At 35.8% G+C, this 48,566-nt stretch carries 44 protein-coding genes and 2 pseudogenes; 30 read left to right on the top strand and 16 right to left on the bottom strand.

The window, feature by feature from the left end; all coding sequences use genetic code 11:
* The first annotated feature begins 268 nt into the window (after positions 1-268).
* Positions 269-1,183: a peptidoglycan-binding domain-containing protein gene (locus LOK41_RS23390; protein ID WP_241818504.1), complete on the top strand. Its 915-nt coding sequence runs from the start codon at positions 269-271 to the stop codon at positions 1,181-1,183.
* A gap of 719 nt (positions 1,184-1,902) precedes the next feature.
* Positions 1,903-3,375: a WD40/YVTN/BNR-like repeat-containing protein gene (locus LOK41_RS23385; RefSeq protein WP_241818503.1), complete on the top strand. Its 1,473-nt coding sequence runs from the start codon at positions 1,903-1,905 to the stop codon at positions 3,373-3,375.
* 210 nt (positions 3,376-3,585) lie between these two features.
* On the opposite strand, the gene LOK41_RS23380 is transcribed toward LOK41_RS23385, so the two are convergent.
* On the bottom strand, positions 3,586-5,031 hold the full coding sequence (locus tag LOK41_RS23380; protein WP_241818502.1) for a L,D-transpeptidase family protein: 1,446 nt from the start codon (positions 5,029-5,031) through the stop codon (positions 3,586-3,588).
* A 196-nt stretch (positions 5,032-5,227) separates the two neighbouring features.
* Here LOK41_RS23380 and LOK41_RS29345 point away from each other — a divergent pair.
* Positions 5,228-5,326, top strand: a pseudogene (locus tag LOK41_RS29345) (DnaD domain-containing protein); the annotation flags it as partial.
* A 224-nt stretch (positions 5,327-5,550) separates the two neighbouring features.
* Positions 5,551-6,288, top strand: a complete 738-nt coding sequence (truA, locus tag LOK41_RS23375; protein WP_241818501.1) for a tRNA pseudouridine(38-40) synthase TruA — start codon at positions 5,551-5,553, stop codon at positions 6,286-6,288.
* Positions 6,289-6,401: 113 nt separating this feature from the next.
* Here the strand turns inward: truA and LOK41_RS23370 are convergent, their stop codons facing one another.
* Positions 6,402-7,808: a sigma-54 interaction domain-containing protein gene (locus tag LOK41_RS23370; RefSeq protein WP_241818500.1), complete on the bottom strand. Its 1,407-nt coding sequence runs from the start codon at positions 7,806-7,808 to the stop codon at positions 6,402-6,404.
* 302 nt (positions 7,809-8,110) lie between these two features.
* Here LOK41_RS23370 and LOK41_RS23365 point away from each other — a divergent pair, with 302 nt between their 5' ends.
* From LOK41_RS23365 to LOK41_RS23340, 6 genes and pseudogenes are all read left to right on the top strand, one after another.
* On the top strand, positions 8,111-8,365 hold the full coding sequence (locus LOK41_RS23365) for a biotin/lipoyl attachment domain-containing protein (protein ID WP_174102935.1): 255 nt from the start codon (positions 8,111-8,113) through the stop codon (positions 8,363-8,365).
* Positions 8,366-8,576: 211 nt separating this feature from the next.
* A complete protein-coding gene (locus tag LOK41_RS23360; RefSeq protein ID WP_241818499.1) occupies positions 8,577-9,998 on the top strand; it encodes an amino acid permease in 1,422 nt (473 codons plus the stop codon).
* A gap of 110 nt (positions 9,999-10,108) precedes the next feature.
* A complete protein-coding gene (locus LOK41_RS23355; RefSeq protein ID WP_241818498.1) occupies positions 10,109-11,383 on the top strand; it encodes an acetylornithine deacetylase in 1,275 nt (424 codons plus the stop codon).
* 161 nt (positions 11,384-11,544) lie between these two features.
* Complete coding sequence (locus LOK41_RS23350; protein ID WP_241818497.1) at positions 11,545-12,459, top strand: tetratricopeptide repeat protein; 915 nt, start codon at positions 11,545-11,547, stop codon at positions 12,457-12,459.
* 1 nt (position 12,460) lies between these two features.
* Positions 12,461-12,613, top strand: a pseudogene (locus LOK41_RS23345) (sporulation membrane protein YtaF); the annotation flags it as partial.
* 115 nt (positions 12,614-12,728) lie between these two features.
* Positions 12,729-12,887 (top strand): hypothetical protein, encoded by a 159-nt coding sequence (locus LOK41_RS23340; protein WP_000532411.1) that lies wholly within the window; start codon positions 12,729-12,731, stop codon positions 12,885-12,887.
* A gap of 21 nt (positions 12,888-12,908) precedes the next feature.
* On the opposite strand, the gene LOK41_RS23335 is transcribed toward LOK41_RS23340, so the two are convergent.
* Positions 12,909-13,250: a DUF3969 family protein gene (locus LOK41_RS23335; RefSeq protein WP_174102938.1), complete on the bottom strand. Its 342-nt coding sequence runs from the start codon at positions 13,248-13,250 to the stop codon at positions 12,909-12,911.
* Between the two features lie 176 nt (positions 13,251-13,426).
* Positions 13,427-14,356 (bottom strand): glutaminase A, encoded by a 930-nt coding sequence (glsA, locus tag LOK41_RS23330; RefSeq protein WP_241818496.1) that lies wholly within the window; start codon positions 14,354-14,356, stop codon positions 13,427-13,429.
* Positions 14,357-14,835: 479 nt separating this feature from the next.
* Here glsA and nagE point away from each other — a divergent pair, with 479 nt between their 5' ends.
* The 6 genes from nagE to LOK41_RS23300 all read left to right on the top strand — a co-directional run bounded on the left by nagE (position 14,836) and on the right by LOK41_RS23300 (position 23,750).
* Positions 14,836-16,329: an N-acetylglucosamine-specific PTS transporter subunit IIBC gene (gene nagE, locus LOK41_RS23325; protein WP_241818495.1), complete on the top strand. Its 1,494-nt coding sequence runs from the start codon at positions 14,836-14,838 to the stop codon at positions 16,327-16,329.
* A 251-nt stretch (positions 16,330-16,580) separates the two neighbouring features.
* The gene (locus LOK41_RS23320) at positions 16,581-17,801 is read left to right on the top strand and encodes a serine hydrolase domain-containing protein (protein WP_241818494.1); all 1,221 of its coding nucleotides are present in this window, start codon (positions 16,581-16,583) and stop codon (positions 17,799-17,801) included.
* Between the two features lie 91 nt (positions 17,802-17,892).
* The gene (locus LOK41_RS23315; protein ID WP_241818493.1) at positions 17,893-18,708 is read left to right on the top strand and encodes a sugar ABC transporter ATP-binding protein; all 816 of its coding nucleotides are present in this window, start codon (positions 17,893-17,895) and stop codon (positions 18,706-18,708) included.
* 415 nt (positions 18,709-19,123) lie between these two features.
* Positions 19,124-21,373 carry a formate C-acetyltransferase gene (gene pflB / locus LOK41_RS23310; protein ID WP_241818492.1) on the top strand — a complete coding sequence of 750 codons (2,250 nt, stop codon included), beginning with the start codon at positions 19,124-19,126 and terminating at the stop codon, positions 21,371-21,373.
* A 66-nt stretch (positions 21,374-21,439) separates the two neighbouring features.
* Positions 21,440-22,171 (top strand): pyruvate formate-lyase-activating protein, encoded by a 732-nt coding sequence (gene pflA, locus LOK41_RS23305; protein ID WP_241818491.1) that lies wholly within the window; start codon positions 21,440-21,442, stop codon positions 22,169-22,171.
* Positions 22,172-22,583: 412 nt separating this feature from the next.
* Positions 22,584-23,750 carry a diglucosyl diacylglycerol synthase gene (locus tag LOK41_RS23300; RefSeq protein ID WP_241818490.1) on the top strand — a complete coding sequence of 389 codons (1,167 nt, stop codon included), beginning with the start codon at positions 22,584-22,586 and terminating at the stop codon, positions 23,748-23,750.
* Positions 23,751-24,076: 326 nt separating this feature from the next.
* Here LOK41_RS23300 and LOK41_RS23295 read toward each other — a convergent pair whose 3' ends face one another.
* The 4 genes from LOK41_RS23295 to LOK41_RS23280 all read right to left on the bottom strand — a co-directional run bounded on the left by LOK41_RS23295 (position 24,077) and on the right by LOK41_RS23280 (position 27,385).
* The gene (locus LOK41_RS23295) at positions 24,077-24,196 is read right to left on the bottom strand and encodes a YfhE family protein (RefSeq protein WP_098491654.1); all 120 of its coding nucleotides are present in this window, start codon (positions 24,194-24,196) and stop codon (positions 24,077-24,079) included.
* 244 nt (positions 24,197-24,440) lie between these two features.
* On the bottom strand, positions 24,441-24,998 hold the full coding sequence (locus LOK41_RS23290; protein ID WP_174102946.1) for a GNAT family N-acetyltransferase: 558 nt from the start codon (positions 24,996-24,998) through the stop codon (positions 24,441-24,443).
* A gap of 241 nt (positions 24,999-25,239) precedes the next feature.
* A complete protein-coding gene (locus LOK41_RS23285; RefSeq protein WP_241818489.1) occupies positions 25,240-26,370 on the bottom strand; it encodes an amidohydrolase in 1,131 nt (376 codons plus the stop codon).
* A 76-nt stretch (positions 26,371-26,446) separates the two neighbouring features.
* A complete protein-coding gene (locus LOK41_RS23280) occupies positions 26,447-27,385 on the bottom strand; it encodes a TIGR01777 family oxidoreductase (protein ID WP_241818488.1) in 939 nt (312 codons plus the stop codon).
* A 52-nt stretch (positions 27,386-27,437) separates the two neighbouring features.
* Between LOK41_RS23280 and recX the strand changes: the two genes are divergently transcribed.
* Together recX and LOK41_RS23270 are read left to right on the top strand one after the other, a co-directional pair.
* Positions 27,438-28,250, top strand: coding sequence for a recombination regulator RecX (recX, locus tag LOK41_RS23275; RefSeq protein ID WP_241818487.1), 813 nt, complete (start codon positions 27,438-27,440; stop codon positions 28,248-28,250).
* A gap of 9 nt (positions 28,251-28,259) precedes the next feature.
* On the top strand, positions 28,260-28,577 hold the full coding sequence (locus tag LOK41_RS23270; RefSeq protein WP_241818506.1) for a YfhH family protein: 318 nt from the start codon (positions 28,260-28,262) through the stop codon (positions 28,575-28,577).
* A 63-nt stretch (positions 28,578-28,640) separates the two neighbouring features.
* On the opposite strand, the gene LOK41_RS23265 is transcribed toward LOK41_RS23270, so the two are convergent.
* Both LOK41_RS23265 and LOK41_RS23260 read right to left on the bottom strand, forming a co-directional pair.
* Positions 28,641-28,793, bottom strand: coding sequence for a YpzG family protein (locus LOK41_RS23265; RefSeq protein WP_000122139.1), 153 nt, complete (start codon positions 28,791-28,793; stop codon positions 28,641-28,643).
* A gap of 58 nt (positions 28,794-28,851) precedes the next feature.
* Positions 28,852-29,010: a small, acid-soluble spore protein K gene (locus tag LOK41_RS23260; RefSeq protein WP_018767248.1), complete on the bottom strand. Its 159-nt coding sequence runs from the start codon at positions 29,008-29,010 to the stop codon at positions 28,852-28,854.
* A gap of 173 nt (positions 29,011-29,183) precedes the next feature.
* Here LOK41_RS23260 and LOK41_RS23255 point away from each other — a divergent pair, with 173 nt between their 5' ends.
* Positions 29,184-29,450, top strand: a complete 267-nt coding sequence (locus LOK41_RS23255; RefSeq protein WP_174102951.1) for a YfhJ family protein — start codon at positions 29,184-29,186, stop codon at positions 29,448-29,450.
* Between the two features lie 27 nt (positions 29,451-29,477).
* Here LOK41_RS23255 and LOK41_RS23250 read toward each other — a convergent pair whose 3' ends face one another.
* Positions 29,478-30,458, bottom strand: a complete 981-nt coding sequence (locus LOK41_RS23250; RefSeq protein WP_241818486.1) for a metal-dependent hydrolase — start codon at positions 30,456-30,458, stop codon at positions 29,478-29,480.
* A 149-nt stretch (positions 30,459-30,607) separates the two neighbouring features.
* Here LOK41_RS23250 and mutY point away from each other — a divergent pair, with 149 nt between their 5' ends.
* Positions 30,608-31,702 carry an A/G-specific adenine glycosylase gene (gene mutY / locus LOK41_RS23245; protein WP_241818485.1) on the top strand — a complete coding sequence of 365 codons (1,095 nt, stop codon included), beginning with the start codon at positions 30,608-30,610 and terminating at the stop codon, positions 31,700-31,702.
* Positions 31,703-31,744: 42 nt separating this feature from the next.
* Here mutY and LOK41_RS23240 read toward each other — a convergent pair whose 3' ends face one another.
* Positions 31,745-31,969, bottom strand: coding sequence for a hypothetical protein (locus LOK41_RS23240; protein WP_241818484.1), 225 nt, complete (start codon positions 31,967-31,969; stop codon positions 31,745-31,747).
* A gap of 123 nt (positions 31,970-32,092) precedes the next feature.
* On the opposite strand from LOK41_RS23240, the gene LOK41_RS23235 reads away from it, so the two are divergent.
* The 4 genes from LOK41_RS23235 to LOK41_RS23220 all read left to right on the top strand — a co-directional run bounded on the left by LOK41_RS23235 (position 32,093) and on the right by LOK41_RS23220 (position 35,591).
* A complete protein-coding gene (locus LOK41_RS23235; protein ID WP_241818483.1) occupies positions 32,093-32,380 on the top strand; it encodes a gamma-type small acid-soluble spore protein in 288 nt (95 codons plus the stop codon).
* A gap of 351 nt (positions 32,381-32,731) precedes the next feature.
* Positions 32,732-32,986, top strand: a complete 255-nt coding sequence (locus LOK41_RS23230; protein ID WP_241818482.1) for a YgaB family protein — start codon at positions 32,732-32,734, stop codon at positions 32,984-32,986.
* Between the two features lie 260 nt (positions 32,987-33,246).
* On the top strand, positions 33,247-33,777 hold the full coding sequence (gene ntdP, locus LOK41_RS23225) for a nucleoside tri-diphosphate phosphatase (protein WP_241818481.1): 531 nt from the start codon (positions 33,247-33,249) through the stop codon (positions 33,775-33,777).
* Positions 33,778-33,830: 53 nt separating this feature from the next.
* Positions 33,831-35,591 (top strand): ABC transporter ATP-binding protein, encoded by a 1,761-nt coding sequence (locus LOK41_RS23220; protein WP_241818480.1) that lies wholly within the window; start codon positions 33,831-33,833, stop codon positions 35,589-35,591.
* Positions 35,592-35,604: 13 nt separating this feature from the next.
* On the opposite strand, the gene LOK41_RS23215 is transcribed toward LOK41_RS23220, so the two are convergent.
* The 3 genes from LOK41_RS23215 to hemL all read right to left on the bottom strand — a co-directional run bounded on the left by LOK41_RS23215 (position 35,605) and on the right by hemL (position 43,147).
* Positions 35,605-36,693: an aromatic acid exporter family protein gene (locus LOK41_RS23215; RefSeq protein WP_241818479.1), complete on the bottom strand. Its 1,089-nt coding sequence runs from the start codon at positions 36,691-36,693 to the stop codon at positions 35,605-35,607.
* Positions 36,694-37,201: 508 nt separating this feature from the next.
* Positions 37,202-41,638, bottom strand: a complete 4,437-nt coding sequence (locus tag LOK41_RS23210) for a glutamate synthase-related protein (protein WP_241818478.1) — start codon at positions 41,636-41,638, stop codon at positions 37,202-37,204.
* A gap of 207 nt (positions 41,639-41,845) precedes the next feature.
* Entirely contained in the window at positions 41,846-43,147 is a 1,302-nt protein-coding gene (gene hemL / locus LOK41_RS23205; RefSeq protein ID WP_241818505.1) for a glutamate-1-semialdehyde-2,1-aminomutase, read from the bottom strand.
* Between the two features lie 122 nt (positions 43,148-43,269).
* Between hemL and LOK41_RS23200 the strand changes: the two genes are divergently transcribed.
* From LOK41_RS23200 to perR, 6 genes are all read left to right on the top strand, one after another.
* Positions 43,270-44,283, top strand: a complete 1,014-nt coding sequence (locus tag LOK41_RS23200) for an ABC transporter ATP-binding protein (RefSeq protein ID WP_174102960.1) — start codon at positions 43,270-43,272, stop codon at positions 44,281-44,283.
* Positions 44,276-45,067, top strand: a complete 792-nt coding sequence (locus LOK41_RS23195) for an ABC transporter permease (RefSeq protein WP_241818477.1) — start codon at positions 44,276-44,278, stop codon at positions 45,065-45,067. The genes LOK41_RS23200 and LOK41_RS23195 overlap by 8 nt, the downstream gene beginning before the upstream one ends.
* A 4-nt stretch (positions 45,068-45,071) precedes the next feature.
* Positions 45,072-45,857, top strand: a complete 786-nt coding sequence (locus tag LOK41_RS23190) for an ABC transporter permease (RefSeq protein WP_241818476.1) — start codon at positions 45,072-45,074, stop codon at positions 45,855-45,857.
* A 76-nt stretch (positions 45,858-45,933) separates the two neighbouring features.
* A complete protein-coding gene (locus tag LOK41_RS23185) occupies positions 45,934-46,338 on the top strand; it encodes a potassium channel family protein (protein ID WP_241818475.1) in 405 nt (134 codons plus the stop codon).
* Positions 46,339-46,656: 318 nt separating this feature from the next.
* Positions 46,657-47,112 (top strand): thioredoxin-dependent thiol peroxidase, encoded by a 456-nt coding sequence (gene bcp / locus LOK41_RS23180; RefSeq protein WP_241818474.1) that lies wholly within the window; start codon positions 46,657-46,659, stop codon positions 47,110-47,112.
* A 318-nt stretch (positions 47,113-47,430) separates the two neighbouring features.
* On the top strand, positions 47,431-47,859 hold the full coding sequence (gene perR / locus LOK41_RS23175) for a peroxide-responsive transcriptional repressor PerR (protein WP_000237833.1): 429 nt from the start codon (positions 47,431-47,433) through the stop codon (positions 47,857-47,859).
* A 62-nt stretch (positions 47,860-47,921) separates the two neighbouring features.
* Here the strand turns inward: perR and LOK41_RS23170 are convergent, their stop codons facing one another.
* Positions 47,922-48,278, bottom strand: coding sequence for a YgzB family protein (locus LOK41_RS23170; protein ID WP_174102966.1), 357 nt, complete (start codon positions 48,276-48,278; stop codon positions 47,922-47,924).
* Between the last annotated feature and the right edge of the window lie 288 nt (positions 48,279-48,566).

Genomic DNA, 48,566 nt, shown 5'->3' with positions numbered 1-48,566 from the left:
TATATATGAGGTTCTCTTTTTTTTATTGAAAACATGTCTGAGAGTAAGAGGGGAAATTTGGTTTGAAATCATCGGAAGTTTCACATAATAAAACAAAAATATTGGGGGAAAGTAATTTTGTCTTAGATTAAAATTTAAATTTAAGGATGGTGTATTGAATGAAAAAGTGGAAATCAAAAATTAGTTCTCGTAAAAAAAGGCTAATATAGGTAGGATTTTAGGAAAGAGTATCGGCACTTTTGTGTTAGCTCTCATACTGTTGATATCAATGTCAACAGTAAGTTTGGCTGTTGGTAAAGGAGGACATGGGCCGGATGTTTATGTGATTCAAGGAATGTTGAAATCACTGGGTAGTTACTCAGGTAATATTAATGGTGACTATGATAGTGCCACAGTCAGAGGAGTTAAATATTTTCAAAAACAACATGGGCTACCTGAAACAGGTTCAGTAGATAGTCGCACGTTACAATCAATCATTTATTCTTATTCAAATCTGAAATCACCTTTGCACCCTGGTGGGAAAGGTCCGGGAGCAGGTGAGGGTCCAGGAGCAGGTAAAGGTCCAGGAGCAGGCAAAGGTCCAGGAGCAGGTGAGGGTCCAGGAGCAGGTAAAGGTCCAGGAGCAGGTGAGGGTCCAGGAGCAGGTAAAGGTCCAGGAGCAGGTGAAGGTCCAGGAGCAGGCAAAGGTCCAGGAGCAGGTGAAGGTCCAGGAGCAGGTGAAGGTCCAGGAGCAGGTAAAGGTCCAGGAGCAGGTGAAGGTCCAGGAGCAGGCAAAGGTCCAGGAGCAGGTGAAGGTCCAGGAGCAGGCAAAGGTCCAGGAGCAGGCAAAGGTCCAGGAGTAGGTGAAGGTCCAGGAGCAGGCAAAGGTCCAGGAGTAGGTGAAGGTCCAGGAGCAGGTGAAGGTCCAGGGGCAGGCAAAGGTCCAGGAGCAGGTAAAGGTCCGGGAGCAGATGAAGGTCCAGGAAAAGCTAAAGAGCCGGTGAAAGAACCAAGCAAAGAGCCAGTGAAAGAACCAAGCAAAGAGCCAGTGAAAGAACCAAGCAAAGAGCCAGTGAAAGAACCAAGCAAAGAGCCAGTGAAAGAACCAAGCAAAGAGCCAGTGAAAGAACCAAGCAAAGAACCAGTGAAAGAACCAAGCAAAGAACCAAACAAAGAACCAAACAAAGAACCATCTGGACAATAACACTTAGATTGTTCTTCATTACTATTTAATACAAATGTAACAGTGAGCAAGAGCCTTCATAGTAGAGAGGCTCTTGCTTATCGACTAGCAATTTATGTTGCAAATAAACTCTATACATACGGAATGTACCTCGCTACTACTATTTTTAAAAGAAGACAACTAACACTTCTTTTAAAACAATGAGGGCCGCTTTTTGCGGTTAAGTAATGAATTTAAAGTGTAAATCGGCTTTAGAAGTGAGCACAATAGGCTGGCATTAATATCGAGGATTCATTCAAAAAACAAAAAGGATTAGATGAGATGTCTAAGCATTGTAACCTTTAAAAAAATATTAGAACGGCGTTAGAAAATCATGGCTATAAAAATTTTTATATTAACGCCAGAACGGCTAGATGGTAGGCACTCTAAAGTACCTCATTTAGATGCGTTACGGAGAACCGCATCATAAGTATAAGTAGCCGATAGTGATTTGATTTTAAAAGCGAATTGTTTATTTTAGGCCTATCGGAATAATTTTAATAAAAATTAGAATTAAGAAATTAGCACTGATCTTTGTGTATGATGGAGTGCTTTTTTATTTTTTTCATTACTATATCAATTCCGATTACTTTAATTTTAATTCGCATGTAATTAAATAATATGCTGATTAAAGGAGTATACAAATATTGGGTGGAACGAAGTATACTCAATATAGATAAAGATAAGCAATTTAATTAGGAGTGATTTTTATATTTAGGAAAAATGCAAAAAGGATACTTATATCATTATTAACAAACCCAATATTAATAATTGGATACTGGATTTTTTGTTATGAGTTAGCTTTATTCTGTATGTACGGAAGAATGAATTATAATATTTATATTTTATTATTATGTATAGTATTTTTTATATCTATCATTACATTTACTACAATGAAAATTATAAAAGATAGAGAATATGAATCTAAAAAATTTACTAATTTAACTACATGGAAATACATTTCTATTATCATTATTGTTGTAATCACATCATTTTATGGGGTACAAATTTATAAAAGTGCAACAAATTATAATGGCAAACTTGCATGGTTCATAGAAAGGTTAAAACATGAAAGATCAATTAAATTTAAACATAATAATATATATGAATATGGAGTAGAAGGTATTTTTGAAGATATAAATAAAAAATATCCTTTGCCAAAGAAATTATATATGGCAACTGATTTTGATCTTACATTTCGTTCAGATGGAACAATCACAGCGTTTGATACATTTGTTTATGGGAAAAATGCTGATGGGAAAGAGGAAACTTATTTAATAGCTTATGATAAGAAGAAGTCAAAAGATATTACTGTAATACAAGATGGGTATGCAAATCCTGATTATGATGATGATAAACTAGTAGAACCTCTAATTAAAACGGTTAAGGCTATTCCAGTTAAGCGAACAGTTAGTAAGTGGAATGAAAGTAAGTATGGATTGATTTATTACGGGAAAAGGGATTGGGGATACAATACAGAGGGAATTATTAATATTAATGAGGATGGTAAGGAGCATAAACTTGAAGAAGCAGTTTCTGAAATCATTGGATATACTGTATCTATATTCGTCCCTGGAAAAGAGAAAGAGTTAGTACCTGCTAGATATAACTTAATAGGTGACCCAAATTGGAGTAAACCAAACAGTAATTCAAATCAAAAGAGCTCCAAAGAGAAGGGTGTAACGAATAACAAGGAACAGTTTTTCCTATCGAAAGAAGTTGGTTATAAACTAAGTATTACAGATAAAGCATTAGGTAGTGCTTTTTACTCGCTAAGCAAGACGATTGATGGAGGTAAAACATGGGAGGTTATAAATACAGACCCATTCATCGGAGGAATTGGTAGTGTATCAGGAATAACTTTTATAAATGATAAACTTGGATTTTTAGGAGCAATCCACACTTCTAGTACTAACGGAGATTTATACCGTACAGATGATGGGGGCATATCTTTTAAAAAGGTAAGTTATACACCTCATGAAGTAAAGTTAGATAGTGGACAGTCTATAAGTCCTTTTGATTCTCCTGGTATGCCTTATGAGAAAGATGGAGTTTTTAATATGTTAGTTGGACAAGGAGCAGATGGAGATTATAATGGCGGTAGTAGCGCACTTTATCAATCGAAAGATAAAGGAGAGACATGGGAATATATATGGGAAGTTAAAAAAAGTTAGAGTTAGTACTAAGGTTAAATAAAATGTTCACCGTTGCAGGTGTAACGGTGAACAATACTATGAGTAAATAGGTTTTAAGTATATAACTGTTTTTCCCCCTGCACAGGAGAAGTACAGAACATAAATAATAAAAACAAAGAAGCAGAAAATTACTTAGGATTTCTTGCTTCTTTATTTTTATAAAGAAAATACTTGAGATACTGCTATTTGTTAGTACACGATAACGGGTTCATAAGTACTGAGATTATCATATACGGTTTTAGCAATGCTAGGAGGGAGATTGACACATCCGCCCGAACCGCCCGTTAGATAGGCATTATTTGCCCAATTTGTCCGCCAGCCGGCATCGTGGAACCCTTGTCCGCTGTTTGTGAACGGAGCCCAGTAATCCACTTTAACGGAATAATCAGGTTTACCTACTGCGCTGCCTTTGAGTGTGTACGGTGATCGTTTATAGAGGATATACCACACACCCGGTGATGTATCTTCACTTGTGCTATGTTTACCAGTTACTACATTCGTTGAGACTGCCAATTTTCCATCTTTGTAAATCCAAATTTGCTGTTCTGCAATCGACACTTCCGCATACGTGTCTCCAATGCCATTATTTGCTGTTGTTTCATAACCGATGCCTTCTTTATTCCAGCCATTTCCGTAAATATTAGAAGCGGAAAGCGATTTTTCCCCTTTTTCGAAGGCTTCTTGGATTCGTTTTACTTCTTTTTCAACATTTATTGCCCAGCCATAGCCTTGTCCTTTTACCGATATGACCGAACCAGAATGGGTTTTAAATGTGAAGTCTTTATTTAATGTTGATTTAGAATTATTAATTTCAGCAATCTTGTTCTTAATGTCGCTCGCGTCGATTGTAACTTTCATATCCTTTGACATAGAGGCATTTTTAATTAGATCTTTAGCTTTTAAAGAGTAAACTTCATTTTGTACCTTATAATCAATGGTTTGTTGAAGAAGATCTTGTAATGCTTTCTCCTCTTTTTTTACAATCGGATTGTTTTCTTTAATAGGCTGTATGTATACAGGGGTTAAATGGATTTCACTTTTATACTTTTTCTTGTCGTAATCCTTTAATAGACTAGCAACATCATACTGTTCTCCGTCAACGCTTTTTGAGATGAAAGCCTTGCCCTGTTCGAGCTTCGCCATAGCATCTTGAGGCGCTTTTAAACCTTTATTCATAGAGATGAGTTTTTCTTCTACAATTTTTTTCATCGTTTCGCTTCGATACTGATTCGCCTTTTCCGGTAGCAGTGAATAATTTTTTTCCTTTGAGGAAGGAAAAAATGTCCACTGGCTTTTTAATAGCTTCTTAATTTGAGGCAAATCTTTTTCCGTAAGTTCCGTTTGCGTATCTTTTTCATCTAAAATTTGTTGTTGGCCGACATAGACCTTGTTTTCTAATCCAGATGTTTTTAATTTCTGCATTACCTGATCAGTAGTTAGACCGCCGACTTTTGTATCATTAATCGTAACCTGTGAATTGAAACGAGTTGCCTGATAATAACTCATTCCCCCAATTAGGAGTGCAAGTATAACGAAGCCACCCGTTGTGACAAACTTCCAATTTTTAAAACGCTTGCTTGAGTTTGCTCGTTTTCTATCAACTTTTTCAACTGATTCATTTATTGTGTTGTTCATAAATATTCCCTCCACATATCTAATATAATCCCGGTATCAACGTCAACCGACTGTAAACTAGTGTTTTGCATCCAAAACCATTGATTAGTTTACCTTATTATTCTTAAATTTTCACTACCTTTTACCAGGTTTTATAGTGTTGAGTCGGTCAAATTTGGATGTTTGTCAATAGAATGAACGTGTTAATAACCAGTAGACCAAGAGGTTTCTAAAGGAGTGCGAAGAGTGGGAGAAAAATGTACAGCATAAAGAAGAGTTGCAGAAGTTCTTGCAGGAACATGGATCGCGTTCGTGAACTAGATTGTACACTATTGATTTAATATGTATAGTCTATGCGCATAATACATTGGCAGAAGTAGACACTAAATGAGCTCTCTTGTGTTACTATGAGAAGAAGATTACGAAAAACATCATAGAGTGCTTAGAATTTTTGTTTTATGTAACGGAAAAAGAAAGGCGGTGAGTCTGTTAATAAAAACATGAATAGGCAAATGTCTATGTTTTTAATAGCAGAAAACAATGAACAACTACAAATTAACAATTCAATATGACGGCGGCCGCTATAAGGGATGGCAGCGCCTTGGGAATAACGATAATACCATTCAAGGAAAAATCGAAAGTGTATTATCAGAAATGATTGGACAAGAAATAGAAATCATTGGTTGCAGTAGAACAGATGCAGGAGTACATGCCCTGAATCAAGTCGCTAACTTTAAGGTTGATGAAAAACTAGCAGAAACGAAAGTGAAAAAGTATTTAAATCAATACGTACCAAACGATATTAGTATCACGGATGTGGAGCAAGTTCCTGAACGTTTCCATGCTCGCTACAACTCAAAAGCGAAAACGTATTTATATAAGATTTGGAATGAGGAACATACGAATCCATTTATGCGTAAATACAGCATGCACGTTTCAAAAAAGTTAAATATTGAAAGTATGCAAAAAGCAGCTCAATATTTAATTGGTTCACATGATTTTACTGCTTTTTCAAACGCTAAATCAAAGAAAAAGTCGATGGTTCGGGAAGTATATATGCTTGATGTCGCAGAAAGTGAAGGTTTTATCCAAATTAGAGTGAGCGGAAATGGATTTCTTCATAATATGGTGAGAAAGATTGTTGGGGCTTTAGTAGAAGTTGGCTTAGGTCAGTTAGATGCAGATGCGATCCCGCAAATTTTAGCAGCGAAACAACGAAATCAAATTAACTGTCTTGCGGATGCGAGTGGATTGTATTTGGAGAAGGTAGATTTTTAGATAATTTGGTAGTTGATATAGATATAAATCAAAAAGGAAGGGGGAACAACCCTTCCTTTTTTTGAGTGTACTTATAGAAATTGTAAAGAAATCAAGATGATATATAGGTCTTCTTAGCTGTTTAAATTATATTTTTTTAATCGATATTGCAGGTTTTGCCTACTGAGCCCTAAAAATTTTGCTGTTTGTGAGATATTACCTTTATTTTCTTTAAGAATTTGATAGATGTATTCTTTTTCTATTTCTTTCATTGTGTATTTTAAAGGTTTAGGCGTATCATCTGTATTCTGATTAGTTAGCGATGGGTGGACTTCAAATTCTCTTTTGGTTAGATCATAAAAGCGTTTAGGTATATGGAACGTTGTAATGAATTCTTCATCTTCTATTAAGTTCATAGAGCCTTCAATCATATGTTCTAACTCCCTTACATTACCAGGCCAATCGTAGTTATAAAAGCAGTCTTGGACGTTTGAATCTATCCCTTTTACTTTTAAGCCAAATTCGATATTATATTTTTCAATAAAATGATGAACAAGCATGGGGACATCTTCTTTTCGCTCTCTTAGAGGTGGTAAAAATAAAGTTACAACGCTTAATCGATAATATAGGTCTCTCCTTAATCGATTGTGAGTTATGGCTTCAACAGGATCCTCATTAATGGTTGCTATGATTCGGACGTCTACTTCTTTTTCTTGTGCTCCTCCGACTCTTCGTATTGTTTTATCTTGTATAGCACGCAATAATTTAGCTTGAAGAGCTGGACTTAATGAGTTAATTTCATCTAGCAATAAAGTCCCGCCATTAGCTTCTTCAAATAAACCAGGTTTATCTATTGCACCTGTAAAAGCGCCTTTGTTCGTTCCGAATAACAGACTTTCCATTAGGGTCTCTGGTATAGCAGCGCAATTTTGTGAGATAAAAGGTTTTGTTGAACGATGACTTTCATTATGAATACTTTGCGCAAATAATTCTTTCCCAGTTCCTGTTTCTCCTACGATAAGTATGGAGGAGGATGTACGTGTGACTTTTTTTGCTTCTGTAATAATCGAGTGAGTTGCTCTAGAATTACCTATTATATGATTAAAGGTAAACTTAGTATTTTGCCTTCGAGTAAGACTTGTTTTCATCATTGACTTTAATTGGGTAATGTCTTTTGAAATTTCAACAGCACCTTTGATTTTTCCATTTTCTATTATAGGGAAGGTATCATTAATTGTTGTAATCTCTTTTCCTTTATTATTAAAATAAGTCTGTTTTACGTTTTTTTTAGTTTTTCCGAGTTTTAGTGCTTCTATAAGAGTGCTAGTTTGATTCTCTTCAAATACAAATACCTCTAAAGGATTTTTGTATAGTATGTCTTTACGATCCATCGATTCGATTTCCATCATTTTCTGATTGTAGACTACCGTTTTACTTTCCTCATTAATAATATGGATCCCAATATCAAGTTCATTGAGTAAATTTTCATATAGCATATTCATCTCAACTAATTTTTTGAAATTGATTTCTTCTGTATGCATGTATCATCTTCTCCTTGTTATACCCTATGAAGACTGACTTTTTATAATTTTATTAAAATTTCATCAAAAGCGCAAAAATTTTTGCGCTTTTTCCGATTAAAAACTTAAAAATGTTAGAAAAAATTTTGCACTTATTAAGTTTTTTTGTAAACATCTCTAATTTTACAAGGGAATTGAAGTTGGTATGCATTTTGCATTCATAGTAAATGAAAGCTCTAAATTAAAAGACTAGGGGTGAATTGAAAGTTTTATAAAGTGTATAACTTTTTAGCAACATTTAATAAGAAAGAGGAGGTTACAAAATGAAGGCAGTTATAGAAAACGTATACAGTCCTTGTTATGGGAAAGTAGAGAAATTATTTGTTACTGAAAGTTCTTATGTATATGAGTGGGAGAAGTTAGCGTTAATTGAAACAATAGATAAAGAGAAAGTAGAAATTAAAGTAGGAATCAGTGGTGATATCGTATTGTTAGAAGTGGAAGAGGGACAAAGTATTACCAATAAAACACGATTAATAGCAGTAAGAGATGACATGTTAATAACAGGTAGTGATTAATACAAGCTATGGGAATTATGTACTAGTTCCTAGCACTCTTCTAAACAATTATTTTCATTTATGAAAATGCCAATTAAATCATAAGAAGGGTTACTAAATGATTATTGTATTACGGTTCATCTCTGGTGTGTAGTAAAAGTGGAGTTATTATTTTTATATTTTAAAGCGTTTACATTAATGCATTCTTGTAAAAACAAAAGGGGGGATTTATATGACAAATCAAAACCAGGAATTAAAACGGGAGTTGAAAAGTCGACATTTATTTATGATTGCACTTGGAGGAGTAATTGGTACCGGGCTTTTTTTAGGATCCGGTTATACCATCCATGAAGCTGGTCCTGGAGGAGCGATTGTAGCTTATCTTGTTGGAGGATTTGTTATGTATTTAACGATGCTCTGTCTTGGAGAGTTGGCGGTTGCTATGCCTGATGCAGGGTCTTATCAAACATATGCTACAAAGCATATTTCACCTGCGGTAGGCTATGTAGTGGGATGGATGTCATGGTTAAACTGGTCCGCTACGATAGGGATTGAGTTGATAGCAGTTAGTATCTTAATGAAACGTTGGTTTCCAGATGTATCATCGTGGATTTGGTGCGTAGTTTTTGCCGTTCTACTTTTTGCTATTAATGCGTTATCTTCAAGAAGTTTTGCAGAGGTCGAGTTTTGGTTTGCAAGTATTAAAGTAATTACAATTGTTGCATTTATTATTTTAGGCGGGGCAGCTATGTTTGGTTTCCTAGATATGAAAGGGAATGAACCGGCGCCAATGTTTTCTAGCTTTACTGATTACGGAGGGCTGTTTCCAAATGGGCTAACAGCTATTTTAATTACAATGATTGCAGTTAATTTTTCCTTTCAGGGAACAGAATTAGTTGGTATCGCGGCTGGAGAGAGTGAGAACCCAGAGAAAACCATTCCAAAAGCTATTAATAATACAGTTTGGCGTATACTCGTTTTCTTTGTACTTTCCATTTTTATACTTGCGGGGCTATTCCCTTGGCAACAAGCAGGAGTGATAGAAAGTCCATTCGTAGTTGTATTTGATAAAATTGGTATCCCTTATGCAGCAGATATTATAAATTTCGTTATTATTACCGCGGTACTATCAGTGGCGAATTCTGGATTATATGCAACTTCTCGTATGCTATGGTCTATGTCTAATCAAGGAATGATTAGTCCGATTTTTGGTAAGTTATCGAAAAAAGGTGTTCCAATTTATGCATTAATTGTAAGTACTATTGTAGGTTGTCTCTCTTTATTATGTGGTATTTATGCAGAGGATACAGTTTATTTATGGCTTCTCTCCATTGCGGGATTCGGTGCAATATTAGTCTGGGCATCTATCGCTTTATCTAATCTTTTGGCTAGAAGAACATACATAAAGCAAGGAGGGGATATTAAGGACTTAAAATTTAAAACCCCATTGTATCCATTTGTCCCACTTCTTGCTTTAGTATTAAACTTAACGGTAATTGTTAGTATGGCATTTATTCCGGAACAACGAATGGCACTGTATTGTGGTATTCCATTTATGATTGTCTGTTTGCTATTTTATCGGATTACAACAAATAAGAAAAAGGCTATGGAACGTATTGAAAAGACGAATACAACAGAAGCGCAAAGTTTGTGATGAGATTCATCTTAAGTTATGGATTATTAGAGACTGTTAAATTGTAAACAGTCTCTTTTTTTGTAAAAATAAAAGCTGAAACATACTATGTATGCAAAGGGGAATTTGTAATGAATGAGGCAGTCTCACAGCTACTAGAACAAATCGATTTAAGGAAAGAGGAACTATTAGAACTTATAAAAACATTAATCCGTTTTGAAACACCAGCACCACCAGCAAGAAATACAAGTGAAGCACAGCAATTTGTCGCTGATTTTTTTATGAAACGTGATTTTATAATTGATAAATGGGATGTCTATCCGAATGATCCGAATGTTGTTGGTGTAAAAAAGGGGACAGCTAGTGATTCGCACAAAAGTTTAATTATTAATGGGCATATGGACGTGGCAGAAATATCAGTGGATGAGAACTGGGAAACGAGCCCTTTTGAACCATTTGTGAAAGATGAATGGCTAGTTGGGCGTGGTGCAGCTGATATGAAAGGTGGATTAGCTGGTGCCTTATTTGCGATCCAGCTTTTACAAGAAGCAGGAATTGAATTGCCTGGGGATTTAATCTTTCAGTCGGTAATTGGAGAAGAAGTCGGAGAAGCAGGAACACTTCAATGTTGTAAGCGAGGTTATAACGCGGATTTTGCAGTCGTTGTGGATACGAGTGATTTACATATGCAAGGTCAAGGTGGCGTTATTACAGGGTGGATTACAGTAAAAAGTCTGCAAACATTTCATGATGCAACGCGTAGACAAATGATTCATGCTGGTGGCCGCCTATTTGGAGCAAGTGCAATTGAAAAAATGATGAAAATTGTGCAAGGTTTGCAAGAGTTAGAAAGGCACTGGGCGGTAATGAAAACGTATGAAGGCTATCCATTTGGAACAACAACGATTAACCCAGCTGTTATTGAAGGTGGTCGTCATGCAGCGTTTGTTGCAGACGAGTGCAGACTCTGGATTACGGTACACTTCTATCCAAATGAAACACATGATCAGATTGCGAAAGAAATTGAAGAGTATATTGGTAGGGTGGCTATGGCTGATCCATGGCTTCGTGAAAATCCACCACAGTTTGAATGGGGCGGAGAATCGATGATTGTTGATCGTGGTGAAATATTTCCTTCATTAGAAGTAGAGAAGGAACATCCGGCAGTACATAAACTGGCTTCGATACATGAGTCTACGTTAAAGCGGAGTTCAGTTCTTGATATGTCCGCGACAGTAACAGATGGTGGATGGTTTAGCGAGTTTAATATTCCAGCTGTTATTTATGGACCTGGTACGTTAGAAGAAGCGCATTCTGTAAATGAAAAAGTTGAAATGAGTCAGTTAGTTGAGTTTACGAAAGTAATCACCGCTTTTATATACGAATGGTGTCATACACAAAAATAAGAGAATTTTAAGGTTTTGTTAATAAATTGCTAAGGTACGTCATGTAACATAAAAGTATCTGTCGTGGAATCGTACGAACGTTAATGTTTGTACGATTTTTTTATTACCCGAAAATATACAGATGTTAAAATAATGTGAAATATACAAAAGGGGAAATGTAAGTGAATTTGAATGAACTGGCAATTGAATTACTTGAGAAAAATGAATATGAAGAGTCGCTAAAATTGTTCAAAAAAGCCGTGCAAGTAGCAAGAAATGTTCAATCGTTAAACAACCTTGCTTGGATTTATATCTATGAAGAACAAGACACTGAAACCGCCTTTGAATTGATGAAAGAAGTTATAGAGATGAAGCCATCCTCGCATTTTTCATATAATCTTCTAGGGGAAATTTATATAAAGAAAAAAATGTGGGGGGATGCTTCTTCTATTTTGCTTCAGTCTATTACAATTCAGCCATCTATGGAAGCATACAAAAATTTAGGGATAGCGAATTATTATCTTAGAGAGTTAAAAGAAGCATCAGAATACTTGCTTATGGGTGCAAGTAACTCGGATTATTATATGTACGGTCATATTAAATGTTTGATTGAAATGGGGAATACAACAGAAGCGAAGCGTAAATTAGATTTGTTTTCAGAAGAAGATGAGAACTTTATAGGAGAAATTGAAGTTGCAGAATTATATATAGAAATGGGGTGTTTTAAAGAAGCAATTGTCTGGTTTGAAAAAGGTCGGAAAGTGTATTCGGATGAACCTCGTTGGATAAGCAGATATGTTTATTGCCTACTAAAAGTGAGTTCTTTAACATCCGCCCAAGAAATCATCGGTAAGGTAATCGAACAGACAAATGAACTCATTCAAGATGTTCTAGATGAGGAGTGTGATAAAGGATGGACAGAAAGTGATAAAGAAGAGCGTGTGAGTGAATTAATTTCTAATAAAGAAGAATATAATCATGTGATAGAGAAGATTATGTCTGGATATGTTCCACAAATAGAATTTGAAATACCAATCGCTACAGATTGTTATCTATTTGGATGTCAACGTCATAAACATCCTGGATATGAAGGATAACTTACTTACTATTATTTCTGGAATATTTAGTTTCGTTTGTATGAGCGGTTTTTCGTATATAGGGAAAAGATTTTTGGCGGAATACTTAGGGAGATGGGCAACAATTATTGCTGGGATTTTATTGATTCTAATCGGAATCGATCAATTGATGTAAAATGAGATTGAAAACAATATTTGAGTATTTCCACGGAAATATAACAAACCACTGCATATATCGACACGCTTAACTTCATACTAACAGTGATTTCTTTTTAGAAAGGGGTATGAATATGGGACGTGGTAAAGCGTTTGATCATAAGAAAAAAGGTCATGATCATCAGCCACCTAAAGGGGCGTTCATTCATAAAGATGTGAATGAGCATACGTTAGAAGAGGAAGAATTACCTGTTAATATTGAAACGTATAAAAATAGCTTAAAGAAACATTAAAGCACCTATATAGGTGCTTTTTTAGCGTATATCTTCAATTAGCTGTTGTGATTCTTCATACATTTCATATTCACCAAGCGCTTGAATACAACGCCATTTTAACTCTTCAATACTTGGTTCAAGTTCTTCGGGGAGGACATGATGAATGTCTTCAAGCCCCATGCCAAAATGAATAAGCTCTAGAACTTGATCATCAATATTTCGATCCATTAATAATTCCAATACTTCTAAATTGAATATGTATCGATAAGCTTCATCGGGGGAAACAACTTTCAGTTTTAAGCTTTCTACAATACTAAGTATAAAAAGAAGAATTGTTTTCTCTAGGACAGGTTGTTCCTCCATTTGAAAAATGAGTTTCATTTCTTTTACACCTCCACCGTATAGCGTTAGGTTGTACTATATTATTCGGGAAGGGGGAGCAAATATGCATAATAAAAAAAGTTATCCTATCGAAGTGGGGGAGGATAACTTTTTTATTTGTTGGAATTTGAAATTCACTTATAAATAATGCCGAAAATTATCATTAGGACCCCTTTTTAAAAAATGCTCCAACCTTCTTGAGCAGAAAGCAATTCTAATATTTTAAATCCAGCAATACTATTTCCATTTGCATCTAGAGCTGGTCCGAAAATACCGATTCCCATTTCTCCTTTTACACAACCGAAAATTCCACCAGCGACACCGCTTTTTGCGGGGATTCCAACACGAATCGCAAATTCTCCAGATTCATTGTACATGCCGCAAGTTACCATAAAGGTTTTACAAATTTTTGTGATATGTTTTGGGATAATTTGTTTTTTCTTATATGGATCGTAGCCATCCATTGCAAAGATTAAACCAATGCGTGCTAGATCAATGCAATTTACTTCAATTGCACATTGGCGTGTGTATAAGTCCATTAATTCTTCGATATTACCATCAATGATGCCGTTTTGCTTCATATAGTAGCAAAGAGATCGATTTAAGTAAGCAGTTTCTAGTTCAGAGATGGCTACTTTGGAAGAGTAGTTAATTGTAGGATTGTCTGTGATATCACGTACAAAGCGAAGAATTCGTTCCATCTTCTCTTCGTTACTATCTCCTGTAAGCATGCTTGTAATAGCTAACGCACCTGCGTTAATCATTGGATTAAGAGGTTTAGAAGGGCTAGTTGTTTCTAGTTTAATAATAGAATTAAATGGGTCACCAGTTGGTTCCATCCCAACTTTAGAGAATACATATTCTTCACCACAATCTAAAAGTGCAAGAGCGAGTGTGATTACCTTTGAAATACTTTGAAGAGTAAAAAGTGTCTGCGAGTTTCCAGCATGGACGTATTCGGTCTCTTTATGGTAGATAGCAATCCCTAAATCGTCTGGATTTGCATTTCCTAGTTCGGGGATATAGGTAGCAAGTTTCCCTTTTTTTGTATAGGGTTTTACTTGTTCTAGCAACTGTTGTAAGTTGTTTGTCTCGATGCACTGCATAATACCAACGCTCCTGTTCCTTTTTCACTAAGTTTACGTTTCCCAATAAACTCGGAAATAAATAATAACATGAAAAAGTGGAATGATAAAATGAAACTTCTGTCTTGAATACAAATTGAAAAATAGATATAAACCCTTTTTTAGGTGGGATAGAGGAGCCGGTTATGCATAGAAGCGGTTAGAGCTGTTCCATGCCAAGTAAAAATAAAGAAAGTAAACGAGTAAAGGCCATTTTTATTCTTTTCATAGCCACGATTTATCTAGGTTCTGTTATCTTATTTTTGATTTTATTTGTTAATAAGAAGGAGAAACTCCCTTTTATATAACAGTTTGAAAATAGAAAAGATATCCATAAAAAGTTCATAAATAAAAACTACACATCTATACAACTATATGTTATTATGATTATGTGATAGAAAGCGTTTTCTAAACGTATTTATAATGGTAACGATTTCATAAATTGAATAGGAGGAATTACAATGTTGCAGTTTTTACAACGTATTGGTAAAGCATTAATGCTTCCAATCGCAGTGCTACCAGCAGCAGGATTATTGCTTCGTTTAGGACAACCAGACGTGTTCGATATTCCTGTTATGGCACAGGCCGGTGCAGCAATCTTTGATAACTTAGCACTTATTTTTGCAATTGGTGTTGCAATCGGTTTGTCTGTTGATGGTAGTGGTGCCGCAGGTCTTGCTGGTGCAATTGGTTATTTAGTTATGAAGAATACAACTGATACATTAAGTAAAGGGTATTCTGCTGCAGAGCTAAATGATAAATTAAAGGGTGTTCAAGACTTATTAGGATCAGTTGATCCAAGTAAGTTAGCGGATACAATGACGAAAGTTTCAAAAGCGGCAGCGTTAACGCCAAAGATAAATATGGCCATACTAGGCGGTATTATCGCTGGGGTTGTTGCTGGATTATTATATAACAAGTTCCATAAAATCAAATTACCAGAATGGTTAGGGTTCTTTGCAGGAAAACGTTTTGTACCAATTATTACTTCTATCGTTATGCTTCTTCTAGGATTAGTATTCGGTCAAATTTGGCCAACAATCCAAAGTGGTATTGATACAGTAGCGCACGGCATTGTAAACTTAGATGCAATCGGTGCAGGGTTATTCGGTTTATTAAACCGTTTATTAATTCCAATTGGTTTACACCATGTAATGAACACATATTTCTGGTTTGTACTTGGTGACTTTACAAATGCAGCCGGCGATGTTGTTCATGGTGATATTGCACGCTTCTTTGCACAAGACCCATCAGCTGGTATGTTTATGACTGGTTTCTTCCCAATTATGATGTTCGGTTTACCAGCAGCATGTTTTGCAATGATTGCAGCAGCTAAACCAGAAAAACGTAAAATGGTTACAGGGATGTTAGGTGGGCTTGCTTTAACATCATTTTTAACTGGTATTACAGAACCAATTGAATTCTCATTCATGTTCTTATCACCAGTATTATACGGTATCCATGCTGTATTAACAGGTATTTCTTTATTTGTAACAACAACACTTGGCATTCACGATGGTTTCTCATTCAGTGCCGGTGCGATTGATTACTTCTTAAACTTCGGTATTGCAACAAAACCGTTATTATTAGCGGGAATTGGTTTAATTTATGCAGCAATTTACTTTGTAGTATTCTATTTCTTAATTAAGAAGTTCAACTTGAAAACTCCAGGTCGTGAAGATGACGATGAGTTAGCTGCAGAGGGAGACGCACCAGTAGCAGGTTCTATCGGTGAAACTTACGTGGCAGCATTAGGCGGAAAAGACAACTTAACAGTTATTGATAACTGTGCAACTCGCTTGCGTTTGCAAGTGAAAGATGCAAACTTAGTAAATGAGCCAGCATTAAAACGTGCCGGTGCAAAAGGTGTTATGAAATTAAGTAATACAAGCGTACAGGTTATCGTAGGTACAAACGTTGAGTCTGTCGCTGATGACATGAAGAAATATGTATAAATAATTAGATAAGAGGATATCCCTAAAGGCTGGATTAGACTAGTCTTTTAGAGGATATTCTCTTTTTTATATAGGGAATCTTACTTTTAAAAAAATTCTTTTCTTTTTTCAAACATATTGGTTGGTTATAATTTCATCACATGATAAAGTAAGAAAGGTATGAAATGGAATTTCCAATAGTTAGGGGAATTTAAAGGTTATATTTTTGTGAAGTGATTAAATTATTTGGTCAGTAAGGGGAAAAAAGAATCATGAATGAAGAAAAGGATAGTGCAAGTATGAAAGCTCGTAGACCGGTTACGTATATAAAAAGAACGAGCATTCTTATTGTATTGTTTTTGCTTGTATATTTCGTATATACAAAAATTATTGCACATACTAAAAAAGAGAATACGTTAAAAGCAACGACAGAAGTAAAGAAAGAAACCGAACAAAAACAATTAGAACAACCTCCAGAACAACCTCCAGAAGGCACGCAGCAAGCAAAGGCAGCGGAAAAACCTGTCGAAGGCCCGCCACAAGAAATTAACGAGAATACTGAGTTAGACAATTATTTAAAAGATAAAAATTTTAGTGGAACAGCAGTTGTTGTGAAAAATGGTAAAGTACTTTTGAATAAGGGTTACGGGATGGCAAATCAAGAGGGAAAAATACCGAATAATTCACAAACAACATTTTATATTGGTTCAATTTCAAAGGCATTTGTAGCTACAGCGATTATGCAGCTAAAAGATCAAAATAAACTTCAAACAGAAGATACAATAGCAAAATATATTCCTGATTTTCCGAGAGGTAACGAAGTAAAGTTAATTCATCTATTGACACACACATCGGGAATTCCTGAATATGAGGCAGGCGAAGGCGATATTTCTCACGAGGAATTGTTGAAGCGAATTGGGCAACAAAAACGTTTGTTTAATCCAGGTGAAAAATGGAAGTATTCGGATTCAAATTACTCAATACTTGGTTACATCGTTGAGAAAGTTAGCGGGCAACCGTTAGAAGAGTATATTAAACAACATATTTTTGATGTTGTAGGGATGAAACAATCAGGTTTCGGAACGGAATTAGAGAAAACAAAGTATCCTTCGACTGGTTACAAGGTTGTAAATAATAATATGACAGTTCCTGCTATTCCAAATATGTCACAATTATATGGAAATGGTGATATATATACGAGTGCAAATGATTTATATTTATTTAATGAAGCACTATTTTCTGGGAAGCTAATATCTAAAGAGAGCTATGATCAAATGTTTACAGCATTTAAAAAAGATTATGGATTTGGTTGGTATGTAAATCCGGGAAGTTACTCTAATCATGGTGTAATGCCTGGATGGAATTGCTTAAATGGATTTAGTAGAAGTGGGAATGTGTATGTTATTTTATTATCTAATATTCAAAATAATATTAAATCATTTGGTACGCTTAATAATGATATTTATACAATGCTACAGCATATTGAAGTGTAAGAGATTATCCTCTGGGGTAGTCTTTTTTTATGAGTTGAGGCAGAATCTATTTATTGAGATAATGAAAAAAATGGAAAGGGAGAAGGAGGTTATGAGTATTCATAAGCATCATGCGCGTAATGCGAGGCGAACTTTACTTTTAGCTATTATTGTATGGATTATTATTATGATTGGATGCGTAGTGGAATATCAAAATGGAACACTTCTTAGTTCGGAAAAGGGGATTCTAGAATTAATAAGTATTATGTTACCAGCGTGTATTCTATTGATTTATAGTTTGGTAGAAAAGAGCAGAGCTAAGAGGATAGAAAAGATTGTTCAAGGGAAAGAAATTTCCTTATTGTTGGAGCAAAGAAGATTTGTCGTTCGTAGGGAAACTAATTTTTTTACGGCAGTTACATACTTTGGGCTAGAGGGAAATACAATGGGGATGCTCGAAGAAAAATATGATTCTAAAATTCAAACGATATGGAAAAGTATCTTATCCTTTTTCTTTAAAGGAATGAATGAGCAACAATTTTATTTATTAAATGAATTAGGTGAAGAGCTGTTAGTAATTAAGAAGAAAAGAGGTGTACGGAATTCATATACATTTTATAGCATAATGGGAGAGAGAATCGGTGAATTCAATCAATTGTTAAGCTTAACAAAATGGGAGTGGAGCTTCCTATCATCTGAAGGAAAAGAAATCGGGAAAGTTACAGGAGATTTATCAGGTACATTACAAAAAGGAAAATGGCAAGATGGAACTTATATTGATGTGAAAGAAGACGGGATTCCGTTAGAAGCGGTTCAATATTTCTCTGCAAGTGGGGGATCACTTGTTACAGTATCTGTAGCGGAACATACAGAGTTACAGCGAGCGGTATATTACGCTGTGGCTGCAATTATAACTTTGAAAAATTAAAAAACATCTAAAACGTTATCCTCGTTATTCTAGATTAAGACTCAATTTAATCAGAAGTTATATCTCATTCATTATGAAAAGAAGTGTACCAAATAGGTACACTTCTTTCTATTCTGTTTTAGAAAAACTATAACAGAATAAGAGATAAGGGTATTACAGTTTAAAATGGGTATGACTCTTTATACCACAGAATAGGATTCGTTTATAAGGATACCAAAAAAATACAATTAAGGAAAGTCTTAATTTTAAAGAGTTAAAATTGAAGTTAATACTACGCGCATAGTAGTTTGCTCAACATTTCACAAATGTGTCACAACTATTCCGTTCGCTTTTTCAAAAAAGTAGTATTCTAAATGTGTAAGCTGTTATATAAAAAATCTTAGTCCTGTACTAATCAAAAATGGAGGAGATTAGGATGACTCAAGTATTAGAAAATGTAAAAAACGCATGGACAAACTTTAAAGGTGAAAAGTGGAAAGCAGAGATTGATGTTCGCGATTTCATTTTAAATAATGTAAACGTTTTCGAAGGGGACGAATCTTTCTTAACGGAAGCAACAGAAGCAACGAAACAACTTTGGGATCAAGTAATGGATTTAACGAAACAAGAACGTGATAATGGTGGCGTCCTTGATATGGATACAAGCATTGTTTCTTCTATTACATCTCATGGTCCTGGATATTTAAATAAAGATACTGAAAAAGTAGTTGGTTTCCAAACAGATAAACCATTTAAACGTTCTTTACAACCATACGGTGGTATTCGTATGGCAGAGCAAGCTTGTGAATCTTATGGATATGAAATGGACAAAGAATTAAGCCGTATTTTCAGAGATTGGCGTAAAACGCATAATCAAGGTGTATTCGATGCTTATACTCCTGAAATGAGAGCAGCTCGTAAATCTGGCGTTATTACGGGTCTTCCAGATGCATATGGCCGTGGACGTATTATTGGTGACTATCGCCGCGTAGCATTATATGGTGTTGATCGCTTAATAGAAGCGAAAAAAGAAGATTTAAATTTAACTGGTGGCGTAATGAGCGAAGATACAATGCGTTTACGCGAAGAGTTATCTGAGCAAATGCGTGCACTTCAAGAGTTAAAACAAATGGCAGCTTCTCATGGTTTTGATATTTCTAAACCAGCAACAAATGCACAAGAAGCATTCCAATGGTTATACTTCGCTTATCTTGCAGCAATTAAAGAACAAAACGGGGCAGCAATGAGCCTTGGACGTACTTCTACATTCTTAGATATCTTCATTGAAAGAGATATTGAAAATGGTACATTAACAGAAGAAGAAGCGCAAGAAATTGTTGATCACTTCATCATGAAATTACGTCTTGTAAAATTCGCAAGAACGCCTGATTACAATGAATTGTTCTCTGGTGATCCAACTTGGGTAACTGAATCTATCGGTGGTATTGCACTTGATGGTCGTCCATTAGTAACGAAAAACTCATTCCGTTTCTTGCACACATTAGATAACTTAGGACCAGCTCCAGAGCCAAACTTAACAGTTCTTTGGTCTAAACAATTACCACAGAACTTTAAAAACTACTGTGCGAAAATGTCTATTAAAACATCTGCAATTCAATATGAAAATGATGACATTATGCGCCCAGAGTATGGCGATGATTACGGTATTGCTTGTTGTGTGTCTGCAATGAGAATTGGTAAGCAAATGCAGTTCTTCGGAGCTCGTGCAAACTTAGCTAAGACACTACTATATGCAATTAATGGCGGTAAAGATGAAAAATCAAAAGAACAAATTGGACCTGAATTTGCACCTATCACTTCTGAAGTATTAGAGTACGAAGAAGTTATGCGTAAATTTGATATGACAATGGAATGGCTAGCAGGTTTATATTTAAACACATTAAATGTTATCCATTATATGCACGATAAATATAGTTATGAACGTATTGAAATGGCACTTCATGATACAAATGTTCTTCGTACAATGGCAACAGGTATCGCTGGCTTATCTGCAGTAGCTGACTCTTTAAGTGCAATTAAATACGCAAAAGTAAAACCAATTCGTGATGAAAATGGTATTGCAGTTGACTTCGAAATCGAAGGTGATTTCCCTAAATACGGTAACAATGATGATCGTGTAGATGAAATTGCAGTAGATCTTGTAAAAACATTTATGAACAAGCTTCGTAAACATAAAACATACCGTAATTCTGTTCATACAATGTCAATCTTAACTATTACATCTAACGTTGTATATGGTAAGAAAACAGGTAACACTCCAGACGGTCGTCGTACTGGTGAACCGTTTGCGCCAGGTGCAAACCCTATGCATGGACGCGATACAAAAGGTGCACTAGCATCACTATTATCTGTTGCAAAATTACCTTATGAAGATGCGCAAGATGGTATTTCTAATACATTCTCAATTATTCCAAAAGCGCTTGGTAAAGAAGATGATGTACAAGTTAAAAACTTAGTATCTATGCTTGATGGATATGCGGTTAAAGAAGGACATCACTTAAATATTAACGTATTTAACCGTGAAACATTAATGGATGCAATGGAACATCCTGAAAAATATCCACAATTAACAATTCGTGTATCTGGTTACGCAGTTAACTTCATTAAATTAACTCGTGAACAACAAATCGATGTAATTAACCGTACAATGCATGAAAGTATGTAAGTAAAAAGTTTCCCTCTGTTTTTATAAACACAGAGGGAGGCTGTTTCAATAGAGGAGGAAGTTAACATGGTAAAAGGAAGAATTCATTCTGTAGAGTCTTGTGGTACTGTTGATGGCCCAGGAATTCGTTATGTCATATTTACACAAGGGTGTCTATTACGCTGCCAATATTGTCATAATGCTGATACGTGGGAAATTGGTAAAGGAAAAGAAATAACAGTTGAAGAAGTGATGCAGGATGTTACATGTTACCTTCCCTTTATTGAAGCTTCCGGAGGTGGCATCACAGTGAGTGGTGGGGAACCTTTACTGCAGTTAGATTTTTTAATTGAGTTATTTAAGAAATGTAAAGAAATCGGAATTCATACGACAATTGATTCTTCAGGCGGTTGCTATTCTGAAGAAACAGAGTTCCAAAGAAAACTAGATATTTTAATGGACTATACAGACTTAGTATTATTAGATTTAAAACATATCGATCCTAAAAAGCACCGTAAATTAACTGGTAAAACGAACGAACACATTTTACAATTTGCTCGTTATTTATCTGATAAACAAAAACCAATTTGGGTAAGACACGTATTAGTTCCAGGTGTTACTGATAGTGAAGAAGATTTGCAAAGATTATCTAACTTCATTCAAAGTCTTTCTAACGTAAAGAAAGTAGAAGTCTTACCATATCACAAGCTTGGTGTATATAAATGGGAAGCACTTGGACATAAATATCCTCTTGAAGGTGTAGAACCTCCAACAGAAAAAAATGTTCAAAATGCAAAAAATATTTTACAAGCAGTCTAATCCAAATGGATTAGACTTTTTGTTTTCTTTTAATAAAATCTAGAGTATATCTAAAGAAAAGAGTATACTGAAAGTAGAATATCCATATTTTTGTAAAGAAATAAAAGGATAAATTTACATAATTGTAAAGGGAAAACCAAATAGTAACAAGAATTAAGAAGTAGCAGGGCGAGTATCATGAAGTATGATTATTTGTAAGTTATTGCGAAAGCTCTTATAGGAAAGTATAATATAAAGATATGAGCACAGATAGGATTAAGGGGTCAATCTTATATGCTTTGCATATCCACGACAGGTACATAGCTAACATGAAAGTGTTGGAATCCAAACATGTAATTTTTTTTTAGGAAAATGTTTTTCCTATTGTCGTATATGCAATACGGGAAAGCGAAAAAGCTAGGAGTGGATTTGTTTGATAAAAAACCCCAAGGTTTTAATATTAACTGCACATTACGGTAATGGTCATGTGCAAGTAGCAAAAACATTAGAACAAACATTTCGTCAAAAAGGAATTAAAGATGTGATTGTTTGTGATCTATTTGGAGAATCACATCCGGTCATAACGGACATTACAAAATATCTATATTTAAAAAGTTATACAATAGGTAAAGAGTTATATCGTTTGTTTTATTACGGTGTAGAGAAAATTTATGATAAAAAAATCGCATCGTGGTATGCAAACTTTGGGAGAAAGCGTTTAAAAGCACTCTTGCATGCGGAAAAACCAGACATTGTTATTAATACATTTCCGATTATTGCCGTACCGGAATTGAAAAAACAAACAGGTTTTTCAATTCCTGTTTATAATGTGCTAACAGATTTCTGTTTGCATAAAATATGGATTCATCGTGAAGTAGATCGTTATTTTGTCGCAACAGATCATGTGAAAAAAGTAATGGTTGAAATCGGTGTGCCTTCAGAGCAAATTGTGGAAACAGGGATTCCGATTCGTAGAAACTTTGAGTTAACTATGAATTCAGAACTTATATATAATAAATATCAGTTATCTCGAGAGAAAAAGATTTTGCTTATTGTAGCAGGGGCTCATGGTGTATTAGGAAATGTAAAGGAATTATGCCAATCATTTATGTCAGTGCCTAATCTGCAAGTAGCTGTTGTGTGCGGAAAAAATGATGCTCTAAAACAGGAATTGTTAGGACTGCAGGAACAGGATCCGGAAGTACTGAAAGTATTTGGCTATATTGAAAATATTGATGAGTTATTCCGTGTCACTTCTTGTATGATTACGAAGCCGGGAGGCATCACATTGAGTGAAGCAGCTGCTTTACAAGTACCTGTCATTTTATACAAACCTGTACCAGGACAAGAAAATGAAAATGCACTATATTTTGAGAAAAAAGGAGCAGCAGTTGTTGTTCGTGAAGATGCTGAGATTTTTGTGAAAACGAAAGCGTTGTTAGAAGATGATATGAAGCTTTTACAAATGAAGGAAGCGATGAGAAGCATTTATCGTCCAGAACCAGCCTCTCATATTGTTGATGCGATTTTAGAAGAGAATCATGAACAATCTAATCATATGCCAATGAAATCTCCAGCTCTTGCTCAATCTTTTACGTAATGTGAAACCCTCTTTTTATTTGAAAGAGGGTTTTTTGTTATGTTATCCACAAAAGAATGCGCTCTCAATAGAAGGTAAAATCAGAATATTAACAATGATATCCACATCATCCACAATTTTCTGAAAAAATATCCACAAATTAAGTGAATTATATGTGATTAAATACATGTCTATCCTCAATAATCGTTAAATTTATACACAATTCTATTAATTCTGTGGATAAAGTTTTCCACAAAAAATACTCCTTACTATATAAGGAGTAAATCTTTAATCTGTATAAATTTGATAGGAGAGGATAAAAAATCCCCTCAAGTTTCACTTTATAATTACACACCTTTAGGACGATATCCTGCTGCGCGATCCGCTTTGCGAAACTCTCGCTGATAAAGAACCTCTTGTGTACTATTTAATGTATTTCTTGCTTTTTCACGTTTCTTTCTATCCATTACAGATCACCTCGTGTCATAAAGTTATTACCTATCGTTTCCAATGACACAAGGAGATATACATAATAAACAAGTTATTCATTTTATAATTATATAAATACGCCTTGAAAGACCGACATACAACCATTCCTTTTAGGTGTGAGAGAGTATCTGCTCATGGACCTACTCTATATGAAAACAGAAGGAAAACTTCTTTTGTTTTCATAACTGGGACTGATATATCAGAAAATTGAAATATATATTATTATGCTTCTTTTAAATGATGTGTATCTTGGAATGTAGTGTCGCGCATTGTAGAAAGGGTATATTGATCTTTTGGAATTTCATATAAGTTATATACTTCTTCGATTGCGTTAATTTGATCATAAACAACTTTTCTAGTTTCATTTGCTAGGTTTACATATGGTAGTTTTTCAGCTGCTTTCATCGAACGGATATTTACTTTGCGAATGCGCATAAAGATTGTTTCAATATCTAACTCATAGAAAAGCTCGCTGAAAAAAGCATCTTTTGCTAATTTATTATATCCTTGGCCATGATAAGGTTTTCCAAGCCATGTGCCAAGAAACCCAGCTTTTTCTTGCACATCAAATAAAGTAATTGTGCCGATAGGGTTCCCCCATTCATCTAAAATGGTACGTGAGATTAATTCACCACGTTCTTCGGCTTCAATTGTTTGTTTTGTTAAAAATAGAAATTCTTCATATGAATAAGCCTTTTGACGCACAAAAGGGAAGACAGCTGGATCCACCATTAAATCGTATAGAACGTGGCTGTCGTGTAAGTCGCGTTTTTTTAACATACTAACTCCTCCTCACATGAGGGTAGCATGACGAAAAAACACCCCACCCTCGAAATTTTTATATCAATCTTTAAAAAATTTCGGGGTGGGAATCGAACCCACTAGAACCAGTCTATAACGCTGGTGGCGCACCATTTGCCTTCCCCATTCATCAATTTGAAATGAATAATCACGACACAAATTGATTATGGTTTCATTCAGTTTATAATCGTATAATACTTTATCTAGTCAAAAAAATAAACTAGTTTTTTTTATTTTTTTTGTAAATTATTTTTCCATCAATCATAGTTAGTACGGGCTTGGCTAGATAATGAAATGGGTGATGTGTCCATAATACAAGATCGGCATCTTTTCCGACCTCAATACTTCCAATCCTTTTCTCTAAACGTAAGTTTCGGGCGGGGATGATTGTAATTCCTTCTAATGCGAGTTTTTCATCTAATCCTTCCCTGACAGCGATGGCTGCACAAACATTTAAATATTGAATTGGAGTGTAGGGATGGTCTGTTGTAATAGAAACTTCTATCCCATGCTTGGATAAAATATGGCACGTATCCCATGTTTTGTTTTTTAATTCAATTTTTGATCGGCGTGTTAATGTCGGGCCGACACATATTTTTAAGTTTTGGTTAGCAAGTTCTTTTGCAATAAAGTGTCCTTCTGTACAGTGTTCAATACGTAAATCAAGATTAAATTCTTTTGCGAAGCGAAGAGCGGAAAGAATGTCATCTGCGCGGTGAGCATGCATACGTACTGGGATTTCTCGGCGTAGTGCTTTTAGAATAGGAAGCATTCGAAAATCTGCTTCATTTCCATAATGTTGTGCTTCGTAAAAGGATTCACGAAGTAACCCCATAATTCCCATACGAGTAATTGATTCTTTTGTACCATTACTATGAACTCGTTTTGGATTTTCGCCAAATGCAATTTTTAATCCGGCAGGTTCTTGAATAATCATATGATCGATACATGTTCCAGCAGTTTTAATCACACATGTTGTTCCGCCAATAATATTTTGACTTCCAGGCATAACGTGGGCAGTTGTAACCCCACTTTGAACTGCATCTTGAAAAGCGATATCAAAAGGATGGATACCATCTAAAGAACGTATATGAGGGGTTAATACTTCAGACGTTTCATTGGCGTCATTTCCAGCCCATCCAGTCCCTTCATCGTATAGTCCAAGGTGGGTATGCACATCGATAAATCCTGGTAAAAGGTGGAGTGCTCTTGCATCAACAACAATCATATCTTGAGTTGGCTCAATATGTGGTTTTAGAGCAGCTATTTGATTGTGTTTAACTAATACATCTCCTTGAAATTTAGAAGAAGTAATAGGGTATACAGTGGCTTGCTTAAATAGCGTTTTCATAGAGACCTCATTTCCATTGGCTCATAACTTTTAAATTAGTAAATTAAACAATCTTAATGAGCGTATTTCAGAAGTACTACAGTGTATGCAATATAATATTTTGTAATGCATGCTTTAATGTGGGAAAAGAATATTGGTATCCATACTGCATCGCTTTGTTAGGCAATACATGTTGCCCTTGTAACACAAGCATACTCATTTCTCCAAGTAAAGCATGTAGTGCAAATGCTGGAACGGGAAGCCAATGTGGGCGATGCATGACAGTTGAAAGCACCTTTCCAAACTCTTTCATTGTTGTTGGATTTGGAGCCGTAATGTTAAGAGGGCCTTCGATTTCTTTTGTGTTTATTGCAAAATCAATCATACGGATGACATCATCTAGATGAATCCAAGATAGCCATTGATTACCTGAACCAATTGTCCCACCAATAAATAATTTGTAAGGGAGTAATATTTTAGGAAGGGCACCACCATCTTTTCCTAAAACAATTCCAAAGCGGGTATAGATGGTTCGAATTCCGAGAGAAGTTGCGTTAGATGCTGCTTCTTCCCATAGTTTTACTGTAGTTGCTAAAAAGTCACTGCCATTTTCTTTGTTCTGTTCTGTAAAGATTTTTGTTTCAGATGTACCGTAATAGCCAATTGCGCTAGCGTTAATAAAAGTATGGGGTTTCTTTTGTAATGTTTGTAATTGCTTAATGAGACTATTTGTTGTATGAAGGCGACTCGCTACAATGTTTTCTTTCTGCTTTTCTGTCCAGCGGCCATTATTAATAGATTCTCCAGCTAGATTTACAACAACATCAATAGAAGTGAGAGGAAACTTATGTGAGCGCGTATCCCATTGGATATAGTGAATGTTAGAATTGAGAGGATTCTCTCTTTTTTTTCGAGTGAGAATGTAAATTGTATATCCTTTTAGGCTTAAAAAATTAGCTAATGCTTTACCGATAAAACCAGTTCCTCCAGAAATTGCAATCTTCAACGGAATTTCCTCCCCGTTATATATATTCATGAAAAGCAAAATTGTTTCGCAACTATGTTAAAATAGTAGCGAGGTGAAGAATATGGCTGTCATTACAAAAATAGAAGTACAAAAGCGAACGAAAGAACGATTTAATATTTATATTGATAAAGGACAAGGCGAAGAATACGGATTTAGTGTGAATCAAGTAATCTTAATCAAGCATGGGTTGCAAAAGGGTTTAGAAATTGATGAAGTAGAGTTAGCAAATATTTTGTACAATGAAGAAGTGCAAAAAGCGTATTTACAAGCAATTTCTTATTTATCCTATCAAATGCGAACGAAACAGGAAGTAGAAGAATATTTAAGAAAAAAAGAAATTGGACAAGCCATCATCTCTGAAGTTATATCGAAATTATTACATGATCGCTATATTAATGATAGAGAGTATGCCATTTCGTATGTGCGAACTCATAGTAACGTGAATCAAAAAGGACCGACTATTATTAGACGGGAACTTTTTGGTAAAGGTGTCCAGGATATAATTATTACTCATAGTTTACAAGAATATTCGAAAGAGAAGCAAATTGAAAATGCTTTTGAGCTTGTAGAAAAAAAGAAAAAAGCGTATCAAAAGCATTCTTTTTTACAAATGAAACAAAAGCTAGAAGAAATGTTAGTCCGTAAAGGCTATAATCGTGATGTAATTCAAATTTGTCTAGAAGAATTAAAGGAGGACAAGGATGAAACGCAACAACAAGAAGCGTTGTTATATCACGGAAATAAGTATCATGAGAAGCATAAAAAGCATGATGGATGGACATATGAAAATAAGATGAAACAAGCATTATATCGAAAAGGATTTTCCATTGATGAGATAGAGACATTTTTACAAATGAAACGTGAAGAGGGATGAGAGAATATGATGAATATGCCGAAACGTTATAGTGAGATGACACCACATGAGCTAAGAGAGGAAATTGGTACTTTAAAAGAACAAGCTGTGAAGGCAGAACAGCTTGGTATAGTAAATGAGTTTGATGTATTAATGAGAAAAATGGCAATGGCTCGTGCTTATATGACAGATATAAACGCATTTCAGATTGGTGAAACGTATGAACTGATAGAAGAACCGGGTATATTATTTACGATTACGTATTTCAATGGAGTGTTTGCTTGGGGACGTAAACAAAATGAGACAGAGGAAATTGGTATTCCTATTTCGCTATTACAGAAGAAATAAAAAACCAGAGAGCCTTGGCTGCTCTGGTTTTCATTTTTCGTAATTGTTACAGGAGATAGGCAGTTAAATTTGGCGCTTTCTCATCTCATTCGCCAAAATAATGAGAGACTGGGTTTGCTGCGTCTGTCCATTCACTTGTGCTTTTGCATGCTTCGGACGTGCCCAGGTTGGGTTGAATAATTCAGAACGACGATCTAAATGATTACGGTAGCTCATCTTTATCACCTCATGTAGGAAGTTAATCGCAATAACCCTTTAGAACTGACTATTTGTTTTACTCTTCCTGATGATTTGCGGCACGCATACGTTCCTGTGGGTGCGTGTTAATTGTGCCGTTAGGTCTTTTCGAAGCAAAACGAGCTTTTGCTTTCGTTGGCCCATCGATTTTGCTGTTGTTTTTTGATTCAGACCAAAATTCAGCTTGTCTACCCAAGAAAAACGCCCCCTCATTGTAAAATGATACTTACTAAGAAGTATCATTAATAGAATGTGCAAAGCAAAAGAAATTATGCTTAAAAAATAAAGGAGGGATTTGCTCTTTCAACATTTTGCTGCGGTTGTTAGGCACGGGATAAAGTACAAAATCAATAAAAGGAGAAATAAATAATGAATGATAAGTATGAAATATTAACAAAAGAATTATTGGAAAAAAATAGTTTTTTGTCTTATTCACAGGCACGCGCATGGATTGAGTTATTATGGGAGGACTTCCAAGTAACATATGCAAAATCTGGGCGTTATCAAGGTGAAGAAATGACGGAACAAATTGTAAGAACATGGATTAATAATCATGGTGAACGTCTTCATGAAATCCGTACGAATAATCCGAAATATAGTCATTTAATTAATCAAGACGACCATTTAAAGCATTAAAAAGAGCGACCGAGTTGGTCGCTCTTTTTAATGTGGAATCAATTCTAATTTTTTTCGAAGCTTTTCTTCACTAAAGATCCATCCAGTATAGGAACTAATAATATTTAAATTTTGATCCAACTGGACGATTGCAACGAATGGATAATAGTCTTTACTTCGGTAGCGTAAATCGATAAAACGCACTTCACAATAGTTGTCGTAATCAAAAACATCCCAACGATATACGGGTGAAAAAGATAAAAAAGCAGAAATGTTTTCATCTTTCTGTGCAGCCCGCATAATTTTATTATCCGGAAGTGGGATACGATCAAACTTATCATGCACCATAATATGGCCACGGTGCCAACGAGCGACATAGTATTTGTCTTTTGTAGTAATTGCCAAATGATAATGATAAAAGCGATAGGAGGGAGAAATGATGACCTCCTCTACATTTTCGAATCGTTTGTAAACTACACTTTTTACATTTTGTCTCATTACAATCCGGCCAATATAGTAGACAAACATTAAAATATATGCAGCTAAAGCAGTATATCCTTTATGTGAGCCGACGAGCATGCAAGCGATAGCGAGTATGTGGATAAAGAAGATTACGGCATCGAATGTATTAATTACACCTAATGCAACCCACTTTTTTGTGAAAGGCCGTAATGCTTGTGTACCATAAGCGTTAAAAATATCAACAAACACGTGAAGAAAGACGGCGATAAATGACCAAAGTAGTAGATGAAGATAGGGTGATTCTGTAAAGAAGGCAAAGGAAATTCCACTTACAAGGAAAGACCAAAGAATAACAGCGGGAATGGAATGAGTAATTCCACGATGATTTCTTATATATTTTGCGTTATTACGTAATTTTAAGACGGTATCAATATCAGGAATATTGGAGCCAGCAATCGTTGCCAGCATAACAGCTTGTGGTCCGAAATCACTCTGACTAATGGCTGGATCTAATGTGGCTAAACTACCTAACGTGACGCCCATAACAAGGTGAGTGGCTGTGTCCATGAAAACACACCTCCATTTTTTATTAATGTAACTCTTTTTATTCGATATCTCAAGGCATTTGCCTTCTATTTCCTATATCATCTTACTTAAATTTTTTCCTAAAATCTTTATAATAGTACGTATATGCAAAAAAATGAGGGGGACCAAGTTTGACACTTGAAATATTAGATGATTTTAACATAGAGAAGTTTCAACACGATTTAATTAGTTGGTTTGAAAAAGAACAACGTGACTTACCGTGGCGTAAAAATAAAGATCCGTATCGCGTTTGGGTTTCTGAGATTATGTTGCAGCAAACACGAGTAGAAGCTGTAAAACCATATTACGCAAATTTTATGGGAAAGTTTCCAACATTAGAAGCGTTGGCATCGGCGGATGATGAAGAGGTATTAAAAGCATGGGAAGGCCTTGGTTATTATTCTAGAGCGCGGAATCTACATGCAGCAGTGAAAGAAGTAAAAGAAGTATATGGCGGGAAAGTACCAAATGATGTGAAAAAAATTGAAAAGTTAAAAGGTGTTGGTCCGTATACAAAAGGTGCGATCTTAAGTATTGCATACGGTATACCAGAGCCAGCTGTAGATGGCAATGTAATGCGTGTTTTATCCCGGATATTATCAGTGTGGGATGATATTGCAAAACCTAAGACACGAAAAATATTTGAAGAGATTGTACGTGAAATTATTTCAAAGGAAAATCCATCCTATTTTAATCAAGGCTTAATGGAGTTAGGTGCGCTTATTTGTATTCCGAAAAATCCAGCTTGTTTACTTTGCCCAGTTCGGGAACATTGCCGCGGATATGCAGAAGGTGTACAAAAAGAATTACCAGTCAAAAGTAAGGCGAAAGCTCCTAAAATGGTACCGCTTGTTGCAGGAGTATTGCAAACAGAGGATGGGAGCTATGTAATTAATAAAAGACCAAGCACGGGATTACTTGCGAATATGTGGGAATTTCCGAATGTTGAAATCAATGGGGGGATTCGGAATCAAAAACAACAACTCATTGATTATATGAGAGAACAATTTTCCTTGTCTGTTTCCATTGATGAATATGCGATGAATGTACAACATACTTTCACACATCGTACATGGGATGTATTTGTATTTTATGGAAAAGTAACAAGTACTGTTGAAGAAACAGATACATTAAAAGTGGTATCGAAAGAGGATTTTGAAAGATTGCCTTTCTCAAAGTCACATCGTACGATTTATGAGGAATGTGTTGAAAAACTCCAACCGTGATGGCTCTAGATGGAACGTGTTCCCGAATTAGGGAACACGTTTTTAGTCATAAGAAATTTTTGTACCATGTGTCCAATCCGCTTCGCTGTTTTGAAGACCGCCTCGTGATTCAATTTCTTTTATGATTTCTTTGTAAATCGTTTGGCCTTCTACATTTAAATAAGGCATGATTTGTTGCAAAGAATGGTGAAAATAAGCTAATTCATCTTGTTTCCAGTCTTCTTTTGAAATCATAGATAGTTCTGTCATATCGCGTCCAACATACATGCTGTACACCTCCATCATATATAGTTTGAATGAGTCTGGGAACATATATGCGCCAATTAAAAAAATTTTTACGGATATCTTTTTGAATGATTGGTTACATTATTGATTGTGGAGGTGAGAAAGATGAGTAAAAAACAACAAGGTTATAATAAAGCAACTTCTGGTGCTAGCATTCAAAGTACAAATGCTAGCTATGGTACAGAGTTTGCAACTGAGACAAACGTACAAGCAGTAAAACAACAAAATGCACAATCAGAGGCGAAAAAATCACAAGCTTCTAGCGCTGGTGTTCAAAGCGCAAATGCTAGCTACGGTACAGAGTTTGCTACTGACACTGATGTGCAAGCAGTAAAACAACAAAACGCAAAATCAGCAGCGAAAAAATCACAATCTTCTAGCACGAATCAATAACAAAGAAAAACACTTCTCGATTCAAGAGAAGTGTTTTCTTTGTTTGTCATATTATGACGAAAACGAAAGCTCTATTACTAGTGAAAATCTAATGTTATACAAATCGATTATTTTGAGAATTTTGTTGAGAGAGCCGACATAACTTCTAATAAGTCAACAAATGTAGTCAAAGGAGAAGAAGGTAGGAGATTAGAAAATATGTAGTAGCGATGTATCCTGTTATTCGGGGCAGTAAGACCCCCACCTCAAGATTTAAAGGGGAACGAGGAAGATAGATGGAGGGCTGCCTGTAAATGCCTGCTTCGTGAGGGTTGATTAAAGTTTCACTTTATTAGAAACAGGAGGTAAATAATGAATTTATTTGATAAGTTGGTAGGAGAGCAGTTGCAAACAATGGATGAGTTACTGAAGTTACAAGCGCATCTAGAGAAGTACCAACAGATCGAAACAAGTGAGCAAGGGAAGTGCGATAAAAAGGATTTGCATTTTATTCGTCAAGAAATACACAAAACAGAAGAAGCCTTGAAGCTTTTGCATGAAAAATTTGAGCAGCAAACAAATGAAGTGATTCATTCTTTTGAAACGGAAAAAATAATTTCTAACTAAAGGATTGTATATTTTGATAATTTAGTTGGAAAAGCCCTTTCTTAATTTATGAAGAAGGGCTTTTTGTTGCATCATGATTTGTCGATGGAGAGTAGTTCATTCGTGTTTATGGAATTTGGATTGTATCGGTTTAGTTTTAAAATTTTGACAAAAAAGTTATAATAGAAAAAAAGTGAATTCGGCTCAATACGTTTTTAACAGGAACAATACTAGTTAAGGCAACTTTAGAAGAGCGTTCACAGTGAAAGAAGGGAGCACGTATGGGATTTCCCAAAGAAGGAGAAAAAGTACAAATACATAGTTATAAACATGATGGCTCCATTCATAGAATGTGGGAAGAGACTACAATTTTAAAAGGTACGCAAAGTCTTGTAATTGGTGCAAATGATCGGACTGTAGTAACCGAATCAGATGGTCGGACATGGATTACGCGTGAGCCTGCAATTTGTTATTTTCATTCAAATTATTGGTTTAATGTAATCGGTATGTTACGAGAAGAGGGAGTATATTATTATTGTAATTTAAGTTCTCCATTTGCATATGATTCTGAAGCATTAAAGTATATTGATTATGATTTAGATATTAAAGTATATCCAGATATGACATATACTCTTTTAGATGAAGATGAGTATGAGAAGCATAGTCAAATGATGAATTATCCTCCGGTGATTGATACGATATTAAAACGAAATGTAGAGTATTTAACGCAGTGGATTCATCAAAGAAAAGGGCCATTTGCGCCGGACTTTGTTGATATGTGGTATGAACGATATTTAATGTATAGAGATTAAAGCAAACCTGCAGGGATTTTCCCGGCAGGTTTGTCCTATTAAGGGGGAATTACATGAAGAGAATAAAAAGATATTTACAATTTGTAAAACCATATAGATGGCTTATTACAATTACAATTATTATTGGGCTCATTAAGTTTGGTATTCCGCTTATTATGCCGTGGTTATTAAAGTATATTATTGATGATGTCATTCAAGGAAGTGGATCACTCCAGGAAAAAACATCACAATTGATAACGGCAATTGGTATTGCCTTTTTTATTTTTGGTGTACTAAGGCCGCCTGTTGAATATTATCGCCAATATTTTGCGCAGCGTATTGGTAATACAGTGCTTTATGACTTGCGAAAACATATTTTTGGACATCTACAAAAGCTAAGTTTACGCTACTATTCAAATACAAAAACGGGTGAAATTATTTCGCGTGTGATTCATGATGTAGAGCAGACGAAGGATTTTGTTATTACAGGGCTTATGAATGTCTGGCTTGATACAGCTACGATTTTTATTGCAATTGTAGTTATGTTTTCTATGAATATAAAGTTAACGCTCGCTGCATTGCTTATTTTGCCGATTTATGCAGTTGCAGTGAAATACTTTTTTGGACGCCTTCGTAAATTAACTAAAGATCGTTCACAAGCATTGGCAACGATGCAAGGTTACTTACATGAGCGTATTCAAGGGATGCAAGTGACGCGTAGTTTTGCGTTAGAAGAGTATGAAAAGGGGCAGTTTGATAAGAAAAATAATGAGTTTTTAACGAAAGCATTAACACATACAAGCTGGACAGCGCGAACATTTTCTACGGTGAATACGTTAACGGATTTGGGACCATTACTTGTTATTGCGTTTGCGGCATATGAAGTAATTCAAGGTTCTTTAACGCTTGGAACGATGGTTGCTTTTGTTGGGTATATGGACAGTTTATATAGTCCATTACGCCGCCTTGTTAACTCTTCTACAACACTCACACAATCATTTGCATCAATGGATCGAGTGTTTGAGCTGTTGGATGAAAAGTATGATATTGTAAATATTCCAAACGCAATTGAAGCAAAAAAGCTTTCTGGTGAAATTGTATTTGATCAAGTGACATTTCGGTATAATACGGATGAAAAAGATGTATTACATCACCTTTCTTTCTCAATTCGTTCTGGAGAAAAAGTTGCCCTCGTTGGAGCGAGTGGAGGAGGGAAGTCATCTCTTGCTAGTTTAATTCCAAGGTTTTATGATGTTTCTAGCGGTGCAATTTATATAGATGGTATGAATGTAAGAGAATATAACGTAAGAAATTTACGTAGTCATATTGGGATTGTTTTGCAGGATAACCTTCTATTTAGTGATACGATTCAATCTAATATTTTATATGGCAACCCGAAAGCAACGAAAGAGGAAGTCATTGCAGCTGCAAAAGCAGCACAGATTCACAATTTCATTATGAATTTGCCAGATGGTTACGATACAGTTGTTGGCGAAAGAGGTGTGAAGTTATCTGGTGGGCAAAGGCAGCGGGTAGCAATCGCACGTGTCTTTTTGAAAAATCCTTCTTTACTTATACTAGATGAAGCAACATCAGCTTTGGACTTAGAGAACGAAAGGCATATTCAAGAGGCTCTTCAAACATTAGCTGCGGACCGTACAACAATTATCATTGCTCATAGATTAGCAACCATCACACATGTCGATACAATTATATACATTGAAGATGGTGAAATAAAAGAAAAGGGTTCGCATGAACAATTGATGCAAAAACAAGGATTTTATTATAATTTATATCAAATTCAGCATATAGAAGAAACAGCCCCTTTAGCGTAAAGGGGCTGTTTCTTTATTCATCTTCTTTTTTTTCTTTAATTTGTAGTTCGTCTTCTGGTTTGTGGTACGTATAAAAACTATCTACAAGTAAATCTAAATGTTCAACCTCTTCACTGTAATTAATAATTGAAGAAATAAGAGGGAAGAGGTGTAACCATATTTTATAGGATTCTTCATCGTCTTTATTTTGATAATCCATAAATATATCGATTAATTCTTGTTTACCAGTTTCTACTTCATCAAGCATCTCAACAGACTGTTGCTTTTTCGCTTTACCAATAAATTTTAATAAAACTTGTTCGTGATAGTGTGTTAATGAATCTAATTCGTTTTGAATGGATTCTTGAAATGGTTCAGGCATATACCTTAATTCGTTTTCAGTGCGATGTAATGCTTTTAATGTACTTAACGCACGGCTCGTTGTTGCTAGCATTTGTCTAAATAAGACGAGCTTACGAATTTTTGCGAATTGTACTTTTTTCGTATAACTTCTTTCTTCTTTATAAAGTAAGTAATAATGATTTAATTTAATCATTTTTTCTTTCATACGATCAATATCTGTTTTCAATGTTGTGAAATCAGAAGCTTGCCTGCTGTTCATACGAATCCATTTTACAATTTCTTCTGTATTATCGACGATACGATGGTACAGTTTTGTTTCGTATTTTGGCGGCATAAACATTAAGTTTACAAGTGAAGCGGCAATAATTCCGACCATAATCGTTGCAAAGCGAAGTAAGGCAAAATCAAAGAAATCGGTACCTTGATATTCCATAATCGCAATGACCGTCACTAAAGCGATAGATATTGTATTTTCTAAACGTAATTTTAGTGTGAGAGCAATAACTAATATACAAGTTAATCCAATAATAAAAGGATTGTGTCCAAAAGCAAAGGCAAATCCAATAGCAAATACTGCACCAATTACGTTTGCTTGAATTTGTTCGAGTGCTGTCAAATATGAGCGATATACAGATGGCTGTACCGCAAAAATTGCTGAAATTCCCGCGAACACGGGACTCGGTAGTTGGAGCAAAATACAAGCAAATAAAGCTAATGTAATGGCAATACCCGTTTTTAAAATGCGAGCACCAAGTTTCATACCCTTTTTTATATCCTTTCTCTCTTGTCATTATGAATGATACAACATGATACTATACATTCATTACAATATGTTAGCAAGTGATATTTTATAGGATGCTCAAAAAGTCCGGTTTAGATAGCTGTCGCATGTCTCCGTTACGTCGCCAGTCCGGTACTCGTGTAGTATAAGCTACATTCCGTTCCTCCTGGCTTCCGTGCCTCGACCTGCTTGGCTCTCTAAATCCTCCTTTTTGAACTTATATTTTAATGGATGCTCAAAAAGTCCGGTTTAGATAGCTGTCGCATGTCTTCGTTACGTCGCCAGTTCGGCACTCATGTAGTATGAACTACACTCCGATCCTCCTGGCTTCCGTTCCTCGATCTGCTCGGCTCTCTAGCTCCTCCTTTTTGAACCTGTGTTTTTAATGAAAAAACCTGCTGAATTTCAGCAGGTTTTCAAATTGTTACTATAGATTACTATGTGATGCTCACTTCGTCAATTTTCAGTAAATAAAAATTTGCTTGTATCATTCAGTCGAAATGGATGGGTCTGCTTGCTCTTTTTTCGGAATGATTTCATAAAAGTGAAGCTGAATGTTATCTAATAGCGGTGTTAAGGAAGCGACTTCTTCATATTGTTCATGCTCGTTTAATACGCGAATGTAGTCTAATAATAATTCGGTAATGTCCGATTTCCCGTTTTTGCTAAGTGGACGTAATGTTACGCTCGCTCCTTTTGCGATTCTTCGTTGCAGGGCAGATTCTGTTAAACCAAGTTCAGGTTGATGACGTAAATAAACGACACCACCAGTCATACCTGCACAAATCCATGGACCGGGATCACCAAGAACGAGAGCGCGACCGTTTGTCATATATTCAAAAGCAAAGCCTTTAATATTTGCGTGAACGCCTAGGTTCCCGTGTTCTTTTTCTCGAAGTGGTTTTGTGATTCTTCCCCCGATGATCATATCTGCTCCAGATAAGCGAATACCAGCACGTGCATCGGCGTTACCTTGCACATATAAAGTTCCTTTTTGTGCGCCGTATCCAAAACCTTTTCCGACAGAACCGTTATAGTACGTTCCATCTTTTCCTTTTGCTTTGGTGATATAAATACCGCCCCCGAATGAGGTTTTTCCGATGCCATCTTGTGCACCGCCATTTACGTGAATAAATAAGTTTTCGCTATTGTAGGCACCTAAGCCATTTCCAGGAACGGAACCGTTTGTATATTTTAATGTAATTGGTTCAAGCGTGTTGTTGTCATATAATTTACTGCGGACTCGGTAGCATGATTCGAGCCCCCCCATTACGCGTTGATCTACACCAACACCAACTAACTCTTTTGATTGGAAAGAATCCGTTGTTACATAATCTTGTTGCTGTGCTGCTTCTGTTATCGCGCTGGATGTACTGTTTAATGTTTGTAATAAATTTTGTAGATCTAATAGCTCTATGCCTCGCGTTTGTTCTAGTAAATCAGAACGACCAACAATTTCTTGTAAGTTCGTATAACCGAGTTTACCTGTTAAACGTTTAAGCTCTGTTCCAAAAGTAGTAAATAGGTTTAATAAACCTTCTACAGCACTTTCAAATTGGCGAGGAACAAAACGACGTAGTCCATGTTCTTTTGACTGTGCTTCAGATTCAATTTGTGTTGCAATCCCGACATGACACGTATCTAAGTGACAGCCCCGGCATGTTGTACAGCCAATTGCAATCATAGATAAAGTGCCAAAGCCAATACGGTTTGCGCCAAGAAGCATAATTTTTAGTGCATCATTTACACTGCGAATACCACCATCTGCCCAAATCTCTACGTTGTGTCTCATATTTGCTTCTAATAGAGCATTATGAGCAGCTTTTACGCCAATTTCAACTGGAAGGCCGACATGTTGCAAGGCGTGAATACGTGCAGCGCCTGTGCCACCATCAAAGCCGCTAATATTAATGAAATCAGCACCAGCTTTTGCGATTCCTACAGCAATTGTCCCGATGTTAGGAACAACTGGAACTTTGACAGCGACTTTTGCAAGTTGATTGGCTGTTTTAATTTCTGTAATCATTTGTGCTAAGTCTTCAATCGAGTAAATATCATGGTTATTGGAAGGGGAGATCAAGTCTGAACCAATTGTTGCATTACGTGCTTCGGCAATTTTAGAAGTGACTTTTGACCCGGGCAAATGTCCGCCTTCACCAGGTTTTGCTCCTTGCCCAATTTTGATTTCAATTAAATTTGATGAGTTTAACAGTTCGGCATTTACACCAAAACGCCCTGATGCAATTTGTTGGCCACGTGTATGCGGATATTTACCAATCATGTCTTTAATCTCTCCGCCTTCACCGTTTAAACTAATCATATTGAGGCGATCGGCTGCTTCTGCATAAGCTCGGAATGCAATTTCATTTTGTGAGCCAAATGACATCGAACTAATAATAAATGGCAAGTCATGATTTTTTACGCCAATTGAAACGCATTCAGTTGGCACTGGTTGCTCAGCTTCTTTTATTTGGACAAGGTGGCGAATTGCAATGGGATTCTTATCTTCTACTTCTGCTAATTTCTCGCGATAATTATCGTAAGCATTCCCTTTGGCTACATCGCCAATCGATTTCCAAATGCGAGGAAAGACATGAAATGTTTTTCTCATTCTAACTTTTGGATTACTATAATCAAGTGCCCTGGCTTTTGCATCTTCAGCTAAAGAGGCGAGTGAAAATGCCACAGTACGTGATCCTAAAAAGTTTGTAATTTGTAGTATGTTTGCAATTTCTTCGTGTAAACCAATTGAAGAGAAGAGACGGCCATAACCACGTAGCTCATGGATACCGATAGTCGAAATAACTTTTTCAAGCCCTTTGTTTAACGCTTTATATAAGTTAGCAATTGGTTGCGTTGATCCATCATTTACGGTTGCGAACATTAAATATGGATTAATAACATCTGCCCCTAGCCCATATAGAGTAACAATATCGTGTAAAGAACGGAGAGCGCCGGATCTTACAACAATGGAGCATTTGCGTCGTAATTTATGCTCAGTTAGTTTTTGATGTACTTTAGCTGTAATTAAATGTGGATCAATCCATAAGTGTCCATTTTTATGAGCTTTTGCATCATCAAGTAGTAGCAGCGAAGCACCTTTTTTTATAGATGTTATAGCCTCTGTACTAATCCTGTCTAATGCATCATGTAAGGTTTCTGATGCCGTGAATGTAACAGAGAGTTTGTAAACTGCACTATGAGTTGTAAATAACTGCACAAGTTGCTCATATGAGATGGTTTCCAAATCTTCTGCAATTTCTTGTGCTAAATTACCTTCTACTATAATTGGTGACAAAAGTTCGGTAACAAAAGTTTGCTGCTGACCACTAAATAAGCTAGGACGTTCTCCTAGTACTGTACGTGTAGAGAAGTGCTCGATTTCTCGGTCTCGGTCGATTGCTGGGTTTGTAACAACAGCAACGCTTTCTTTTATAAAATCAGCAATGTTTCGTCTGTCCGGATCAAGTGCAGCGAGAGGTGCATCATGGCCGAGTGAACGAATTGGTTCAACCCCTTTTGTTGCCATTTGTTCGAGAAGTTGGATATGCTCACGATCCCAGCCGAAAGCTACATATTGCTCTGTTTCCACTTGAGGGAGGTTAGATAATCCTTCAATTTTTTCCACGGTCGGAGTAGATAAGTTCAGATGATAATCTGAAAAATTAATGCGTTGTTTCATTCGCTTATATACTTCTTCTTGATATGTTTCATATTCATAGAGAACGAGGTCACCTTGTGTATTCCACTTTAAACCTACTTTTTCTCCAGGGGCAAGTGACTTTGGCTCTGCTACGTATTCAGATGGTGATACAACACCTGGTTCAGAAGAAAAGATATAGGAACTTTCTGTTTCTACTTTCCAAACGGGCCTTAAACCAAGTGAATCTACACTAAAAACAGCTTCATCTTTATAGCGTGAAATAATCCCGGCAGGTCCCTGAGCAAAATGTCCCCATGCTTCACGAATATACGTATATAAATTTTGCATATGTTGCTCGTATAATTTAATCTCATTAATAATTGGTGGGAATAATATATCCATTGCTTCAAATAGACTGTAGTTGTAGTGAACGAGAAGTGTTTCTAAGGTGCGGTTTAAATCTTGAGAATCACTGCCTCCAGCAGTAAGTGGTACATCAATCATTTCGGCTTGGTCACGTAATTTGGAAATTGTATTAATTTCTCCGTTATGGCCAAGGATGCTAAATGGTTGCACGCGAAAAAAATTAGATAATGTATTTGTGGAATAGCGATTATGCCCAAGTGTCATTGTTGATGCAATAAGTGGATGTTGTAAGTCGTCATAGTAGGCAACAAGTGTATCGCCAGCACCAAGAACTTTATACACAACATGGTCGTGACTTAATGATGCAACATGAATTGCTGTATTTTTCTCAATTTCAATTGTTAAGGCGAATAGTACTGGATTCAAGTTTTCGGTAGGTGTTTCTGAAAAAATGGCAATTTGCCAAAATAAAGGTTCTTCTTGCTTGCCAAGAGGACCAAGGGCATCAGAGTTTATCACATCATCATTTTCGAAAATCACAGTGAGATTTTGATGGTCTAATTTATTACGAATACTGTTTTTTAAGAGAATAGGATTTTCATTTTTGTTTAGAAAAAAATGTCCAACGATAAAGTGGGGATGATCCACAATCGCTGGATTATATCCACTATTTTTTAATTTTTCTTTCCAAAGTGCTTTCGGTAAGTCAATATGAACGCCAATACCATCGCCCTCACCATTAATAAAGCCAGCGCGATGGTTCATTTTTACAAGTGATTGTATACAAAGATCGATATTTTCTTTTGTTGGCACATTCTGTTTTTCCATAACGGAAACGATTCCACACGCATCGTGTTCTGCATTTGCATAATTTCGAAATAAAGACGGTGTCCATTTATTTGTATTGTTAGGCATCCGTCAATCCCCCCTCTAGTATAAAAGTTGTGAATAATCTGATTTTTAAAGACGTATAATGCCTTATAGACAACAGAACAATAATATAAATCCGGAAATAAAACAGATAATTATGAATAATTATACTATTAATGTGCGATTTATGAAATAGAAAAAAGAAAAAAATAGAGGATGTCCTCTATTTTTTTCTTTTAGGCATGTATTTACTTATGCGTTTGCTAAGGCAGCGAATGCTCTGCCAACGGCTTCGATTGTATATTCAATATCTTCTTTAGTATGTTCCGTTGTTAAGAACCAAGCTTCGTATTTAGATGGAGCTAAGTTAATACCTTCATTAAGCATAAGTTTGAAGAATTTACCGAACATTTCTCCATCTGTATTTTGAGCAGCGTCATAATCTTCAATTGTATCTGTTGTGAAGTACACAGTTAACGCACCTTTTAGACGGTTTACTGTAATATCGATACTATGTTTTGCAGCTTGTTCTAAAATACCTTTTTCAAGCATTGCGCCAAGTTCATCTAGTTTTTCGTATACGCCTTCTTGCTTTAGTACTTCTAAGCATGCGATACCAGCTGCCATAGATGCTGGGTTTCCAGCCATTGTACCAGCTTGGTAAGCAGGGCCGAGCGGTGCAACTTGTTCCATAATTTCCTTCTTCCCGCCATAGGCACCGATTGGAAGACCGCCGCCAATTACTTTACCAAGTGCTGTTAAATCGGGTGTTACACCAAGTAAATCTTGAGCGCCACCATACATAAAGCGGAAAGCTGTAATTACTTCATCATAGATAACAAGTGCGCCAGCCGCGTGGACAAGCTCATTTACTTTTTCCAGGAAGCCAGGTTTAGGTTCGACAATTCCAAAGTTCCCAACGATTGGTTCTACAAGAATAGCTGCTACTTCATGTCCCCATTTATCTAACGCCTCTTTTAATGTTTCTACATTATTAAATGGAACGGTGATCACTTCTTGTGCAATACTTTGCGGTACACCAGCAGAATCAGGAGTACCGAGAGTAGACGGACCAGAACCAGCTGCTACAAGTACTAAATCTGAATGACCGTGGTAGCAACCAGCGAACTTCATAATTTTTGTGCGGCCTGTATAAGCACGAGCTACGCGAATTGTTGTCATAACAGATTCTGTACCAGAGTTTACGAAACGAACTTTATCTAAAGCAGGCATTGCTTCTTTTAACATTTTTGCAAATTTTACTTCTAGTGCTGTTGGTGTTCCGTATAAAACACCATTTTCAGCTGCTGTTTTAATTGCTTCTGTTACGTGAGGATGAGCGTGTCCTGTAATGATTGGACCATACGCTGCTAAATAATCGATATATTTGTTACCATCTACATCCCAAAAATAAGCACCCTTTCCGCGTTCCATTGCAACAGGTGATCCGCCACCAACTGCTTTGAAAGAACGAGAAGGACTGTTAACACCACCAACGATATGTTCTAACGCTTCTTTATGTAATGCTTCTGATTTTGTGAAATTCACTACAATTCATCTCCTTACAAAAATCTATGTATTATTCTAACATGTTTTTCAAAAAGACGTATTGTTTGTGATAGGAAGGGCAGTTGGGTAAACTATTCGTTGTGGTATCGAGGAAGGGGGTCCGATTAATGAAATCGGTAATTGAAGTACAAGGATTACGTAAAGAATTTACAGCATATTCAAGTCGCTCTGGTTTAAAAGGTGCGTTTCGCGATTTATTAAATCGTAATTATAAAATAGTACCAGCAGTAAATGATGTATCGTTTACTGTAAAACAAGGTGAGATGGTTGGTTATATTGGTGAAAATGGTGCTGGAAAATCAACAACCATTAAAATGTTAACTGGGATTTTAACACCAACGTCTGGACAAATTATGGTAAATGGTATGAATCCGCATAAACAGAGAGAAGAATTTGTAAGAACGATTGGTGTTGTATTTGGTCAACGCTCACAGCTTTGGTGGGATATTGCAGTACAAGAATCATTTCGTTTATTAAAAAAGGTTTATGGTGTATCGGATAGCCAGTATAAAGAACATATGGAACATGTTATTGAAACACTAGATATTGGACCGTTGTTAGATAAGCCGGTGCGTAAATTATCGCTTGGTCAAAGAATGCGTTGTGAATTAGCAGCAGCGTTAATTCATAATCCACCGCTCTTATTTTTAGATGAGCCAACGATTGGATTAGATGTTCTCGTAAAGTTAAAAATCCGTGAATTTTTAAAGGAAATGAATGAGCGTTATAAAACAACAATTTTATTAACAACACATGATATTACTGATATTGAGGCTTTATGTGAACGCGTCATTATGCTGGATGAAGGAAACATTATGTATGACGGGTCATTAGAAAAACTTCGTTCGCAGTGGGGAGCAGAAAAAGAAATACATTTTCAATTTACTGCACCAGTTTCATACCAGCAATTATCAATGCTAATGCCGGATAATCATGTAGCTTGGTCAGAAGGGAAAGAAGAATATACATGGATTGCGAAAATACCAAATGAGGAAGTTGTAATTTCTATGCTCATCTCCAAAGTGGTTCAAACTTTTCAAATTAAAGATTTAAAAATTAATGAAGTGTCGACAGAAGAAATTATTCGTAATATTTATGAAGAAGGTATGATTCATGGGTAAGTATATTGAAATGATTCGTGTTCGTTTTTTAATGATGCTTGCTTACCGAACAAACTATTATAGTGGAATTTTAATTTATACGATTAACATCGGAGCGTATTATTTTTTGTGGCAAGCCATTTACAGTGGGAAAGAGAATATTGAAAGTTTATCGATTTCTCAAATGACAACCTATATTGCTATCGCATGGATGGCTCGTGCTTTTTATTTCAATAATATTGACAGAGAAATTGCGATGGAAATTCAAGAGGGACGTGTAGCTGTTGAATTAATTCGTCCATATAATTATTTAGGGATGAAAGTTATGCAAGGGCTTGGAGAGGGAATCTTTCGTTTTGCATTCTTTTCTATCCCAGGCATGATTATTGTTACACTTTTATTTTCATTACAAATGACAACCAATTTTCAAACGTGGTTATACTTTTTCCTATCGTTAGTTTTCAGTTTTATTATTAATACGCAAATTAATTTAATGACAGGCATGCTCACTTTTTTCTTATTTAATAATAGTGGAATTATGTATGCAAAACGTGTGGTTATTGATTTATTTTCAGGTTTATTACTACCCATTAGCTTTTATCCACTATGGGCTCAAAAAGCAATGGTATTTTTACCGTTTCAAGCAATCAGCTATATTCCGAGCATGATTTTCTCTGAAGGTATACAGGGAAGTAAATTGTATCAGGCTTTATTATTCCAAATGATTTGGGCAATAGTGCTTATTATTCCAATTGTACTGATGTGGAAAACGGCGAGAAAGCGCCTAATTGTACAAGGGGGATGATGGGATGTTATATATAAAACTATTTTTGCAATATGCAAGCCAATATATAAAAACGAAGCTCGAGTATCGCGGTGATTTTATCGTTGGGTTATTATCTGATTTATTATTACAAGCTGTAAATTTAATCTTCATCCTTGTTGTTTTTGGACATACACAAGCGTTAAAAGGGTGGAGCAGAGAAGAAGTTATTTTTATTTATGGATTTTTCTTAGTACCGTTTGCGATTTTTTCTGCTTTCTTTAATATATGGGATTTTAATGATAGATATATTATTAAGGGAGAAATGGATCGCGTTTTAACAAGGCCAATTCATAGTTTATTTCAGATAATATTAGAACGAATGGAACTGGAGTCTTTAATTGGTGCAGTGACTGGGATAATTGTAATGGGATATGCGGCAGTAGAGCTGCAATTATCTTTTTATTGGTACGATTTCTTTCTTTTCTTGCTTATGGTAGCAGGAGGGGCACTTGTATATGGCGGGATATTTGTAACGCTTGCAAGTATCGGGTTCTGGTCTGATGCAAAAAGTTCGATTATGCCACTCATGTATAACATAGGGAATTATGGGCGTTATCCGGTAAATATTTACAACCGTGTGATTCGTTTTGTTTTAACGTTTGTACTACCGTTTGCATTTGTTGGCGTATATCCAGCGGCATATTTTCTGAGAAAGACAGAATGGAACTGCTATGCATTTGCGACACCGATTGTTGGTGTGATTTGTTTTACAATTGCAATCACACTTTGGAATTTTGGAGTGAAGAAATATCGCGGTGCGGGAAACTAACAAAGGGTATAAAAGCTTCGTTTACTATGGGATAAATTGTTCTTTGTCCTCATACATATAGGATGAGGTGGAGGACATGTTGTGGGGACTTATTTTATTAATTTCAGCGATTGCTGTGTTAAGAAGTATTCAAATATTATGGAGCTCATATTCAGATTCGAAGCGTTTCTTTTCTTTGTATAATCTAACTTCATTATTTCTAATTTATACAACGGTACTTATCGCATTTGGATTAAGTTATGTTGTATTAGAGGAAAGTGGATTTTCCGCCTTAAGAGAAGATGGAGAAACTTTAAATGTTCATTCTTTCCAGCTGGTAGAAGTATGTTTATATTTTAGTGCGGTTACTTTATTATCAGTTGGATATGGTGATGTAACTCCTGTTGGAATTGGGCGCTGGATTGCAATTATTGAAGCGTTGATTGGATATACTTTGCCATTTGCATTCGTAGTTCGGACTGTGATAGACAATGAAAAATAAAGTGAAACTTTAATCAGTGGGGGTTTTCTTCATCCCCCGCTGATTATTAGCCCTCACCAATCGGGCCTTTACAGGCAGTTTATCTACCACTTAACTTCTTTAGAAAAGCGGAAGCGGCTCATTCAGAATCGCAGGAAGTTGGAGCACCCGACAGAGAGGCGCCTTTTGCCTCGTCCGAGGGGGCGAAACGACCGGAGATTCTAGCCGCTAGAGCTGGACATTGCTTGCACTGAATTGTGAGGTAGGAGTATTACTGCCCGTTAGTGCGGGGTAAGGTAATATTTGTTATAGTAAAAGAAAAGACAAGGAGTGATAAAGATGGTCGCGGTAGGAGAAGTGGCACCAGATTTTACACTAGAAGGAAGTAATGGAGAGCAGATTAAACTATCGGATTTTCATGGGAAAAATGTAGTTCTATATTTTTATCCGAAAGATATGACACCAGGATGCACGACAGAGGCATGTGATTTTCGTGATGCATACGGATTATTCCAAGAGAAAGATACGGTTATACTTGGGGTAAGCCCAGATCCAGCGAATAGACATGTGAAATTTATCGAAAAGCATGATTTACCATTTTTACTCTTAGTAGATGAAAATCATACAGTAGCTGAATTATATGATGTATGGAAACTAAAGAAAAATTTTGGTAAAGAGTATATGGGAATCGAGCGCTCTACGTTTCTGATTAATAAAGATGGTGAACTGGTAAAAGAATGGCGAAAGGTAAAGGTGAAGGGGCATACTGAAGACATCCTTTCGTATTTAAATTAAGGCTCTGCACGAATAAGAATTGAAGAAAATTTAGTGTGATGTAAGTACTATGGGGCATACGTCTACACCCTTTTGCTGATGCTTCATACATTAAAAGGGTAGGGCATACCTCCTCAGATGATAGTATTCCAAGTGCGATTATTTCGCACTTTTTTCTATGTAAATGTATAAATGGTGGGCAAAAATACATAAAAATAAGAGTGGGTGAAAAATAAACCACACAGTTATAGTAGAAATATTGACGATTGACAAGAAAAGGAGTACACTCTTTATAAGAATTATAAAATAATAATCCGTATAGAATCGGGGTGCATGACGGTGGTCAAAGAAGAATTAAAAGAAGCGCTAGAAATGCTGAAAAATACGGGTGTACGCATTACTCCACAGCGTCATGCTATTTTAGAGTACCTTGTGGAATCTATGACGCACCCAACAGCGGATGAAATTTATAAAGCGTTAGAAGGTAAGTTTCCAAATATGAGTGTTGCAACTGTTTATAATAATTTGCGCGTATTTAAAGAAGTTGGACTTGTAAAGGAACTAACGTATGGAGACGCTTCAAGTAGATTTGATTATGTTACAAGTCAGCATTACCATGTGATTTGCGAAAAATGTGGTAAAATTGTTGATTTTCCTTATGGAGGTTTGGAACAACTTGAAGATGAAGCTGCAAAAGCAACGGGTTTTGTTATTAACAGTCATCGTTTAGAAATTTATGGCGTATGTCCAGAATGTCATAAGGCGTAATATATAATAAAGAAAGAGGCTGACGGCTACGTCGACCTCTTTCTTTATTATATAAACGTGTTTTATGCTTTATAGTTCTTCTTATTATATTTCTCATCAAACTCTTTTCCTTCTAAAGTACGATCAAGCGTTAAGGGCTGATTGCAATGCATACATGCATCTACTCGACCGAGCATTTTTGTAGGTTTGTTACAACTTGGACACATGATTTGCACGGTTTTTGTAGATAACATACCAATCCAAAAATAAACGACAGTGCTAGCGATAACTGCTAAAAAGCCGACCATCATAAAAATGGTCATAATAATAATATTTTCGCGGAAAAATACGCCTAAGTATGCAATGAAGAGTCCGATAAATACTAAACTTAACGCAAAGGTTCGAATTTTATTGATTTTGTTCGAATATTTAATCCCCATTCCCATCACGCTCCTATAGCAACAATATAACACATAATTTTGAATTTTTGGTTTAAAAGAAGGGGCTTTGTTAAAAATATGAAACGAAAAAAGAAATAAACGGGATGTGAAATTTTTTTATGAAAAGTATTGACCATGTATAAACTGCATGATATATTAATAACCGTCGCTGATGCGAAACGGCAGAAAGCGAAAAAAAGAAATTGAAAAACTTAGTTGACATCGAAAAATGAAGATGTTAACATAAGGAAGTCGCAAATGAGCGGCAAACGAGTTCTTTGAAAACTG

Origin of the sequence: Bacillus sp. TL12, assembly GCF_022625245.1 — a bacterium.
Lineage (GTDB): Bacteria > Bacillota > Bacilli > Bacillales > Bacillaceae_G > Bacillus_A.
This window is presented reverse-complemented; position numbering and strand designations above follow the sequence as displayed.

What these genes read in the sequence shown, in the direction of transcription:
- LOK41_RS23390 (WP_241818504.1), top strand. Translation starts at nt 269, where the DNA reads ATGTCAACAGTAAGTTTGGCTGTTGGTAAAGGAGGACATGGGCCGGAT.
- LOK41_RS23380 (WP_241818502.1), bottom strand. Translation starts at nt 5,031, where the DNA reads ATGAACAACACAATAAATGAATCAGTTGAAAAAGTTGATAGAAAACGA.
- truA (WP_241818501.1), top strand. Translation starts at nt 5,551, where the DNA reads ATGAACAACTACAAATTAACAATTCAATATGACGGCGGCCGCTATAAG.
- LOK41_RS23370 (WP_241818500.1), bottom strand. Translation starts at nt 7,808, where the DNA reads ATGCATACAGAAGAAATCAATTTCAAAAAATTAGTTGAGATGAATATG.
- LOK41_RS23365 (WP_174102935.1), top strand. Translation starts at nt 8,111, where the DNA reads ATGAAGGCAGTTATAGAAAACGTATACAGTCCTTGTTATGGGAAAGTA.
- LOK41_RS23360 (WP_241818499.1), top strand. Translation starts at nt 8,577, where the DNA reads ATGACAAATCAAAACCAGGAATTAAAACGGGAGTTGAAAAGTCGACAT.
- LOK41_RS23355 (WP_241818498.1), top strand. Translation starts at nt 10,109, where the DNA reads ATGAATGAGGCAGTCTCACAGCTACTAGAACAAATCGATTTAAGGAAA.
- LOK41_RS23340 (WP_000532411.1), top strand. Translation starts at nt 12,729, where the DNA reads ATGGGACGTGGTAAAGCGTTTGATCATAAGAAAAAAGGTCATGATCAT.
- LOK41_RS23335 (WP_174102938.1), bottom strand. Translation starts at nt 13,250, where the DNA reads ATGAAACTCATTTTTCAAATGGAGGAACAACCTGTCCTAGAGAAAACA.
- glsA (WP_241818496.1), bottom strand. Translation starts at nt 14,356, where the DNA reads ATGCAGTGCATCGAGACAAACAACTTACAACAGTTGCTAGAACAAGTA.
- nagE (WP_241818495.1), top strand. Translation starts at nt 14,836, where the DNA reads ATGTTGCAGTTTTTACAACGTATTGGTAAAGCATTAATGCTTCCAATC.
- LOK41_RS23320 (WP_241818494.1), top strand. Translation starts at nt 16,581, where the DNA reads ATGAATGAAGAAAAGGATAGTGCAAGTATGAAAGCTCGTAGACCGGTT.
- LOK41_RS23315 (WP_241818493.1), top strand. Translation starts at nt 17,893, where the DNA reads ATGAGTATTCATAAGCATCATGCGCGTAATGCGAGGCGAACTTTACTT.
- pflB (WP_241818492.1), top strand. Translation starts at nt 19,124, where the DNA reads ATGACTCAAGTATTAGAAAATGTAAAAAACGCATGGACAAACTTTAAA.
- pflA (WP_241818491.1), top strand. Translation starts at nt 21,440, where the DNA reads ATGGTAAAAGGAAGAATTCATTCTGTAGAGTCTTGTGGTACTGTTGAT.
- LOK41_RS23295 (WP_098491654.1), bottom strand. Translation starts at nt 24,196, where the DNA reads ATGGATAGAAAGAAACGTGAAAAAGCAAGAAATACATTAAATAGTACA.
- LOK41_RS23290 (WP_174102946.1), bottom strand. Translation starts at nt 24,998, where the DNA reads ATGTTAAAAAAACGCGACTTACACGACAGCCACGTTCTATACGATTTA.
- LOK41_RS23285 (WP_241818489.1), bottom strand. Translation starts at nt 26,370, where the DNA reads ATGAAAACGCTATTTAAGCAAGCCACTGTATACCCTATTACTTCTTCT.
- LOK41_RS23280 (WP_241818488.1), bottom strand. Translation starts at nt 27,385, where the DNA reads ATGAATATATATAACGGGGAGGAAATTCCGTTGAAGATTGCAATTTCT.
- recX (WP_241818487.1), top strand. Translation starts at nt 27,438, where the DNA reads ATGGCTGTCATTACAAAAATAGAAGTACAAAAGCGAACGAAAGAACGA.
- LOK41_RS23270 (WP_241818506.1), top strand. Translation starts at nt 28,260, where the DNA reads ATGAATATGCCGAAACGTTATAGTGAGATGACACCACATGAGCTAAGA.
- LOK41_RS23265 (WP_000122139.1), bottom strand. Translation starts at nt 28,793, where the DNA reads ATGAGCTACCGTAATCATTTAGATCGTCGTTCTGAATTATTCAACCCA.
- LOK41_RS23255 (WP_174102951.1), top strand. Translation starts at nt 29,184, where the DNA reads ATGAATGATAAGTATGAAATATTAACAAAAGAATTATTGGAAAAAAAT.
- LOK41_RS23250 (WP_241818486.1), bottom strand. Translation starts at nt 30,458, where the DNA reads ATGGACACAGCCACTCACCTTGTTATGGGCGTCACGTTAGGTAGTTTA.
- LOK41_RS23240 (WP_241818484.1), bottom strand. Translation starts at nt 31,969, where the DNA reads ATGTATGTTGGACGCGATATGACAGAACTATCTATGATTTCAAAAGAA.
- LOK41_RS23235 (WP_241818483.1), top strand. Translation starts at nt 32,093, where the DNA reads ATGAGTAAAAAACAACAAGGTTATAATAAAGCAACTTCTGGTGCTAGC.
- LOK41_RS23230 (WP_241818482.1), top strand. Translation starts at nt 32,732, where the DNA reads ATGAATTTATTTGATAAGTTGGTAGGAGAGCAGTTGCAAACAATGGAT.
- ntdP (WP_241818481.1), top strand. Translation starts at nt 33,247, where the DNA reads ATGGGATTTCCCAAAGAAGGAGAAAAAGTACAAATACATAGTTATAAA.
- LOK41_RS23220 (WP_241818480.1), top strand. Translation starts at nt 33,831, where the DNA reads ATGAAGAGAATAAAAAGATATTTACAATTTGTAAAACCATATAGATGG.
- LOK41_RS23215 (WP_241818479.1), bottom strand. Translation starts at nt 36,693, where the DNA reads ATGAAACTTGGTGCTCGCATTTTAAAAACGGGTATTGCCATTACATTA.
- LOK41_RS23210 (WP_241818478.1), bottom strand. Translation starts at nt 41,638, where the DNA reads ATGCCTAACAATACAAATAAATGGACACCGTCTTTATTTCGAAATTAT.
- LOK41_RS23200 (WP_174102960.1), top strand. Translation starts at nt 43,270, where the DNA reads ATGAAATCGGTAATTGAAGTACAAGGATTACGTAAAGAATTTACAGCA.
- LOK41_RS23195 (WP_241818477.1), top strand. Translation starts at nt 44,276, where the DNA reads ATGGGTAAGTATATTGAAATGATTCGTGTTCGTTTTTTAATGATGCTT.
- LOK41_RS23190 (WP_241818476.1), top strand. Translation starts at nt 45,072, where the DNA reads ATGTTATATATAAAACTATTTTTGCAATATGCAAGCCAATATATAAAA.
- LOK41_RS23185 (WP_241818475.1), top strand. Translation starts at nt 45,934, where the DNA reads ATGTTGTGGGGACTTATTTTATTAATTTCAGCGATTGCTGTGTTAAGA.
- bcp (WP_241818474.1), top strand. Translation starts at nt 46,657, where the DNA reads ATGGTCGCGGTAGGAGAAGTGGCACCAGATTTTACACTAGAAGGAAGT.
- LOK41_RS23170 (WP_174102966.1), bottom strand. Translation starts at nt 48,278, where the DNA reads ATGGGGATTAAATATTCGAACAAAATCAATAAAATTCGAACCTTTGCG.